Origin of the sequence: Bacillus sp. FJAT-14266 (genome assembly GCF_001719225.1) — a bacterium.
Taxonomy (GTDB): Bacteria; Bacillota; Bacilli; order Bacillales; family Bacillaceae; genus Bacillus; species Bacillus subtilis.
This window is the reverse complement of the sequence record NZ_CP017072.1, coordinates 3,975,142-4,032,812: the sequence shown is the minus strand read 5'-3', so window position 1 is coordinate 4,032,812 and position 57,671 is coordinate 3,975,142. Positions and strand designations below refer to the sequence as shown.

Below are 57,671 nucleotides of genomic sequence, written 5' to 3'. Positions count from 1 at the left end.
ATAAGTGAAGTAAAACAAGAAGCGCCATTATGGGGACAGCAGCTGACAGAAGAACGGTGGGATTTGGAGCTGTCATGAAAAGACTGCATTATGCGTGGATCATCGTCTCCGTCACCTTTTTGATCTTATTGGCGGTTCAGGGGGTGCGGCTGTCGTTTGGTGCGTTTGTGGAGCCGTGGGAACGGCAGTTTTCAATCGATAGAAGCACCATCTCGCTGATTTCGACGGTGAGTTTTATTGTTTATGGCATATCACAGCCTGTGATCGGTCGGCTTGTGGACAAATGGGGTGCCCGGGCTGTTTTGGCATGGAGTGCGTTACTGACAGGAGTCAGCATTTTCTTAACATACCTTGTGACTTCGCCTTGGCAGCTGTTTTTGCTTTATGGGCTGGGTGTCTCGCTTGGAGTGGGAGGAGCGTCGAATGTGGCGGCAAGTGTATTGGTCGTCAATTGGTTCAGCAAAAAGCGGGGACTAGCCTTTGGGATCATGGAAGCAGGCTTTGGCGCGGGGCAAATGCTTCTCGTTCCCGGCTCACTCATGTTAATCCATTGGTTTAGCTGGAAGCTGACGGTTGTGGTGTTGGGACTGCTGTTAATCGTGATTGTCTTTCCGGCTGCGCTGCTGATGCTTCGGAACAATCCTTCAGAAAAGAATACAGAGCCGATAGGCGGACTGGCTGCATCAGAAAAAGAAACAGCACCCAAAACAACAGCTCTTTCAGTGGCCGGGATGTTTCGTATGAGGCAATTCTGGTTCTTGATTTTTCCGTTTTTGATCTGTGGTTTTACGACCGTGGGGCTGATGGATACCCATTTGATTCCGTTTTCTCATGATCATGGCTTTTCAACGACAGTCACGAGTGCTGCTGTCAGTCTGCTGGCAGGCTTTAATATTGCTGGCATCTTGCTGTCCGGAATTGTAGCGGATCGGTGGAGCAGCCGGAAAATCCTGTGCTTTTTATATGCGGTGCGGGCGCTGTCGATCGTGATTCTTATTTACAGCCACGAGCCCTACTTGCTTTTAACCTTTGCGATTCTGTTTGGATTAGTGGATTTTGCAACGGTAGCACCGACTCAAATGCTCGCCACCCAGTACTTTCAAAACTACTCGATCGGCCTCATGATTGGCTGGCTGTCACTCGCCCATCAGATCGGATCGGCACTAGGTGCGTATGTGCCCGGCGTCATCTATACGGTAACGGGTGAGTATACACTGGCTTTTTATTTGTCGATTGGAATGCTCGTGCTTGCGAGCGTAATGAATGTGATGCTGAGGGAGCCTGCGGCGGTCACGCGTGACAGTGCGTCTGTGGTAGACAAGTGATGAGGACAAAGGGAAAGCATCTCTGATTTCGAGATTATTCAAAGATGCTTTTTTTGTATTTTTGTTCTAATACGAAGTCGATCATACCGACTATGCGGGCGTTTTCGGATTTTTGTTTGAAGCGTTCTGAAATTTGAACTTTTCTTGAAAATGGGTAAACACCAAATACCCATATTAGGCCAATTAACACAAAAAACATTTGTACACCCATTTCTATTAAATCATTATAATGAGAACTGAAAAAATAAATATATAACGTTATTAATGTTACTGTAAATACGATTTTGACAGTGTGTTTGAATGTGAGCTGTGGTTCAATTAAACACAATTTCATTTGGTTAAGTGTGAAAGAGTCTTGTTTCATTAGGTACGAAAGTAAATCATTATCGTTTTGACTGATAGGGTACAAGTCAGTTTCTATTTTTTTTGTGATCTCCTGATATTTATGTATATTACTTTTCATACAGTATCCCCCCTTTTTTAAGAAGAACTCCATGAATCCCTACAGGACTCATGGAGAAACAATATTATTTAAAAAGTGCTAAAAATGTACGGAAGAGTACTGCAGCAGCTCCCATTTCAGGACCTACCGTTAATACTAATGCACCAATACCAGCAACAATTAAGATACCTGTACCTACCACAAGCATGTTGTTGACAATAGTATCCCAATCTGGTGAGTATACTTCCTCAGTATCTGGTAAAGTAAAGTGCTTCTGTTTTATTTTAAACGTAATCGTAGTCGTTAGTCCAGTTGTGATATTGTCACCGACTGGAATATCAGGTGTATAGATTTTAATTTGAATATTTAAAGATTCAGCTGTTGGATTTACATAAACCTCCAAATAACCGTTGCGTACTGATAAGCTCAGACTATTTAAAAGGTTTTGATAAGAGTCGATTTGTGACGCAGTGAGAGACGTTTGAGTGTCGCCCAATAAACCCGTGATATAGGCACCTGGTTTACCATTTGTAATGGTAATTGTGTTTGGTGAACCTTCACTTGGTATGGTTGCCAGAAGTGAAGTTGATAGAATAATATCCAACTCAGGTGATGTGAAAATGGTTTCTGTCGTATCAAATTCAAACATCGCGTTTGCCAAACTTGTTAGATTTTCTAAAGCCGGAATGGTAGATAAAATGTCTGTCAGTGTACGCAGCCTTGCATCATATACCGGATCAGACGGCGGATTTACATTGCTTGCACCTGAGTCTCTTCCTGAAAATCCGTCTTTATCAATCCCGATGCTTCCAGAACCGCTTCCGATGGTTCCTTCATAAAATTGATCAAAGGCCCAGTTGTTTGGCATCGGATAGCCGAGATTGCCGCTAAATCCTGTTGACATATTTGCCACAAAACTATACTTTGTCAGTCCTGCTTCAGATGTACGGATACAAATGTTTCTTGGTCCGTAAACCCCTATTTCATACTTAGGTGCGGTTGAAAATGTCTGCATTTTTGTAAATGCTGACTTAATCTCTTGGAAATAAGGAATGATTTTATCGGTCACTTCATAATCGTATGCATCAAAATCGACAGCGAAATAAATGGTCGTGCCTGACGGAAAACCTAATCTTCTAGCAGCAGAAGCGGCACTATATGCATCTCTTGTGCCTTGGTCTTTGACAAAATAAGAAGATTCATAGCCGCCGTCTTGATAAATTGGGAAAACCTTCAATCCGGCATCAAGAATAACTGCAAGCTCTTTAGATGTCAGGGCTTTAGATGTGAGGCCGCTGCTTGTCCGCACATTTCCGGTCAAATATCTGCCAACCGTTTTATAACCGTTATTCCGCAGTGTTTGAGCTTTTTCTGCGGTTATAATTGTAGCAGTGTCACAAGCAGAAGCGGCGCGAGTTGTGTCTCCTGAGCTTGATAATAAAGCTTTAATGGTTGGCATATCTGCATAACCTGTTTGCGGCAGGCACATGAACTCTTGAAATGCTTTAACAGCTGAAACAACACCCACACCATATTTGCCGTCAAACTCACCAGGATCGAACGATTTTCCGTTACAATAGAGGGCGTACTGAACAATTAAGACAAATCCTGTTCTTGAATCGCCGGGAGTTAAAGTAGGGCACAAACTTGTGGTGCCGTTTCCGAAAAATCCATTGGCAACACTTGTGCTCATGCCTTCTTCTTTTTGCAGGGCATAAATAAGAGCTTTATTTGTATCGCGGCCATACAGTCCGTCACAAGGCATTAACCCGATATAGTCATTGTAGTCTCGATTTAAGTTTTGTTGAATCTGGCGAATTCTTGAATCACCCCCAGACACCAGCTTAAAAGCGCTCATGTCTAATAAGGCTTTCATAATTAACGTGGTGACAATCCCATCCTGTGTTGTCAGTCCGGCAGCTTTTTGAAATTCTTTTACCGCATTTTCTGTTTTTTCGTAAAAGACGCCTGTAAAACCGCCGGGATTAAAGCCTTTACACCATAAAGCCCCTTGTAAAATAAAATTCATGTTGCTTGGTTTTGAATCTGGAGCTTGGCGTTTAAGAGGCTTAAATAAGCGCTGTGTTGTCGGCCCGAAGTTATCGGCTGGCTCTGAGATACCCAATTCAATTTGAAGCGCCCGAGTCAGACCGTAGATCGTATCCCACCCAGTTTTCCCGCTTTCTTCAACTGGGTTATACCCATGTTTGCCGCTGTACGTATCGTTCAGCCATTGCTGTGTGATTAAGACCATTTCATCAACCATTTCGATTCCTCCTTTGTTAGATTGCGTTCATTTATAGGTGGCAAACGTAGGACAAAATAAAAAAATGGATGCCGTTAAGCATCCATTTTACATCCGTTCTCCAACAGCTTCGCTTTCGGTTTCAGCTCTGAAATGTAGAGGCCTAAAAGTGTAAGCGCGCCTCCTAGAAGAGCGATCCATGTCATGTTTTCGTGCAGAATCAGGACAGAAGCGGCGATCGTGATAACCGGGACCATGTAAATATACGCACTGGATTTGACGGCTCCGAGCACTCCAACTGAATAATTCCAAGTGGCGAAGCACAGGGCAGAAGCGCCAATCCCTAAGAAAAGCATGTTGAGTATATTTGAAGCAGATGAAAATCGGCTTAGGTCAAAATGGAAGTCGAACAAAAATAAAGCGGGAACCATAAACAATAAACCATACAAAAATACTCTCTGTGTCAGCTCGATGATGTGGTATTCGTAGGCGCTTAATTTTTTCATGAATATCGAGTATCCGCCAAACACGAGAGCAGCCCCGGCTGCCATGATGTCTCCGAGCGGATTTAGACGCAGTACCACATTGCCGTTAAACGTAATCAATAAAAGCCCGATCAGTGCCGAGATAAATCCAATCAAAAAAGTCAGACGCAATTTTTCGCCTTCGAGCAGAAAATGGGCCAAAACCGCAGTGATCATCGGTATAATGGACACGATCATGCCGACATTGGAGGCGTATGTATAGGTGAGAGCTATATTTTCTAATAGAAAGTATAAGGTTACGCCAAATAAACCAGCTCCGGCAAACAACAGCTCCTGCCGCCAATTTCTGAACGGAATCATGTTGGGACGGACGAGGATAAGAGCGATAAAGCCCATCAAAAACCGATAAAATAATATTTCCATTGGAGAGAAGTCAGCCAGCAGAACTTTTGTCGAAATAAAGGTCGTCCCCCAAATCAGAATGGTCACAATGGCTGCGATATGCCCCGAAGTTTCTCTTTGTATGTTCATCTGTGAAGCTCCTTTTCAAAAATCTTCATGTATTGCTTCGGCGTCAGCCCCACCTGCCGTTTAAAAAACTTCGTCATATGACTCTGATCGCTGAATCCTGTCTGAAATGCCGCATCAATCGGCCTTACCCCTTGTTCAAGGAGTTTTTTGGCTTGATTAATCCGGATTGTTTCCATGTAGCTATTAGGGGTAATGCCTTTTTGTTTTGTAAATGAACGCAATAAATGATACTTGCTCCAGCCTGTTAATTCACTCAAATCATTGAGTGTAACATTTTCGGCATAATGCTCTTCTAAAAATTCACAAACCATTTTGACTTCGTCTGATGGTTCTGGAACGCTGCTAAGGAACGTGACATCTGAATAATGGCGGATCAGCTCCTCTAATAGATGAAGAAACAGCTCCTCCTTACGCAAAGCTTGTTTTTCCTCGGATATCAAAATATGCAATTCCTGCAGGCTGGCTGTCAGCTCATGGCGGAATAACACATGCTGGGAGAAATAAGGGAGATGCCCGGAGCCAGTAATCTCTTTCACCGCCTTCTCCATGATATCCGGCATGACATTGATACACCGATAATCAAGCGTCCGGCCGTCAATCTGTTCACAGCTATGCGTGTCACGGGGGTTAAAGAGGAGAAGATCACCTGGATTGATGATATATTCTTGATCCTGACAGGCCAGATACCGTTGCCCTTTTTCAATAAATCCAATCACATAATAATCGTGAAAGTGGTTCGGGAACTTCTGCATAATTCCCTTGAAGCGGTAGGCTTCTATATGAAGGTGTGGGTCAAGCTGCAGTGTGCGGGTTTCGTTTTGCATGGGATGCCTCCTGTCGGTGTGGTGGTCTTGGATTAAGTGTAGCATGATTTTGGGGGATTTCTTGTATGATGTTGCTGTTTAGGAATAGAGAAAGCAGACCGTTATTTGTCTGCTTTCGTTTAAGAATTTAAAAGATTTTAACCCTCAATAATAATTTTATCTTTTTTAATAAAAATTTATTTTTCAAATATTTCAGTTATAATGGTTTGGAACAGATAGGAGGGGCAAAGATGTATCAATCAAAGAAGGTTTTATTGTTAGGTTCAGGTGAATTAGGTAAAGAGGTAGTGATTGAAGCCCAGCGTCTTGGGGTACAGACGGTGGCAGTTGACAGTTACGAGCATGCTCCGGCGATGCAGGTCGCGCATAACAGTTATGTCGTTGATATGCTGGACCCAGAGCAGATCAGAACCATCATTGAGAAAGAAAATCCGGATTTGATTGTGCCTGAGGTTGAGGCGATTGCGACGGATGAATTGCTGAAGCTTGAAGAGGAAGGATTTCACGTTATCCCGAATGCCCGTGCGGCCAAGCTGACGATGGATCGGGAAGGCATCAGACGACTTGCGGCGGAAACGCTTGGACTTGCGACAGCTGGCTATGAATTTGCGAATACATATGATGAATTTATACAAGCGGCAGCTCAGATCGGTTTTCCTTGTGTCGTTAAACCATTGATGAGTTCTTCTGGAAAAGGCCAAAGTGTGTGCCGCTCTGAAGCGGATTTAGAGAGCTGCTGGGAGACGGCGATGGAAGGCGGACGGGTGAAAAACGGCCGCGTGATCGTTGAGGAGTTTATCCCTTTCGAATCAGAAATCACACTCTTAACCGTACGTGCGGTTAACGGTACGGCATTTTGTGAGCCGATCGGTCATGTGCAAAAGGACGGGGATTATATCGAATCGTGGCAGCCGCATGATATGACAGAGCAGCAAATAGAAGAAGCGAAGCATATTGCGAAAACGATCACGGATGAGCTTGGCGGATACGGCCTGTTTGGTGTTGAGCTGTTCCTTGCGAAAGATAGGGTATATTTCAGTGAGGTATCTCCTCGTCCGCATGATACGGGTCTTGTCACGCTGGTGACGCAAAATTTGTCAGAATTTGCGCTGCATGTCCGGGCGATTCTCGGCTTTCCGATTACAGAAATCACACAGCTTTCTCCTGGCGCCAGTAGGCCCCTCAAAGCGCCGGAAGAATTAGCGGATTACACTGTTGAAGGATTGGAAAACGCACTGGCAGTCCCAAAGACTCAAATGCGCGTCTTTGGAAAGCCGATAACGAAAGCCGGACGTCGTATGGCAGTTGCGCTTTCTGCTGCTGATACAGTTGAAACGGCAAGAGAGAATGCAAAGAAAGCGTTGGACCAGCTAACGATAAAATAGAGTTTGAGCAGGCCTTGTCATGGTACAAGGCCTGTTTTTTTCTTCCTCCATAAAAGTTTTATCATAAGAATCAGAAACCTGATTATAATGTAAAAGTCTTCCATCGATGAGGGTGGTTGACACTAAAGGAGGGAGATGACAAAATGAAATTAGTTCCAAGATTCAGAAAACAATGGTTCGCTTACTTAACGGTTTTGTGTTTGGCTTTGGCAGCAACGGTTTCTTTTGGCGTACCGGCAAAAGCGGCAGAGGACCCGCAAACTTCTGTATCGAATACTGGTAAAGAAGCTGATGCTACGAAAAACCAAACGTCAAAAGCAGAACAGGTTTCCGCCCCTTATGAGGGAACCGGAAAAACAAGTAAATCGTTATACGGCGGCCAAACGGAACTGGAGAAAAATATTCAAACCTTACAGCCTTCGAGCATTATCGGAACTGATGAACGCACCAGAATCTCCAGCACGACATCTTTTCCATATAGAGCAACTGTTCAACTGTCAATCAAGTATCCCAACACTTCAAGCACTTATGGATGTACCGGATTTTTAGTCAATCCAAATACAGTCGTCACAGCTGGACATTGTGTGTACAGCCAGGATCATGGATGGGCTTCGACGATAACCGCCGCGCCGGGCCGCAATGGTTCGTCATACCCGTACGGTACTTATTCAGGCACGATGTTTTACTCCGTCAAAGGATGGACGGAAAGCAAAGACACCAATTATGATTACGGAGCTATTAAATTAAACGGTTCTCCTGGAAACACGGTTGGCTGGTACGGCTACCGGACTACAAACAGCAGCAGTCCCGTGGGTCTTTCCTCGTCAGTGACAGGATTCCCGTGTGACAAAACCTTTGGCACGATGTGGTCTGATACAAAGCCGATTCGCTCCGCTGAAACGTATAAGCTGACCTATACAACCGATACGTACGGCTGCCAAAGCGGCTCGCCTGTTTATCGAAACTACAGTGATACAGGGCAGACAGCGATTGCCATTCATACGAACGGAGGATCGTCATATAACTTGGGAACAAGGGTGACGAACGATGTATTCAACAATATTCAATATTGGGCAAATCAATAAATACAGCAAACTAGCCATATTCATGTCTATTTTGTTTTTATGCGGATGCAGTTCGCAGACGCATTCTTCTCAAAAAGAAACGACTATTCCTGTCACTCTTCATGTGGAGGATGCTAAGGGGCTGCCGGTCGCAGGGGTTCAAGTGACGATTGTCAAAGCGCCCTCTTCAGATGAGGAGCCGAGTACAGAGATTGGCGAGATACTTGGTAAAACAGACAAAAACGGAGATATCAAATGGGATACCGGCAGAAAAGGCGATTACTCAGTCGCGTTGACGAAGGGTGAAACATCAGTAACCCATCAGATCTCGTTAACAGAGGATAAAAAAGATCATGCCATTCCATTAGTCTTCAAAGAATAGCAGTTTCCTTGATTTTAAGGGAACTGCCTTTTTTATTTATTGCAGGAAACCAAACTATATACTGGAAATTTATTATGTGAGATAATAAGAAATAGGTATTTTTTCTTACGAGACAAAAGGGGCGTTATCCTTTATTTTATATCAATCAAACCCGGAGGAAAAAGAAGAAAATGATACAAGATTCAATGCAGTTTGCCGCGGTTGAAAGTGGTCTGCGCTTTTGCCAGGCATATGATCAAAGCCTTTCTTTGTGGCCGATTGAGTCGGAAGCATTCTATGTTTCTACTCGTTTTGGAAAAACACATATCATTGCAAGTGGGCCAAAGGACGCACCTTCGCTCATTTTGCTTCACGGGGGCCTTTTCAGCTCTGCGATGTGGTATCCGAATATCGCGGCGTTGAGCCGTCAATTTCGTACATATGCGGTCGATATAATAGGAGACAAAAATAAAAGTATACCATCAGCAGCCATGGAAACGAGAGCTGATTTTGCAGAATGGATGAAAGATGTCTTTGATTCTCTTGGACTTGAGACGGCACACCTGGCCGGCCTTTCGCTTGGCGGGTCCCATATCGTGAATTTCTTACTCCGCGCGCCTGAAAGAGTAGAGCGGGCGGTTGTTATGAGTCCCGCTGAAGCGTTTATTTCATTTCATCCGGATGTCTATAAATACGCTGCAGAGCTTACAGGGGAAAAAGGAGCTGAATCATATATCAAGTGGATCACAGGCGACAGTTATGATCTGCATCCTTTACTGCAAAGACAAATTGTGGCGGGCGTGGAATGGCAGGATGAGCAAAGGAGCCTGAAGCCGACAGAAAACGGCTTTCCGTACGTGTTCACAGACCAGGAATTGAAATCAATACAAGTCCCGGTACTTCTGATGTTCGGTGAGCACGAGGCTATGTACCATCAGCAAATGGCCTTTGAGCGGGCTTCGGTATTGGTGCCGGGAATTCAGGCTGAAATCGTAAAGAACGCCGGACATCTGTTATCTCTGGAGCAGCCAGAGTACGTCAATCAACGCGTCTTGTCCTTTTTATGCGGGGGGATAAAATAGTAAGGAACATGAAAAGATTGGCATTCATTTTTCAAAAGGTAACAAATGTTGTATAATAATAGAATTTGAATGCTGCTTTTTTTGGGAGCATTCTATGTTATCATGCTTATTGGAGAAAAATTTTTCCTGTAACGCTATTCGATCACTATCGTCAAATAATATAGATGGTTTTACAATTGGAGGTTTGGTTACACTGTGAATTACATCCCCTGTATGATTACGATAGGAAACTTCATTTGCGGATTGCTGGCGATTCATTCCTTGCTATATCACAACATTCATTCAGCAGTGCTTTTTATTTTTACAGGCATGTTCCTTGATTTCTTTGACGGGATGGCTGCTCGTAAGCTGAATGCCGTTTCTGATATGGGGAGAGAACTGGATTCGTTTGCCGATCTGGTTACGTTTGGGGTGGCTCCTTCTATGCTTGCTTACAGTGTCGCGTTGTATACCCTGCCATTTATCGGGATCTTATGCGCATTGACGTACAGCATTTGCGGAATGCTTCGCCTCTCTAAATTTAACATTGAACAAAGCAAGCTCCCGACGTTTATCGGTATGCCGATTCCGTTTGCGGGCATGTGTCTCGTTATTCTAAGCTTCACCTATAACCCGATCCTTCTGGCAATCGGCACTTGCGGACTTTCATATTTGATGGTGAGTAAAATAAAATTCCCTCATTTTAAAAAACATGCGGCAGAAAACCTGGAGTCTGGGAGATGGAATTAGTTCAGCAGCTCATAGCGGATTACGGTTATCTCGCTATTTTTTTGATGCTGGTATTAGGAATTGTAGGATTGCCGATTCCAGATGAAGTGATGATGACCGTTGTTGGCTATTTCACGCATACCGATGTATTGAATTATGAGCTTTCGATATTGATTAGTTTTGTCGGGGCTTTGTTAGGTATGCTGATCAGCTACATGATTGGCAGAAAAGCCGGACGCCCGTTTATCGACAAGTACGGCAAGTGGGTTGGCTTAAAAGAAAAAAGAATGATGAAAGTGGAAAAATGGATGAAGAAATACGGTCCATATTCTCTTATTTTAGGTTATTTTATTCCCGGCGTCAGACATGTGACGTGCTACTTTTCGGGGATCGGCAAAATGGATCTGAAAACGTATGTTGCGTTTGCTGCAATCGGCGCCTTTTTATGGTGCTTTGTTTTTATTACAATCGGAAGGGTTATAGGGATTATTCATGTTTAATACGGCTGTAAAGATTCTGTATCGATCATTGATAGAGCTGACGAATCATCGTCTGTCATCCTATCTGATTAAAGGATTTTGCGAGTCGAAAATCAGCAAACCGGTCATTCCGCTTTTCTCAAAACATTTTCGGCTGAATTGGGATGATGTGGACGGTACGGCTGCTGATTACGGATCGCTGTCCGAATTGTTCATTCGACAAATAAATCTGGAGCGGCGCCCTGTGTCAAAAGAGGCGCATGCGGTGGTCAGCCCTGTTGATGGTGTGGTTCAGACGGTAGGAATCATCAACCCGAATCAAACCTTTACGGTGAAGGGAAAAGATTACTCATTCGCTGAGCTGACCGGCTGTAAAAGCGCAGACCATCAATACAATGGCGGTTACTTCGTCGTGCTGTATCTAAGCCCGAGGCATTATCACCGTTTCCATTCTCCGATCAGCTGCAGGTATCAAAAGCTGGCCGAGCTTGGAAATCGCTCATACCCGGTAAATCAACTAGGCTTAAAATACGGGAAAGATGTGCTGTCGAAAAATTATCGGTTTGTGTACGAGCTGAATAGCGGCAGCCGAAATGTCCTGATGATTCCTGTCGGCGCGATGAATATTAATTCTATCGTGCAGACGAGCACCCGTGCTGAATTGGAGATCGGCGAAGAGCTGGGATACTTTTCATTCGGGTCAACCGTCATTTTGGTTTTTGAAAAAGACGCGTTCCAGCCGTCCGCCCATTTAGCAGAAGGCCAAGAAGTTCAAGTCGGAGAACTGATAGGTTATGAAGAGTAAAAAGAGGAGCTTGCATAAACGCAGCGCCTCTTTTTTTGAAGAAAGGTGAGACTTATGGAGAAACAAATCATCAGCTGGATTACAGATTATCAGAACACCGGAGATGAAGCCGTCCTGCGGCAAGTGCGAGAAGTGTGCTGGCCGATCGTGGAAGCGGTTTTGCAAGAGAAGGCAATAGATGATGAACAAGCGAACAATTTGCGCGAAAAAGGAATCGAGCGGTTTCCATTCATCATCAGCAAATACCAAGCGGATGTGCAGCTTCCGGTTGAGACATTTTTACGAAATACGTATCGGTTTTACTTTCATCAGGTGATGAGAGAATCCAGCTAAAGCTTCTTTCAACAGAGAAGCTTTTTTTTGTTGGCAGGAAAAGGAAACTTTTTCTATATCTATCTCGTAATGACTAGAGAACCTAATTTGGGATTCACAGAAGAGCAGATGATCCTGAAGGAACAATATGACGGTGTCATTTGGCTGGAGCATATCACGCCATCTGTCATTATCAAGTAAGCGGTGTCTTCCTGTGCTATAACAGGTAGAGTTCACCTTTTGTTTGATAGTTTTCAGATAACTATATTTATTAGTAAATGAATGGAAAATACTTGTTTGCCATGAGAAACCCTTGTGCTGCTTAGGTTTGTAAGAGCTTGGATATTTTTATCAGTCTGGGCGGATCTGTTCATCTTTGCGGCATTTTCCTGTATGATATAGTAAGAGTGTGCATAGCAACTAACTATAATTGAACAGGGTGTTTAAAACATGGAAAAACAATACAGAGTATTACTTTACTATAAATATGTTCCGATTGAAGATCCAGAGGCGTTTAGAGAGCAGCATCTGGATCTTTGTAAGGAGCTTGGTTTGTTAGGCCGTATCCTTGTTTCTTCTGAAGGAATTAACGGTACGGTATCAGGTACGGTTGAACAGACTGAAAAATATATGGAAACAATGAAAGCTGATCCTCGCTTTGCGGACATGGTATTTAAAATTGATGAAGCAGAAGGCCATGCCTTCAAAAAAATCTTCGTCCGCCATAAAAAAGAGCTTGTAACGCTTCGTCTTGAAGATGATGTCGATCCGAACGAAACAACAGGCCAGCATTTGAAGCCTGCAGAATTTTATGAGAAGATGCAGGATCCAAACACAATTGTCATCGACGCGCGTAACGATTACGAGTATGACCTTGGCCATTTCAGAGGTGCGGTCCGTCCTGACATCGAAGCCTTCCGTGAATTACCTGAATGGATTGAAGAGCACAAAGATATGCTTGAAGGCAAAAAGATTTTAACGTACTGTACAGGCGGCGTGCGCTGTGAAAAGTTCTCAGGATGGCTGGTGAAGCAAGGCTTTGAAGATGTAGCTCAGCTTGATGGCGGAATCGTGACATACGGAAAAGATCCAGAGGTGCAAGGCAAGCTTTGGGACGGCCAGTGCTACGTATTTGATGAAAGAATCAGCGTGCCTGTCAACCGTGTCGAGCATGTGATTGTCGGCAAGGACTACTTTACAGGAGAACCGTGTGAGCGTTATGTGAACTGCGCAAATCCATCTTGCAATAAAAAAATGATATGCACACCGGAAAATGAGTATAAATATATGCGCAGCTGCAGCCACGAATGCCGCACGAACCCAAGAAACCTGTATGTGAAAGAGCATAATATGACAGAAGAAGAAGTAAACGCAAGACTGGCAGCGATTGAAACAGAAGATCACGCTGCTGCTGAATAAAAAAAGAACACCTCGTATTGAGGTGTTCTTTTTTTCTATATGCTTTCAGTTTGGCTGTTTGCGGAAACCCATTCTTTTTGGCGGAAGGCCTTTTCCCATTTTGATACCACGATACAGGCGATCGCATGTCCCGGTACGTTCACGCCCGTTCTCGCCATGTCCATGACGCGGTCAACACCCGCTATAATGGCAACGCCTTCAGCCGGCAGTCCTACAGCATTGGCAGTCGCCAGAAGAACTACAAGCGATCCTGAGGGTACAGCTGCAATGCCTTTACTGGTCATCACAAGCACAAGCATCATGAGCAGCTGCTGGGACAATGTCATGTCTACTTGAAAGGCCTGTGCGAGAAAGATACAAGAAACCGATAAATATAAGCTGGAGCCGTCACAGTTCAATGACAAGCCGGAGGGAACGACAAATGATACCACTCGTTTGGGACAGCCGTATTTCTCCATTCTATCCATCAGCTGAGGGAGAATGGTTTCAGTGCTGGTGGTGGAAAATGCAATTAAAAACAGATCCCATATCATTTTCAATACTTCGAAATACTTAATCTGAAAGATGAGACCGACAAGCGGAAAGAGGACAAAGAGGATCAGGAACAGGCCAAGGAATACGGTGCCAACCAGCTTAAACATAGGGAGGAGGAGTTCAATGCCATATTGGCCCACAGAAGCTGCCATCAGGGCTAACACGCCGATAGGAGCAGTGACCATGACGATTTGCGTGAGCTTGAACATAATCTGAGCGGTAGATTCAAAAAACTTCATTACTGGTTCAGAAGCTTTGCCGATACCAGCTGCGGCGACACCAAATAAAATGGCGAAGAAAATAACGGCAAGCAAATCATTTCTGGCCATGACATCAATAATGTTTGTAGGGATAATATCCAGGACCATTTGCTTGAAATCAACAACTTTGTCTGTGTAGCCGGAAAGTTCATGAATATCTTTTTTTGCCAAATGGGAGAGGTCAAGCCCGACACCTGGTTTTAAGACATTCGCTAATAAAAGTCCAAGCCCTAATACCAACGTTGTAATCACTTCGAACCAAATGATCGTCTTGATGCCGAGGCTGCCCATTTTTTTCATGCTTCCGCTTCCTGCGGCTCCAATGACAATGGTAGAAAATACAATCGGCACAACAATCATTTTAATCAGGCGGATAAATCCATCTCCGACAGGCCTCAGTGCCATCCCGAAATCAGGAAAAAAGTGGCCGATCACCGCGCCGACAGCCAAAGCGATTAAAATTTGAAACGCGATTAATTTTTTCAAATGAATCCCCCTTTAGAACGATAGAATTTAGGCATATTCATATCATTCGTGATTCAAATGCAAACACCTTTTTTCAAGTTATTTTATTTTGATAGCGCTTTCATTATGTTGGCGAAAAAGTCCCCCGCAGCAGGGGGGACTTTTTTACTTCATTTGAATGTGCTTTAGATCTTCTTCAGAGGTATTTGTGAAAATAACCGGTGTTATGGCTGAAGCGGCATGCTGCTTGATGTAATCGAGATCAAAGGTGAGAAGCAGTTCGCCTTGTTTGACGGCTTGTCCGCTTGTGACATGTGCTTCAAAGCCTTCCCCATTCAGTTTGACGGTATCAACGCCGACATGAATCAGGATTTCAGTGCCGCCGGCGCTCATAAAGCCGATGGCGTGTTTTGTCGGAAAAATCGAGACGATTTCGCCGTCCGCAGGTGCAACGACTTTTCCTTCTGATGGTATAATCGCAAATCCTTCGCCCATCATTTTTTCTGAAAAGACCTGATCAGGCACATCCTCCAAAGAGACTGTTTCTCCTTTAATCGGATAAATAAAGGTCTCACCGGAATCGGGCTTCTGCGGTTTGTCAGTTACCGTGTCCAGCGCGGCGGCGGTGGCAGGGACGCCTCCAGCCATGATTGTTTTGATGTCGTCTTTTAAGGCATCGGACTTGGTTCCGAATATTGCCTGGAAGTTGTTGTTGACCTCCAGCACACCTACTGCACCAAGCCGTTTTAATTCATCCTTGCAGACTTGGCTTGGCTGATGAACGGTCACACGAAGCCTTGTGATACATGCATCCAGGTTAGCGATATTTTGCTGTCCGCCCAAGGCCTGCAGCACGTGAAAGGCAAGCTGGTCTTTTGCAACTGGAGCTTTCTCCTCATTCTGACCGTCTTCATCTGTCTCACGGCCGGGCGTTTTCAAATTCCATTTCAGAATCGCAAATCGGAACAAATAATAATAAATGAAAGCAAACACGATCCCGACAGGAATGACAACCCAGCCGTTTGTAGACAGTCCGTAGTTCAAGACGTAGTCAATTCCCCCGCCTGAGAACGTATAGCCGTGGCGGACATGGAATAAATCACAAACGACAAAGATGACGCCGGCAAGAATAGAGTTAATCAAATAGAGCACGGGCGCAACGAACAAGAAAGAAAACTCAACCGGTTCTGTAATTCCGGTCAGCATAGATGTGAGCGCCGCAGAAATCATCACGCCGGAGATCATTTTTTTCTTTTCCGGACGCGCGGTATGGATAATGGCAAGAGCAACGGCCGGCAGACAGAAAATCATGTAAGGGAAATCCCCCATCATAAAGCGCCCGGCTGTCGGGTCTCCCGCGAAAAACCTTGTCAGGTCGCCGGTTACGGTGTTGCCTGTTGATGGGTCTGTGTATTCTCCCATCATAAAATAGAAAGGCGTATAAAAAATATGATGCAGGCCAAAAGGAATCAGCAAACGATAGATCGTTGCATAAAAGAACAGGCCGACTGTTGAATCGGCAATTAAACTGCTGGCTGCGTTAATTCCGTTTTGGATCAGCGGCCAAACGAATGAGAAAATGACGCCGATCACCAATGAACTGACGGAAGTAATGATCGGGACAAAGCGTTTTCCAGAGAAAAATCCAAGGACCGGATGCAGCTCGATTGATGAAAATCGCTTATATAAATAGGCGGCGAGAAGCCCGATAATGATTCCTCCGAAAACCCCCATATCAATCAGGTGCTCGGCTCCTTCATACGGAGGCTGAAGGCCGAGTAATTTTCCCATATTGTCGAGGGTGACGGTTAAAATTAAGTATCCGATGACAGCGGCAAGTCCGGCTACACCTTCTCCGCCGGCTAATCCGATCGCGACCCCCACGGCGAAAATCAGCGGAAGGTTATCGAATACAACGCCGCCCGCATCCTTTATAATAGGGATGTTCAGTAAATCCTTGTCTCCGAAACGGAGCAAAAGACCTGCTGCCGGCAGGACGGCAACCGGAGTCATCAACGCGCGGCCAAGCTGCTGCAGAATTTGAAATGCCTTTTTAAACATGACAGTCTCCTTTTATTGTGTTATGAGAATGATGCACTCTTTAATTTTTGAGCTGCTTTATAATCGGCGATAACGGTTACATGATTGTGTTTTTGAAGAATGGAGGCTGGTACATCTGTCGTGACAGGACCTTCAGCCATCTTTTGAATGGCGTCTGCTTTTTCCTCGCCGCTTGCTAAAAGCACAATATGTTTGCTGAATTCCATGATGGTTTTAATGCCCATTGAAATCGCGAGTCTCGGAACCAGCACCGGATCGCCGCCGAAGAATCTGGCATTTGCCTGTATCGTGCTTTCCGAGAGCTTCACAACACGTGTCCGGTCTTCAAAATCAGATCCCGGTTCATTAAAACCGATATGGCCATTGGCGCCGATGCCGAGAATTTGGACATCAATGCCTCCCGCCTGGCGGATGAGATCCTCGTATACTTTGCATGCCGCCTCAAGCTGCGGATTGTCTCCTTGCGGGATATGAATATGATCAGGCTGCATATTGATATGCTGAAAAAGATGCTCATGCATAAAATGGTTATAACTTTGCGGATGAGATGGAGAGAGACCAGCATATTCATCCAAATTAAATGTAGTAACCTTTGAAAAATCAATTTCGCCTGCCTGATAGTCTGAAATCAACTGCTTATACAAGCCGACCGGTGTGCTTCCTGTTGCCAGGCCGAGAACGGCATCTTTCTTAGCTTGTATTTGTTCTTTAATAATGGCAGCGCTTAACTTACAGAGTTCTTCGTAGTGCTCGGCGATCAGAATCTTCATGTGACACCCCCTCAAAGAGATAGACAAGCACCATATTTGTTATGACCAATTTATGATACTTGTCATTACGAATTTAGCACCGCCCTTATCAAACTGTCAATATTAATTTCTGAAAATTTGTTATAAAAGAAGGATACAAATCTTTCATATTGGGAGGGCAAATGGTATTATGGTCTCAATGAAAAAGAACGGATTGCATACAGAATGGGGAGAATGAAATGACAGCTTTATATTCTGTTATCAAGTTTAAAATCATTGAGTTAATTAAATCGGGCAAATATCAGGCGAATGATCAGCTGCCGACGGAGAGTGAGTTTTGCGAACAATATGATGTCAGCAGAACAACTGTGAGACTGGCTCTGCAGCAGCTAGAGCTTGAGGGATATATTAAAAGAATTCAAGGAAAAGGGACATTTGTTTCGGCGGCAAAAATACAAACGCCGATTCCGCATAAGATTACGAGCTTTGCAGAACAAATGAGAGGCCTTCGTTCTGAATCAAAAGTGCTTGAGCTTGTTGTGATTCCTGCCGATCACTCCATTGCCGAGCTTTTGAAAATGAAAGAGAATGAACCTGTCAACAAGCTTGTCAGAGTCAGATACGCCGAGGGGGAACCTTTGCAGTATCATACCTCATATATTCCCTGGAAGGCGGCACCGGGGCTGGCACAGGAGGAATGCACCGGCTCACTGTTTGAATTGTTAAGGACAAAATACAATATTGAAATCAGCAGGGGCACGGAATCGATCGAACCGATTTTAACGGATGAAACGATCAGCGGCCACTTATTAACCAATGTCGGAGCGCCTGCGTTTTTATCAGAATCCCTTACCTATGATAAAAATGAAGAAGTGGTGGAATATGCGCAAATTATTACCCGGGGAGACCGAACGAAATTCACCGTTGAACAGTCATATCATTCATAAAGCAATGTGTTTTAAGAAGGGAATGGTGGTTCTATGTTTTTATTGACGAATGGAAAAGTGCTGTGGGGAGCAGTGATTGCTGCATTCATCCTTTCAATTGTATTTTACCCTTCTCTGCCGACGCAGATGCCGATTCATTATGATGTTGCGAACAGTCCGGATCTGACGGTTAACAAGCTGGCGGGGACTGTGATGCTGCCTGTTTTGATGGTGGTGTTTGCATGGGCGCGGAAGATCAATTGGCAATTTGTATTCGCAGTGTATATTTTGCTGATTTGCCACATTGTCGTCCTTTGTTTAGCGCTCTAAATCAAACAGCCAGAATAAAACTGGCTGTTTTTCTTTAATTTCAGCTTCATCTGACAATGAATGTGGTGTATAATAGCTGATGATCCTAAAGAATATTCTGAAATTTATCGGTGTGGAGCGGCGTATCATGAAAGGAAGGGCTGTATGTTTTTTGCAGCCTTAAAAAGACTGAATATTTAAACAATTATGTGAAAGGTGTGCTGATTAGATTGAATAAGCTTATTGAACGAGAAAAAACTGTATATTATAAGGAAAAGCCCGACCCGTCTTCCTTGGGGTTTGGACAATATTTTACAGATTATATGTTTGTGATGGACTACGAAGAGGGGATTGGATGGCATCATCCGAGAATTGCGCCGTACGCACCGCTTACGCTTGATCCGTCTTCATCTGTTTTTCATTACGGCCAGGCTGTTTTTGAAGGATTAAAAGCATACAGAACAGACGACGGCAGGGTGCTGCTGTTCCGTCCGGATCAAAATATCAAACGGCTGAACAGATCGTGTGAGCGCATGAGCATGCCCCCTTTAGACGAAGAGCTGGTGCTTGAGGCATTGACGCAATTAGTTGAGCTGGAGAAAGATTGGGTTCCAAAGGAAAAAGGAACGTCACTGTATATTCGTCCTTTTGTCATTGCCACAGAACCGAGTCTCGGTGTGAAGGCATCCAGGAGCTATACATTTATGATCGTGCTTTCGCCTGTCGGCTCCTATTATGGCGACGATCAGCTGAAGCCGGTTAGAATCTATGTCGAAGATGAGTATGTGCGGGCGGTCAACGGTGGAGTCGGATTTGCAAAAACGGCTGGAAACTATGCCGCCAGTCTTCAGGCACAGCGGAAAGCGAATGAGCTGGGCTATGACCAGGTGTTGTGGCTGGACGCCATTGAAAAGAAATATGTGGAAGAAGTAGGGAGCATGAACATCTTTTTCGTCATAAACGGGGAAGCTGTCACACCTGCTTTAAGCGGAAGCATTTTAAGCGGGGTGACACGTGCGTCTGCGATTGAACTGATTCGAAGCTGGGGCATTCCGGTTCGTGAAGAGAGAATATCGATTGATGAGGTGTATGCGGCCTCTGCACGCGGAGAATTGACAGAGGTCTTCGGCACAGGCACGGCAGCAGTCGTTACGCCTGTCGGTGAACTCAACATTCATGGAAAAACGGTGATTGTAGGAGACGGGCAAATCGGGGACCTCTCGAAAAAGCTGTATGAAACGATAACAGATATTCAGCTTGGCAAGGTGAAAGGCCCGTTTAACTGGACAGTGGAAGTGTGAAAATCGAAAAAGAACCTGCCCGAAGGCAGGTTCTTTTTATTTTGAATGAGTCATATCAGCAGCCGGCAGGCTTTTGCGGTTTTTCACATAATACATTGCATAGCAAATGGCCATAAACGGAACGCCGCAATACAGTGCGATTCTTTGATTCGGATCAAAGGCAATGCCAACAACGGAAGCCAGGCATAACAGGAACGCTGCAATCGGCACGAACGGATACAAAGGGGTTCTGTATTTCAAATCAGTAACCTTGTTTCCCGCTTCGATATAACGTTTTCTGAACATGAATTGAGAAGCAGCGATTCCCATCCACACGACAACGACGGCAAAACCGGAAATCGACACGAGCACAACGTATACAGTGTCTGGCGCAAATACGCTGGACAGCAACGACAGAATGCCGCCGATCATGCTGAACACCAGCGCGTTAAAAGGGGTTCCTTTTGACGTCAGCTTTGCAAATGTCGGATGAAGCGTTTTTTCTTTTGATAAAGACCACAGCATCCGGGAAGAAGCGTAGAGTCCGGAATTAGCCGCTGACAGGATCGCTGTCAGGATAACAAAGTTCATGATATCGGCTGCGTATGGTACACCGACTCTGTCAAAGACAGCGACAAACGGGCTTTTGATGACACCTGCATCTTGAATCGGAATCAGCCCTGACAGCACAAAAATTGTTCCGACAAAGAAGAGTGAGAGACGCCAGACCGTTGTTTTAATCGCTTTTGGTATTGTCTTGTCAGGATCAACGCTTTCACCGGCTGCGATTCCGATTAGTTCCGTTCCCGAAAAGGCAAAATTAACGGACAGCATCGTCATCAAAATCGGGACAAATCCATTTGGAAAAAGCCCGCCTTCCGCGGTGAAGTTGGACAGCATCGGTGCGGCTTCTCCGCCTTTGATCGGGATGATGCCGAACATGGCAGAGCCGCCTAAAAGAATAAATAATACAATGGCTAATACTTTGATGCTGGAAAACCAAAATTCTGATTCAGCGAAAAACTTGACCGAAAATGCGTTAAGCAAGAAAATGAACAGCGCAAAGACGGCACTCCACATCCAAACCGATGTATGGGGGAACCAGCGCTGCATTAACAGGCCGACTGCTGTGAATTCTGATCCCAATGCCACGGTCCATGTCAGCCAATACAGCCAAGCGACCGTAAATCCGGTGCCCGGCCCTATGTATTTGGCTGCATAGGTGTGAAAGGCGCCGGTCACAGGCATGGCGACTGACAGCTCACCGAGGCATAGCATGACAAGGTAGACGATGCCGGCCCCGACTAAGTAGGCAAGTATCGTTCCGGCCGGGCCTGCTTGCTGAATGGTATAACCAGAGCTTAAAAACAGCCCGGTTCCGATGACACCTCCCAAGGAAAGCATAAAGAGGTGCCGGCTTTTCATACTTCTCTGAAAGGTTGTCTCATTCTTGTTGTGGGCAGCGTTCATCTTTTTCCAACTTTCTATCGGCGATTTATTTCCTTCCTAATAAAAAATCTCATGTCAGGAAGTGACACGAGACTCCGGCGAACCGGCTTTAAGTTAGAATATACAAACTATTCCGATAAGTCAAGTTGTTTTTAAAGAGCGGGCCCAAGCCGCAATTTCTTGAATATCTTCGGGTTTTGTCCGGCAGCAGCCGCCAATCAGCCTCGCTCCTTTTTCATGCCAGGTGCGGGCGCTCGCCCCGTAAGATTCTGCGCATGCTGCGCCGTTCCACGTTTTTGTTTCCGGATCATATTGCTCACCTGAATTCGGGTAGACAATGATCGGTTTTGACGTGTTCTTTTTTAACTCCTCTATCAAGGAAGGGATATGCTGAAGCGGCGTGCAGTTGATGCCGAGTGCTGCAATTTGGCGGTGTTCATCAAGCCATGATGCGCAGTCAGCTGCAGGTGTTCCGTCACTGATATGCAGGCCGTCTTTAGCACTGAAGCTGATCCATGCATACGTTTCAGGAAATTCCTTCAACAGCCGAACAATCGCTTTGGCTTCAGTCAGACACGGAATCGTTTCGCATGCCAAAACATCAGCTCCGGCTTCAATCAGCGCCTTCATCCGGGGGCGATGAAATTCAATCAGTTCATCTTCTGATATTGCGTAGTTGCCGCGATACTCAGACCCGTCTGCAAGATAAGCGCCATAAGGGCCTATAGAAGCCGCAATGATCGGTTTTGGCCGATTCAAACGGTTCTCTTCAAGCGACCAAAATTCATCACGTGCTTCAGCTGCGATGCTGACGGACAACTCGATGAGCCGGCGTGCTTCCGCTTCGCTCAGCCCGCGTGCGGCAAAGCCTTCAAATGTAGACTGATAGCTGGCAGTGATTGTACAATCGGCGCCTGCCGCGAAATAATCAGTATGAACTTGTTTAATCAGATTTGGCTCTTCCATCAGGATTTTTGCCGACCACAGACTGTCGTTCAAGTCACAGCCCTTGCGTTCAAGCTCGGTCGCCATGGCGCCGTCTAGCACAATAAGCGGGACTGTATCTAGTATGTGTTGGATAGGATTCATAGAATGTACCGATGCCTTCTTTCAGATTTTTTAAAAAGATATGAAAATCGTAATGGAGGCTTACGTGTTTGTCAATAAACGCAAATAGAGAAAGGTGTTCAGCCCATATGTCTGAACACCTCTTTTTTATGATATTTGTTTGTTGTGTGAGTCTGACGATGTATCAGAAAGCGGCCAGCATTCAATGCCGTTGTGGTTTTTGAGCACATCTTTATAGAAGACCGGATCTTTGCCAGCTTTTTTCTGGCGTGTATAGTCCTTCAGCGCTGTAAAAACGACCTTTGATAATAAGAAAATTGCAATTAAATTCACGACGACCATCAAGCCCATGAACAAATCAGCAAGATCCCAGACGAGCTGGACTTTAGCGACACAGCCAAACACAATCATCGCCAGCACGCCGATACGGTAAACGAATATTAGTTTTTTGCTTTTGTTCAAAAAGCCAATATTGGTTTCGCCATAATAATAGTTTCCGATTAAAGCACAGAATCCGAATAACAAAATCAGAATGGCGAGAAAGCCTGATGCCCATGATCCGACATGGGAGCTTAGAGAGGCTTGTGTCAAGGCGATTCCGCTCAGACCCGGAGTATGATAGGCATCCGAAAACAGAATGATAAAGGCGGTGCTTGTACAAATGACCAGTGTATCAGTAAGCACACCAAAAGCTTGGATCAGCCCCTGTTTGACGGGATGGCTTGTTGTGGCGGTGGCAGCGGCATTCGGTGCGCTTCCCATTCCCGCTTCGTTTGAAAAGATTCCCCGTCTGACGCCTTGCATGAGTGCCGCGCCCAAAGCCCCACCGGCGGCCTGATCAAAACCAAACGCATTTTTCACGATTAGCGCAAGCACACCTGGCAGCTGCGTAATGTTGGTGAAAATGACGAAAAACGCAACTCCGATATACAGGACAGCCAATACGACGACAATGGATTCAGCCAGCTTTGCAATGCGCTTGACTCCGCCAAAAATAATCGTGCCGAATACAGCAATTAAAATGAGTCCCAATGTCAGGCGGTTTGTGCCAAACGCGTTTTCAAAGGCAAGGCTGACCGTATTGGATTGAACCGAGTTGAAGACGATACCGAACGATAAGGTGATTAACACAGCGAACAGCGCGCCCATCCACCTTTTGTTCAGCCCTTTTTCCATGTAATACGCAGGCCCGCCGCGGAAGCCGTTTACATCTTTTACTTTATAAATCTGAGCCAGTGTGCTTTCCACAAAGCTGGATGCTGATCCGATAATGGCGATAATCCACATCCAGAAGATTGCACCGGGCCCGCCGAGTGCAATGGCGATAGCAATGCCCGTAATATTTCCCGTTCCGACACGGGCTGCCATGCTGATGCAAAAGGCTTGAAACGGAGAAATGCTGTTTTTCGACCGGGAAGCAGCACCTTCTCTTAATACCCTGACCATTTCTTTCAGCATGCGAACCTGTAAAAACTTAAGCCTGAACGTAAAATAGATTCCCAGAGAAAGGAGCAAAACAATCAATAGCTTTGACCACAAAAGATCATTTGCAATACCGACGATATGTTCCAGGATTTGCTGCATACAATCACCTCTTTTTTCATATTTAAAAAATGCTGAGCTCCCATTCCTGCGCCATATGCTTCAGCAGCATACCGCCAGTGAGGCTGTTGCCGTATTCATCAATGGCAGGCCCGTAAATGCCGATGCCGCATCCGGATTGAAAAGGCTGTTCTCTTCTGGCGCTTGGAGGCACCAGCGCCATGATGCCGCCGGAGACGCCGCTTTTGGCCGGCACGCCGACAAACGCCGCATATTTGCCTGAAGCGTTGTACATGCCGCACGTCAGCATTAATGCCTTGGCCAATTTTGCCACATCTTTTGGAATCACCTGCTCGTGTCGAATCGGATGATACCCGTCATGAGCAAGGATCAGGCCGATCAACGCAATATCTTCTGTAGTGCTCTCCATAGCGCATTGCTTCAAGTACACCTCAAGTGTTTCTTCTACTTCAGCTTCTAAAAAGTTTGTTTCTTTTAAATAGTAGGCCAGCGCTCTGTTGCGGTGGGCGGTTTCCCATTCAGAACGGAATACTTCTTCATGAATTCTTGGCCGTTTTCCTATCAAAGTTTCCATCACCGAGTAAAGAAACTCGAGCTTTTCGTATGCAGATTCTCCGGGAAGGATCGAAGCGATGGTGAGGGCACCCGCGTTGATCATGGGATTGAAGGGCTTTCCCGGCTTGTTGATTTCGAGCCGAATGATTGAATTAAAGGCGTCACCTGTCGGCTCGACATCTACGCGGTCAAGCACATAGGGAATGCCGCGGCTCATGCAGGCGGCAATAAAGCTAATCACTTTTGAAATGCTTTGCATGGTAAAAGAGACGTTCCAGTCGCCGGCGTGTATCATCGTTCCATCAGGCTCCAATACACAGATGCCGAGCTGTGAATCATTGACTTTTCCTAAAGCGGGGATATAGTTTGCGCTTTGTCCATTGGCGGCAAAAGGGCGATAGTATTCAACCCAATCATGAAGCTGTAACGCCGGGTTTATGTCTTTCTGGTGCTCTTTTATCAATTCTTTCATCGAATTCCTCCTCACTGATTTTTTTCTTAAAGGACTGAGGTGTATCAAAACGAAGGCTAAGGGGGCGTTAAACGCTTTCATAATAGCGGAAGGTATAATTACTGTATAATGGAGACTACAGAATCATACAAAATACGACAAAAACATTTTGAAAATAAGCAGTAAGATTTATAAAAACCTCATGTTCTGGGTCAAAAGCAATTTGCAGGTTTTCTCCCGATTCCCCAAAATAAAAAGCGAGGATGTGATCAACATAAAACTGGAACGGTTTATTGAAAAAGACGGATATATACTGGCCCTCATGCTGATTACGGTGCCGCTGGCCGGTGAACTGAAATTTTATCCCCTCAATGAAGAATTCCGGGTCAGCTTTGGGGCACCGGTTTTTTTCTTCTTTTTATCATTGTTGCGGCATGTGCCCGCTGTGCTGCCGGGTTTTCTGACTGGAGCGGCTGTTTTCATCTTTCGCGTCTTTCTGGAATTATGGGGCGGAGGACACAATGGGCTGACTCCGATTCTGTATGATCAAGCGTCTGGCTTTTTCTTTTATATGACTTACGCCTGTCTGTTTTCCATATTAAAGGCCAATCGTTTCCGTGAACGGCCGATTATGCTCGGTTTCATTGGGTTTATGATTGAAGTTGTGTCAGATTGTGTCGAGCTAACTGTGCAATTTCTCATTTTTCATACGGTTGTCACGCCTGAGAAAATCACTGACATTGCGGTGATTGCGATTTCTCACACATTTATTGTGATGAGCTTTTATAGTGTGCTGAAGCTGTATGAAACACAATCGAGAGAAAAACAGACAAGGCAGCAGCACGAGCACATGCTGATGATCGTTTCCAATTTATATGAAGAAACGGTGCACCTAAAAAAGACATTGAAAACGACAGAGAAAGTGACAAACGATTCGTATCAGCTCTATCGGGAAATGAAGGGCAAGGATGTTCAGCTGAGCGGCAGAATCCTGAGACTGGCCGGAGAGATTCATGAAGTGAAAAAGGACAACCAGCGGATATTCGCAGGGCTTTCAAAACTGATTTCGAATGAGAGTTTGAGAGATTATATGAGGGCTTCTGATTTGCTGCAGCTCGTGATTCGAATGAATGAAAAGTACGCTGAAGCACTAGGGAAGCAGATTGATTTTTACTGCTCGATCGAGGGAGAGCATGACGAATATCACGTATTTATCGTGCTTTCGATCATTAATAATCTAACAGCAAATGCGGTAGAGGCTATGGATGAAGAGGGAATGGTCAGCCTGAGGCTCCGTAAGCCAAATGAGAGTATGGTAGAATTCCAGGTGGAAGACAATGGCCCCGGGATTTCCGAGAAAATCGGAGACATTGTGTTTGACCCGGGCTTTACTTCAAAATATGACGAATTTGGCACGCCTTCTACGGGTATCGGACTTTCCTACGTAAAGGAAATCGTGACAGAGCTAGAAGGGGATATCACGTTTGATAATCAGCAGCGGGGAGTGGTGTTTGCCATCAGGCTGCCTGTCCGGCATTTGATTCAGAAAGGGTGAACCAAAAGCTATGCGTTTTTTTATTGCAGATGATGACCGTGCGGTGCGGTCAATTTTAAGGCAGATCATTGAGGACGAAGATCTCGGGGAAGCTGCTGGTGAAGCAGACGACGGAAGCCAAGTGGAAGGGCATATGCTGCAATTTAAGCAGATTGATATTTTATTAATCGATCTGTTAATGCCCGGAAGAGACGGCATTGAGACGATTCGTCAGATCCAGAATACGTACTCCGGCAAAATCGTAATGATCTCTCAAGTGGAGGCGAAGGAAATGGTCGGGGAAGCGTACTCGCTCGGCATCGAATATTTTATCCATAAGCCGATTAACCGCATTGAAATTGTCACGGTTCTCCAAAAGGTGAAGGAGCGGATCGAGCTTGAACACTCGATTGGAGCCATTCAGCATTCTCTAAGCCGGCTTGTCAATCGGACTGAACGGAAAGCGCGTCCCCAGCAGAAGAGTGACAGCGGTTTAAAAGAGGCAGGAACATTCCTGTTGTCCGAGCTGGGCATGATGGGAGAAGGCGGCGCACATGATCTCATGGCGGTCCTGCAGTATTTAGCAGAACACGAGCAATCCGAGCCGCACGAAAAACAAAGCCCTTCGCTAAAACAAATATTCACCCAAGTAGCGGTACGGAAGCTGGGGACAGGAGCCTCACAGACGGAAGTCAATCGCGAAATGAAAGCCTCGGAGCAGCGTATCCGCAGAGCGATTATTCATTCGCTGCACCATTTTGCTTCACTGGGCACAACTGATTTTTCGAATCCAAAATTTGAAACCTATGCATCGAAATTCTTTGATTTTCCGGTTGTCAGCCAGAAAATGAAAGAACTCCAATCCAAGGATGCAAAACCCCTTGCACCTGCTAGAATAAATATGAAAAAATTCATCCACGTGTTTTTTTTGGAAGCAAAGCTTTTGCATGAGACGATGAAACAAAGAAGGATATAAACCAAACAGCCGGCTGACCAGGCTGTTTTTTTGCTGCGCAGAATCCCGGCCGGACAGTGATTTACCGCTTTTTTATAAAATATCAGAAAATAAAGATATTGACTTATTGTTTATTTGTCTTACAATTAAACAAAAGGATATATGGGAAGGAGCGGATGTGAAAGAAAAATTAATAAAAGCGCTTACAGATAGAGGCCGTATACACAAATAACAGGAGGTTATGTTGATGAGCCGTATCAGAAAAGCACCCGCTGGAATTTTAGGTTTTCCGGTTGCTCCTTTTAACACACAAGGAAAACTGGAGGAAGAAGCTCTTTTTCAAAACATTGAGTTTTTGCTGAATGAGGGCTTGGAAGCGATATTTATCGCTTGCGGGTCTGGTGAATTCCAATCTCTCAGCCAGAAGGAATATGAGCAAATGGTGGAAGTCGCAGTCTCGGCAGCCGGAGGAAAGGTGCCGGTCTACACGGGGGTGGGCGGCAACCTCAGCACAGCGCTTGATTGGGCGCAGCTGTCGGAGAAAAAAGGCGCCGACGGCTACTTGATTCTGCCTCCGTATTTGGTGCATGGCGAACAGGAGGGGCTGTACCAGTATGCGAAAACGATTATTGAAAGCACTGACTTGAACGCGATTCTTTATCAGCGCGATAACGCAGTTCTCTCTGTTGAACAGATCAAACGTCTGACCGAATGTGAACAGCTTGTCGGTGTCAAAGACGGGGTAGGAAATATGGATTTGAATATCAATCTCGTCTATACGATCGGCGACCGCTTGGGATGGCTCAACGGAATGCCGATGGCTGAAGTGACGATGCCGGCTTATCTGCCGATCGGGTTCCACTCTTACTCTTCAGCGATTTCAAATTATATCCCGCATATTTCGCGAATGTTCTATGATGCATTGAAAAACGGAAATGACGAGCTTGTGAAGGAACTCTATCGGCATGTGATTCTGCCGATCAACGACATTCGCAAACAACGAAAAGGCTACGCCGTATCCTTGATTAAAGCCGGTATGGAAATCATGGGTTTGAATGTAAGGAATACAGCCAGACCGCCTGTCGGCCCGGTTGAAAAAGATCATTATCAGCAATTGGAAGCAATTTTGAAGCAGGCGGCTGACCGTTTTCCGAAAAAAGCCGCGACGGTTTGACCAGAAAAAACACGAAAGGGGCAATGGGCATGTCTGTGATCACGGAACAAAACACGTACCTCAACTTTATTAACGGAGAGTGGGTTAAGTCTCAATCAGGCGATATGGTCAAAGTCGAAAACCCTGCCGATGTGAATGATATTGTCGGATATGTACAGAATTCAACGGCTGAAGATGTGGAACGTGCCGTCACCGCCGCCAATGAAGCCAAAACGGCTTGGAGAAAGCTGACGGGTGCCGAGCGCGGCCAATACTTATACAAAACAGCGGATATCATGGAGCAGCGCTTGGAGGAAATCGCCGCCTGTGCAACGCGTGAAATGGGTAAAACATTGCCGGAAGCGAAGGGAGAAACAGCCCGGGGGATTGCCATTCTGCGCTATTACGCCGGAGAGGGCATGCGAAAAACGGGTGACGTCATTCCGTCTACTGACAAAGACGCGCTCATGTTTACCACCCGTGTTCCGCTCGGTGTGGTCGGTGTGATTTCTCCGTGGAACTTCCCAGTGGCGATTCCGATTTGGAAAATGGCGCCGGCATTGGTATACGGCAATACCGTTGTCATCAAACCGGCGACAGAAACAGCTGTGACATGCGCGAAGATCATTGCCTGCTTTGAGGAAGCGGGGCTCCCGGCAGGGGTCATCAATTTGGTGACAGGCCCGGGTTCTGTTGTCGGGCAGGGGCTTGCTGAGCATGACGGTGTAAACGCCGTTACGTTTACCGGTTCAAATCAAGTCGGAAAAATCATCGGGCAAGCCGCTTTAGCGAGGGGAGCCAAATATCAGCTTGAGATGGGCGGCAAAAACCCTGTCATCGTAGCTGATGACGCTGACCTTGAAGCTGCGGCAGAAGCTGTCATAACGGGGGCCTTCCGTTCAACCGGCCAGAAATGCACCGCGACAAGCCGTGTCATCGTACAAAGCGGAATTTACGAGCGCTTTAAAGAAAAACTGCTCCAGCGCACAAAAGATATTACAATCGGAGACAGCTTAAAAGAGGATGTCTGGATGGGACCGATAGCCAGCAAGAATCAGCTTGATAACTGCCTGTCATACATTGAGAAAGGCAAACAGGAGGGCGCTTCCCTTTTAATAGGAGGAGAAAAGCTGGAGAACGGAAAGTATCAAAACGGCTATTATGTTCAGCCTGCCATCTTTGACAATGTGACATCTGAGATGACAATTGCCCAGGAGGAAATTTTCGGTCCGGTGATCGCCTTGATCAAGGTGGACTCGATAGAGGAGGCGCTGAACATCGCCAATGATGTGAAGTTCGGTTTAAGTGCATCCATCTTCACGGAAAACATCGGCCGAATGCTTTCTTTCATTGATGAAATCGATGCCGGGCTGGTTCGGATCAATGCAGAAAGCGCAGGTGTTGAGCTGCAGGCGCCTTTTGGCGGCATGAAGCAGTCGAGCTCCCACTCCCGAGAACAGGGTGAGGCAGCGAAGGACTTTTTCACAGCGATCAAAACTGTTTTTGTGAAGCCGTAATGGTGCTGGAAAGAGGCGTGCGTCTCTTTCCCGGTTTATCACAACCAGCATATGATTCTCTACTTTGAAAAGGAGAAGATACTATGAAAAAAGACTTTGCGAGTGTTACTCCGGCGGGCAAAAAAACGTCCGTGCGCTGGTTCATCGTGTTTATGCTGTTTCTTGTGACCTCTATTAACTACGCGGATCGAGCGACGCTTTCCATCACCGGAGATTCCGTCCAGCACGATTTGGGATTGGACTCGGTCGCCATGGGATATGTCTTTTCTGCCTTTGGCTGGGCCTATGTCATCGGACAGCTTCCGGGCGGCTGGCTGCTGGACCGTTTTGGTTCAAAGACTATCATTGCGTTAAGCATCTTTTTCTGGTCGTTTTTTACGTTGCTGCAAGGGGCGATTGGCTTTTTCTCCGCCGGCACAGCGATTATCCTGCTGTTTGCACTGCGTTTTCTGGTTGGTTTATCAGAAGCGCCTTCATTTCCCGGAAACGGCAGAGTTGTTGCCTCATGGTTTCCAAGCTCCGAGCGCGGGACAGCTTCAGCCTTTTTTAATTCAGCACAATACTTCGCAATCGTCATTTTTTCTCCTTTAATGGGCTGGCTTACCCACTCTTTCGGCTGGCATTCCGTTTTCGTTGTCATGGGTATTGCAGGCATTCTTCTGGCTGTCATCTGGCTAAAAACGGTGTATGAACCGAAAAAACATCCGAAGGTTAATGAAGCTGAGCTTGCGTACATCGAACAGGGCGGCGGGCTGATTTCCATGGATGACAGTAAAAGCAAACAAGAAACAGAATCGAAATGGCCGTATATCAAACAGCTGTTAACGAACCGCATGCTGATTGGCGTGTACATCGCGCAATACTGTATTACGACTCTCACCTATTTCTTTCTCACATGGTTTCCGGTATATTTGGTTCAGGCCCGCGGCATGTCTATTCTTGAAGCTGGGTTTGTCGCTTCCCTGCCGGCGCTGTGCGGATTTGCCGGCGGCGTGCTTGGGGGCATTGTGTCAGACATCTTGCTCAAAAAAGGCCGTTCACTGACCTTTGCAAGAAAAGTGCCAATCATTGCCGGCATGCTGCTGTCTTGCAGTATGATTGTCTGCAACTACACAGATTCAGCATGGCTCGTCGTTATCATTATGTCGCTCGCGTTTTTCGGAAAAGGCTTCGGCGCACTGGGTTGGGCTGTCGTGTCGGACACGTCTCCGAAAGAATGTGCAGGATTAAGCGGCGGTTTGTTCAACACTTTCGGCAATATTGCCTCAATTACAACACCGATTATTATCGGATACATTGTCAATGCCACTGGATCTTTCAATGGCGCGCTTGTGTTTGTCGGAGCTAACGCGATTGCGGCGATCCTCAGCTATTTGCTGCTGGTCGGGCCGATCAAACGGGTCGTGTTAAAGAAACAAGAACAAGACCCCGATCAATCGTTGCCTGTCTAATATTTAAGAAAGCGCTTTATAAAGGGAGGAAAATGCATGAGTTCACCGATACAAGAGCAGGTTCAAAAAGAGAAAAGATCGAATATTCCCTCAATTACTGAAATGAAGGTGATTCCTGTTGCGGGACATGACAGCATGCTGCTGAATCTAAGCGGAGCACACAGCCCGTTTTTTACCCGGAATATCGTAATCTTAACGGACAGCAGCGGAGATCAGGGAGTCGGCGAGGTGCCTGGCGGAGAGCATATTCGGCGCACACTGGAGCTGTCAGAGCCGCTTGTTGTCGGAAAATCTATCGGTGCGTACCAAGCGATATTGCAAACGGTCAGAAAGCAGTTTGGCGATCAGGACAGGGGAGGGCGAGGAAACCAGACGTTTGATTTGCGCACCACTGTGCACGCCGTCACCGCACTGGAAGCGGCTTTGTTAGATTTGCTTGGAAAGTTTCTTCAGGAACCGGTCGCGGCTTTATTGGGCGAAGGGAAGCAGCGTGATGAAGTAAAAATGCTCGGTTACCTCTTTTACATCGGCGACCGAAAGCGGACGACCTTGCCGTATCAAAGCGATGAGCAGTCAGATTGTGCGTGGTTCCGTCTGCGCCATGAGGAAGCGCTGACGCCGGAGGCCATTGTGCGTCTTGCCGAATTCGCACAGGAGCGCTATGGCTTTCAGGATTTCAAGTTGAAAGGCGGGGTGCTGCGGGGAGAAGAGGAAATCGAAGCTGTTACCGCATTATCGAAACGTTTTCCAGAGGCAAGGATCACTCTTGATCCGAACGGGGCATGGTCATTAGAGGAAGCTATTGCATTATGCAAAGGAAAGCAAGATGTGCTCGCGTATGCGGAAGATCCGTGCGGGGATGAGAATGGCTACTCCGCTCGTGAAGTAATGGCTGAATTCCGCCGCGCGACAGGGCTTCCGACTGCGACAAATATGATTGCGACTGACTGGCGGGAAATGGGTCACGCGATTCAGCTCCACGCGGTCGATATACCGCTGGCTGATCCGCATTTTTGGACGATGCAAGGGTCGGTGCGGGTTGCGCAAATGTGCCATGATTGGGGTTTGACATGGGGCTCGCACTCCAACAACCACTTTGATATTTCCCTTGCGATGTTTACCCATGTGGCAGCAGCGGCTCCGGGGCGGATCACGGCGATTGATACCCATTGGATCTGGCAGGACGGGCAGCGATTAACGAAACAGCCTTTTGAGATTTCTTCTGGCTGTGTCAAGGTGCCGGATAAGCCTGGACTAGGCGTCGATATTGATATGGAACAAGTGGAAAAAGCGCATGAGATCTATTGGAAAATGAATTTAGGCGCACGGAATGACGCGATCCCAATGCAGTTCCTGATCAGCAACTGGGAATTTGACCGGAAGCGTCCATGTCTTGTGCGATAAGTTTGATTGTAAATATTGTCATATCCGCTATTTTGTCTTACAATTGAACAACTGAAGGGAGAGTTGTTCGTGTACGAAGGTTTAGAAGATTTGAAAGTCGATACAGTCAATCGGAAAACATTAGCCAAGCAGGTCATCGAACGGATTGTCCATTTATTATCGAGCGGACAGTTGAGGGCCGGAGACAAATTGCCGACAGAAATGGAACTGATGGACATTTTGCATGTCAGCAGGCCGGTGCTACGGGAAGCACTCAGTTCACTTGAAACGCTGGGCGTCATTACGAGAAAAACACGAGGGGGCACATATTTCAACGATAAAATCGGCATGCAGCCATTTTCCGTCATGCTTGCTTTGGCCACTGATAATCTTCCGGCTATCATTGAAGCGCGGATGGCGCTAGAACTCGGACTCGTGACAATTGCCGCGGAAAAAATCAATGAGGAAGAGCTTCAGCGTTTGCAGAAGACGATCGACGATATTGCCAACAGCACTGACAATCATTATGGTGAAGCGGATAAAGAGTTCCATCGAATTATTGCGTTAAGCGCCAATAACCCCGTCGTTGAAGGGATGATTCAGTCCCTGCTGATCACCCATGCGAAAATTGACAGCCAAATTCCGTACAGGGAGAGAGATGTAACGGTCGAATATCACAAAAAAATCTACGACGCCCTTGCCAAAAGAGATCCGTACAAAGCACATTACCACATGTATGAACATCTGAAATTTGTCCGTGACAAAATTCTAAAAGGAATGGATGATAAATAATGGTGAGCAACCGCAGTTGAAACGTAAGAGCTGCGGTTTTTTTAAAACCAATTTAGAAAACGCTTACTAAGTTATGAGGAGTGATTTTCATATGGCGATGAACCTCAGGAAGAACCAAGCGCCCCTTTACATCAAAGTGCATGAAATAGATAACACCGCGATTATTGTAAATGATGGAGGACTGCCAAAGGGCACTGTTTTCTCATGCGGGCTCGTACTTGAAGAGGATGTTCCTCAAGGCCATAAGGTGGCCCTCACCGATCTTAATCAAGGGGACGAGATCGTGCGTTACGGAGAGGTGATCGGATTTGCTGATGAGACGATCAAACGCGGGAGCTGGATACGGGAAGCCCTCGTGAGAATGCCCGCTCCTCCGGCGTTAGACGATCTTCCTCTCGCAAACAGGGTGCCGCAGCCGCGCCCGCCTCTTGAAGGCTACACGTTTGAAGGATACCGGAATGCGGATGGCAGTGCGGGGACAAAAAATATCCTCGGCATCACGACAAGTGTTCAATGTGTTGTTGGCGTTTTGGATTATGCAGTCAAACGAATAAAAGAAGAGCTGTTGCCGAAATACCCAAATGTCGATGACGTTGTGCCGCTGCATCATCAATACGGATGCGGCGTGGCGATCAATGCGCCCGACGCTGTCATTCCGATCCGCACGATTCAAAATCTTGCGAAGCATCCGAACTTCGGCGGAGAAGTAATGGTCATCGGATTGGGATGTGAAAAGCTCCTCCCGGAAAGAATTGCCTCCGAAAATGATGATGACATTCTATCGCTCCAGGATCACCGAGGTTTTGCGGCGATGATCCAATCCATTTTGGAAATGGCGGAGGAACGGTTAATCAGGCTGAACAGCAGAACCCGGGTGTCATGCCCTGTTTCGGATCTGGTTATCGGCCTGCAATGCGGCGGCAGTGATGCGTTTTCCGGCGTGACGGCGAACCCTGCCGTGGGGTATGCGGCTGATTTATTGGTTCGCGCAGGTGCAACGGTTTTGTTTTCTGAAGTGACAGAGGTGCGGGATGCCATTCATTTATTAACGCCGCGGGCTGTCAGTGAAGAGGTCGGACAATCACTGATCAAAGAGATGAAGTGGTATGACAGCTATCTTCGGCGGGGAGACGCAGACCGAAGCGCAAACCCGTCACCAGGCAATAAAAAAGGCGGATTATCCAATGTGGTGGAAAAAGCGTTAGGCTCGGTAGCGAAATCAGGCACAAGCCCCATCTCCGGCGTGCTCGGCCCTGGTGAAAGAGCAGAGCAAAAAGGCCTGCTGTTCGCGGCGACACCGGCAAGCGATTTTGTGTGCGGCACCCTGCAGCTGGCTGCGGGCATGAATCTGCAGGTGTTTACGACAGGAAGGGGAACACCATACGGCCTGGCTGCTGCGCCGGTGCTGAAAGTATCGACGCGGCATTCCTTATCAGAGCATTGGGCTGATTTAATCGATATCAATGCCGGCCAAATCGCGACAGGAGAGGCCAGTATCGAAGACGTAGGCTGGGAAATCTTCAGAACGATTTTGGATGTGGCAAGCGGCCGAAAACAAACGTGGGCAGACCGTTGGGGCCTTCATAATGATTTGTGCTTGTTTAATCCTGCTCCAGTGACTTGATTCATTTTTTTATAGCGATTAGATGGAATATGATGTAAAATACAATTAACGTATAGGAAACGGAGGGGTTACAGCATGGCATTCATTAGATTCCGAGTGACACGAATTCAATAGTGAGCAACTCTCGCCTGAATGCGGGAGAATCGGGATGAATCCGCCTATGTATGAGCCCTTATATGGTTATTAAAAAAGAGGGTGGCGATGCCTGCCTTCTTTTTTCTGCCTCCAAACATCCCCTCTCTCTCCTTCAGGGCGGAGCATGAGAAAGGGGAAATGGGATGACAAACCTTACCGAAAAACAGATGATCACTGAGATTGTCGGGCTTGCACGCAGCCAAGGTTTGACGGTTCATTCTGAGAACGCGCAATTGAATGAAACCGGAATGGACTTTCAAGTTGTATTTGCCAAGGACGACACAGGTATGCCATGGGTGCTGCGAAAACCGCGGCGAAGTGATGTTGTGGAAAGAGCATCTGCAGAAGGCATAACGCTTGCCTTTCTCCGCGCGAATCTGACTGCTGATGTGCCGGATTGGAGAATTCATACACCGGAATTGATCGCTTACCCAATGTTAAAAGGAACGCCGGCTGCTGGAATTGACTTGGAACAAAAGCAATATGTATGGAATATGGATCATCAGCCGCCGTCAGACGACTTTGTCCGCACACTTGCTGGCATACTGGCTGAATTACATGGCACGGATCAAATATCTGCTGGGCAATCCGGAATAGAAGTGATAAGGCCAGAAGATTTCAGGCAAATGACAGCAGACTCTATGGTTGATGTGAAGAATAAGCTTGGCGTATCTACGACGCTTTGGGAAAGATGGCAAAAGTGGATAGATGATGATGCATACTGGCCGGGTTTCTCTTCTTTGATACACGGCGATCTCCACCCGCCGCATATCCTTATCGATCAAAATGGACGTGTCACAGGACTTCTGGATTGGACAGAAGCGAAGGTTGCTGACCCAGCCAAGGATTTTGTTCTTTATCAAACCATTTTCGGAGAAAAAGAAACTGCCCGTTTGCTTGAATACTATGATCAAGCAGGCGGCCGAATATGGGCAAAAATGCAGGAACACATTTCAGAGATGCAGGCGGCGTATCCGGTGGAAATCGCCAAGCTAGCTCTGCAAACACAGCAGGAGGAACACATCAATATGGCGCTGGAAGCACTTGGTGTAACATCGGATTAAGAATTGACTTCGTTTCATGAACCGAGTATTATAAACTCTACAAATAATAGAACGGATTAACAATCGTGAGGAAGAGCAAGTACGCATCAGAATGGAGGTTCAGAGAGTCGGTGGCAGGTGTGAACCGATCCTCCCCTGATGCCGAATGGGCTTCTGAATTGCTTTGCTGAACGGATAGTAGGCGATGCCGGGTTTCTCTCCCCGTTACCAAGAGAGGAGTATCGAAACATAGGTTTTCTGTACTTAGAGTGAACGGCTGTATAGCTGTTAATAAAGGTGGTACCACGAGACCCTCGTCCTTTGCATAGGACGGGGGTTTTTGTGTTTCTTAAAGGAGGTGACGGCCAATGGACGATGGCTGGTGGTGGCATAGCAGATGAGTTAGAAAGGAGGATATCAAATGGTCATTGCAACTGATGATCTTGAGGTCGCATGTCCTAAATGTGAAAGAGCGGGAGAAATCGAAGGAACACCTTGCCCGGCCTGCAGCGGAAAAGGTGTTATTCTGACTGCTCAAGGATATACGCTTCTGGATTTTATCCAAAAGCATTTGAATAAGTAAAGGAGAAAAGCTGAGCTGAGATGAGAGCAGAAGAGCAGAGTAAGATTCGTGAGGCCGCAGCAGGTACGATTTTTTTGCTGATCGGAACAGTTTGTTTTGCGTCTAAATCGATTTGGATAAAATGGGCATACCAAATGGGTGCTGAGCCAGATGCCGTGCTGCTATACAGGCAGCTGCTGGCTGTTCCGCTGTTTTGGCTGATTTTTTTAATATACCGTCCTCCAATGCCAGACGGTAAGAAAAAAGGAGACCTATGGAAGGCTTGTGGCGCGGGAGTGTTTTGTTTTTTTCTGTCTCCCTTGCTTGATTTTATCGGGCTGAACCATGTATCCGCAATGGTTGAACGTATATTGCTGATGAGCTATCCGTTGTTTGTGTTTGGATTCACCGCGTGTCGTGACCGGAAAATGTCCTCAATTCAGGACCTTTTCGCAGTTCTGGCGGTCATGTTTGGGCTTTTCTTGGCGCTGGGCGGCTGGAATGCTGAGCTTTTCCAGGCGAATATGATTGGAGCTGTATTCATTTTGTTATCTTCGGCCGTCTATGCTGGTTATCTTGTCCTTTCCGGGCATCTCGTCCATCAAATCGGGGGGGATCCGTCTCAATGCATACGGGATGACAGCTGCTGGAGCTGCCATGATGCTTTACACAGGGATCAAATCGGCGGCTGGCATGAATACGCCAATGGCAGCATATCCGCTTTCTATGTATGGTTTGTTCGCGGTAATTGCAGTCGTTACCACAGTGATTCCATTTGTGCTAATGCTTGAGGGCATAAAACGAATCGGGGCACAGCGAGCCGCCGCCATTTCAATGGCAGGGCCTATCCTGACGATTTTCTATGGAGCTTTATTTCTCGGTGAACGGCTCGGGCTCATTCAAGTCATTGGATGCGGTGCCGTATTTTTTGTCATTACGGGCATGGAATACAGGAAGCTGAAAATAGGAAAAAAAGAATAATTTTTATAAAACACACACGTTTTTCAATTACAATAAGTGTAATTACGTGTGTGTTTTTTGATTTTGTAAAGGTTAGGTGAGAAGATGCAGCGCATATTGCTTGTAGAAGACGACCACTCAATCAGTGAAATGGTGGATCATTATTTAACAAAAGAAGGCTTTGGAATTGTGCATGCTTTGGACGGAGAAGAGGGCATCCGGCTGTTTCAGCAGGATTCATACGATTTGGTCCTCCTTGATATCATGCTCCCGAAGCTGAACGGCATGGATTTTCTGAAAATCATCCGGGAAAAAAGCAATATACCGGTCTTAATGATTTCGGCAAAAGACGGAGATGTGGATAAGGCATTGGGACTGGGTTTTGGGGCGGATGATTATATCGCCAAACCGTTTTCGATGATTGAGCTGACAGCCAGAGTAAAAGCCGCGATACGGCGGGCGACGCAATATTCGGCAGAGGAGCCGGCTGTGAATAAGGTGATCCGGATTCACCAGCTTGCGATAGATATAGACAATGTTTCCGTTTTGAAAAACGGAGAGCCGCTCCAGCTGACGTCAACAGAATGGCAGCTGCTGTGCTTATTTGCATCAAATCCTAAAAAAGTGTTTACGAAAGAACAAATCTACCGTTCCGTTTGGAATGAAGAGTACTTTGATGATCAGAACATCATTAACGTACATATGCGGCGGCTCAGAGAAAAGATTGAGGATGACCCCTCCTCCCCTCAATATATTAAAACGCTATGGGGCATCGGTTATAAATTAGGAGAGTTTTAGAATGACAGTGCTATGGGTGGCCGCTGTCATCGCTCTGGCGTGTCTGAATGTGATTCAATTCATAATGAAAAAGAAGCGGGACGGGAATCTGGCTTACACGGCTGACCAGCTTAGCTACATGCTCAGCCGGGATTCGGCAGGACAAATTTTGCTTCCTACAGACGATCATGCGCTCAAAGACTTGCTTGTTAACATTAATCTTTTCGTTGAGAATCGTCAGCAGATCAGCGCCCAATTTGCCAAAACAGAGCAATCCATGAAGCGGATGCTGACCAATATGTCGCACGACCTGAAAACGCCGTTAACGGTCATTCTCGGTTATATCGAAGCCATTCAAAGTGACCCGAACATGCCGGAAGAAGAGCGGGAAAGATTGTTGGGGAAGCTCCGCCAGAAAACAAATGAACTTATTCAGATGATCAATTCCTTTTTTGATTTAGCGAAATTAGAATCTGAAGATAAAGAGATCCCGATCACCAAAGTACATATGAACGACATATGCAAACGAAATATCCTGCACTATTATGACGTTGTTCAGTCAAAAGGCTTTCAAGCAGCCATCGATATACCGGATACGCCGGTGTATGCGCAGGCGAATGAAGAGGCTCTGGACAGAATCCTGCAAAACCTATTGTCCAATGCGATTCAATATGGCGCGGCCGGCAAGTTAATCGGACTGACGCTGTCTTATGATGAGAGGAACATCGCCATCACCGTATGGGATCGCGGAAAAGGGATTAGTGAAACCGATCAGCAGCGGGTGTTTGAGAGGCTGTACACACTTGAAGAATCCAGAAATAAAGCATTTCAAGGAAGCGGTCTCGGTTTAACCATCACGAAACGGCTTACAGAAAAAATGGGAGGCACCATATCCGTTCAAAGCAAGCCGTACGAAAGGACTGCATTTACGATTACATTGAAACGCATGACATATTAATCGTAAGAATTTCTTAAGGTTTGAGAAATAAAAATGACAGGGCTCGCCGCTACAATAGAAAACAGGAAAAGAGAGGGAAGGAGAAACAAAGTTGACTTATATCGTACAAACAAACGGGCTGACCAAAACGTATCAGGGCATAGAGGTCGTATCCAATGTCAGCATGCATATTAAAAAAGGTGAAATCTATGGCTTTCTCGGCCCGAACGGCGCGGGGAAAACAACCATTATGAAAATGCTGACGAGCCTTGTCAAACCGACAAGCGGTGAAATCATCATTCTTGGGAACAAGTTCACCCACACGTCATATGAGGTTCTGGGGAACATCGGCAGCATGATTGAATATCCGATTTTTTATGAAAACCTGACAGCTGAAGAAAATTTAGATCTGCATTGTGAATATATGGGATATCACAATAAAAAAGCCATACAAGAAGTGCTGGATATGGTGAATTTAAAACAAATCGACAAAAAACCCGTCAAAACCTTTTCCCTCGGGATGAAGCAGCGCCTTGGAATTGCGCGTGCCATCCTCACGAAGCCGGACCTGCTTATTCTGGATGAGCCGGTGAATGGTCTTGACCCTCTCGGCATTAAAAAGATCAGGCATTTGTTTCAAGTGCTGAGCAAAGAGTACGGTATGACGCTGCTGATCTCAAGCCACCTGCTGGGTGAAATCGAACAAATTGCGGACACGATCGGCGTCATTCGGGACGGCAGGCTGCTTGAAGAGGTATCAATGGAGGATGTCAGGGGCCAGAACACTGAATACATCGAGCTTGTTACATCGAATCAGACAAGGGCATGCTTTGTGCTGGAGAAAGAGCTGCAATTAACCAACTTTAAAATATTAAATGAGAAAACGATTCGAATTTACGAGGCTGAAGCCTCTCAGGCTGCCATATCCAAAGCATTGATTTTAAATGATGTAGACATTGAATCAATGAACAAAAAGTATACGTCGCTGGAGGATTATTTTATCAAATTGATCAACGGCAATAGCATCAGTGCGTAAAGGAGGAGAGACACGTTGATGAATCTGATCAGAATCGAATTAAGAAAAATGAAAATGGGCTGGTATATCAGAGGTGCCCTTATTGCCAACGTGATCATTATGGGTTTTATGTGGCTGATCAGTTATTCCGAAAAAGCCGATGGCGGGGTTTCGTTCCAAAGTACGGATGAAGCATTCCTCATCATCGGCACCTTCGTCAGAGCGGTATTTATCGTATTTGGCGCTGTGCTGATCGTAAAATTGGTGATTTCGGAATATAAAAACAAAACCATTCTTGTGATGTTCACGTACCCGATCAGCCGTAAAAAGCTGCTCACCGCTAAGCTCATGATCGCGGGCGGACTGACGTTTATCACGATTTTACTTTCAAATATACTCATAGCCGCCGGTTTCTTTTGGCTGAACTCGATCTACCATTTCATACCGGGAGAGCTTACTTCCAAGATCATTTCTCAACAGGCGGTCAAAATGGCGGTTTTCGCTTTTGGCGCCGCTGGAACCAGTTTAGTTCCCATCTTTTTTGGGATGCGTAGACACTCGGTTCCGGCGACCATCATTTCATCTGTAGTAATTGTGATGCTCATCAGCTCAACAAGTCCGGGCTTCTCGATTTCATCTGTTGTGTATATCCCGTTATCGTTAGCGGCATTCGGATTGTTCTTTTCCTACATGGCGATCAGGAATGCGGACAAGCAGGATGCGTAAACAAAGGCGCCCAATATGTATAAAAGGCCGATGCTGTCAGCATCGGCCTTTCCATTATGAGTCTGTTCTTGTTTCAAGATAATGCTTCTTGCCAATCTCTTTGCTCATCATATAGAAATGGAAGCAATATTCACCGATTGCCATGACAATCGCGCCGAATAAAGCCGCCAATGCAACTTCACCGCCAGTCATCCCCATAGAAAGCGGCATGCCCATCAGCCAGATCACGAGAAAGGCCAAACCAAAATCAGCCAAAGTTGCAATCATATTATTCCATTTCGGCAATACATAAAGATCGCCCAGTAAATAAGAAATAACCCCTAACACAATCGTCATTAGCAGCGTATCACCAAACGTGAACCCAAAGCCCAGACCAAGCACCAGATACAACACAATAATCGTCATAATACCTTTAATAGCGAGCGCTTTCACATGTGTCATTACAATTCCTCCTTTTGTCATTTGATTTGTTATGTATAATTCCTCAAATGTAAAAAGTTAAACCTTATTTCTTTTCGGAGACGGGTGCAAATCTGCTGGGGAGGGGTCAATGATGTGAATCAGGAATTGAGGCTGCGGCGCTTCGACAGCGGAAATGTGAAGCTTGTACTGCACCGGACGCTGCTTTGATGCCCAACAGCCCATTATGTTTGCTGTTTTTAGATGAATAAATTTAAAAACTTCTCCTGTCCCTCCGTCATCACTTCTGAAGTAATGAAATATGATGAAAAGAGATCAAGGGGAGGTGACGTGATGGCGGTCGTGAGAGCAACGAGTGCGGATGTCGATTTGATGGCAAGGCTGCTCAGAGCGGAAGCGGAAGGTGAAGGCAAGCAGGGGATGCTGCTTGTCGGCAACGTTGGAATTAATCGGCTGCGGGCGAATTGCTCAGATTTTAAAGGCCTCCGCACCATCAGGCAGATGATTTATCAGCCACACGCGTTTGAGGCTGTGACTCATGGATATTTTTATCAAAGAGCGCGGGATAGCGAGCGTGCCCTTGCACGCCGGTCGATTAATGGTGAAAGGCGCTGGCCTGCAAAATTTAGTTTATGGTACTTCAGGCCGCAGGGGGACTGTCCAGCCCAGTGGTATAACCAGCCGTTTGTGGCCAGATTTAAGTCACACTGCTTTTATCAGCCGACGGCGGAGACGTGTGAAAATGTATATAACACATTTTAGAGACAGGACACCGTTCAAATTGAACGGTGTTTTTCTTTGAAAAGATGCAATGCAAAATATTCCTGTGAGATAATCAAAGAAAAAAGAGCTGACGGAGATGACAGAATGGCAACAATTGACCTGCAAAAGAAAAGTGTAAAGATCGTACTGGAGAAAAAGCAGTTAACGAAGGTGACGGCTCGTGTTGGACTGGTTCTTGATATTACGGGATCGATGAGACCGCTCTACAAAAACGGGACGGTTCAAAATGTGGTGGAGCGGATTTTGGCAGTGGCTGATCAGTTTGATGATAACGGTTTGCTGGATGTATGGGTGTATGATAATGAATTTTCCCGATTAAAGCCAGTTTCAGAAAAGGATTTTTCGGGCTATGTCGATCGTGAAATTTTAAATAATGACCGCTTGCATAAATTCGGCAGAAATGATGAGCCGCCAGTCATGAAGGACGTGCTGCGCAAATATGTTACGGAGGAACCGAGCTCGTATCCTGCTTTCATTGTTTTTATCAATGACGGGGGCTGTAAAAAGTCAATCAAACCGATAATTGAAGCTTCTTCTGATAAACCGGTGTTCTGGCAGTTTGTCGGCATCGGAAACGGAAACTTTGATTTTCTCAATAAACTGGATACGTTAGAAGGGCGTGTCATTGATAACACGAACTTCCTGCATATCGAAGAGATTGACCGCATTTCTGATGATGAGCTTTATGATGCTCTGCTTGCTGAATTTCCATTTTGGCTGAAAGAAGCGAAGGAAAAAGGGATTGTAAGAGAACAAGAGCCTCCTGCTGAAAAGCCGAAAAAGAAGGGCTTTTTCAGCAGATTGTTTTCGAAATAACTGATAAAGAGCACTGAGTCATTCTGCGAAATGGCTCGGTGTTTTTGTTTTTTTAAGATCATGTGAAGAAAAATAGGCCGAATGGGCGGCTTGCAAACGACAGGATATGCAGAAAACGCGTCATTCAGCCAGCTTTCGGCATGTTTCAGCAGCAGGCTTGTGAGGGAAGACCTGTTTTTAATGTTCAGCGCTTACAATCAGTTCACACTTCTTCACAGTCGTTTAACAATGATTTCCTATAATGGAGACGATCAATGAGGAGAGAGGGGATCTTGAATGGCATACGACAGTCGTTTTGATGAATGGGTACAGAAACTGAAAGAGGAAAGCTTTCAAAACAATACGTTTGACCGCCGCAAATTTATTCAAGGAGCGGGGAAGATTGCAGGACTTTCTCTTGGATTAACGATTGCCCAGTCGGTTAGGGCCTTTGAAGTAAATGCTGCGCCTAAATTCTCAAGCTATCCGTTTACATTAGGGGTAGCGTCAGGTGATCCGCTTTCTGACAGTGTCGTGCTTTGGACACGTCTGGCACCAGATCCGCTGAATGGCGGGGGAATGCCGAAGCAAGCAGTGCCTGTCAAATGGGAGGTCGCAAAGGATGAGCATTTCCGCAAAATCGTAAGAAAAGGCACTGAAATGGCTAAACCAAGTCTTGCCCATTCCGTTCATGTGGAAGCGGACGGGCTTGAGCCAAACAAAGTGTACTATTACCGTTTCAAAACCGGTCATGAACTAAGCCCTGTCGGAAAAACAAAAACACTGCCTGCCCCTGGCGCCAATGTGCCGCAAATGACCTTTGCATTTGCTTCCTGCCAGCAATATGAGCACGGATATTATACGGCCTACAAGCATATGGCAAAGGAAAAGCTTGATCTTGTCTTCCATCTCGGTGATTACATATATGAATACGGCCCAAATGAATATGTATCAAAAACAGGCAATGTCCGCACGCACAACAGCGCGGAAATCATTACGCTGCAAGACTATCGGAACCGTCACGCTCAATACCGTTCTGACGCCAATCTTAAAGCTGCACATGCGGCATTCCCTTGGGTTGTAACTTGGGATGACCATGAAGTTGAAAACAACTATGCCAATAAAATACCTGAAAAAGGACAGTCGGTTGAAGCATTCGTGCTCCGCCGCGCGGCAGCATACCAGGCATACTATGAACATATGCCGCTCCGCATTTCCTCTTTGCCGAATGGCCCAGATATGCAGCTGTACCGGCACTTTACGTACGGAAACCTGGCGTCCTTCAATGTGCTTGATACCCGCCAGTACAGGGACGACCAAGCCAATAACGACGGCAATAAGCCGCCTTCTGATGAATCGCTCAATCCGAATCGGACCCTGCTTGGAAAAGAACAGGAGCAGTGGCTCTTCAACAATTTGGGCAGCTCGACAGCCCACTGGAATGTGCTGGCGCAGCAGATTTTCTTTGCCAAGTGGAATTTCGGGACAAGCGCAAGCCCGATCTACAGCATGGATTCGTGGGACGGCTACCCGGCTCAGCGCGAACGGGTGATCAATTTCATTAAAAGCAAAAATCTGAATAATGTTGTCGTACTGACAGGTGATGTACACGCAAGCTGGGCATCGAATTTGCATGTCGATTTCGAGAAGACAAGTTCAAAAATATTCGGAGCCGAATTTGTCGGAACCTCGATCACATCCGGAGGAAACGGCGCCGATAAGCGGGCGGATACGGACCAAATTTTAAAAGAAAATCCGCACATCAAGTTCTTTAACGACTATCGCGGATATGTCCGCTGTACAGTGACGCCTCACCAGTGGAAAGCCGATTATCGGGTGATGCCGTTTGTGACCGAGCCGGGCGCAGCCATTTCCACGCGGGCTTCATTCGTTTACCAGAAAGACCAAACTGGGTTGAGAAAGGTATCATCCACAACAATCCAAGGCGGGGTGAAGCAATCCGATGAGGTCGAAGAGAATCGTTTCTTTGCGCACAACAAAGCCCACGAAAAACAAATGATTAAGAAGCGGGCAAAAATCACGAATTAAGGAGTGGAAATTATGTTTTCAAACATTGGAATACCGGGCTTGATTCTGATCTTCGTCATCGCCCTCATTATTTTTGGCCCTTCCAAGCTGCCGGAAATCGGGCGTGCCGCCGGACGGACACTGCTGGAATTTAAAAGCGCCACAAAATCACTTGTGTCTGGTGATGAAAAAGAAGAGAAATCAGCTGAGCTGACAGCGGTAAAGCAGGACAAAAACGCGGGCTGAATGCTGATGAGGCAGACACCGGGTCTGCCTCTTTTTTTATGAAAGGGAGGGCTTTTTTGAATGGATAAAAAAGAAACCCATTTGATCGGGCATTTAGAAGAGCTTCGCCGCCGGATTATCGTAACCCTCGCGGCATTTTTTCTATTTCTCATCACGGCTTTTTTGTTCGTACAGGACATTTATGACTGGCTAATCAGGGATTTGGATGGAAAGCTGGCTGTGCTTGGGCCGAGTGAAATCCTCTGGGTGTATATGATGCTTTCCGGCATTTGTGCCATTGCGGCTTCTATCCCTGTTGCCGCGTACCAGCTGTGGCGTTTCGTTGCACCGGCGCTGACGAAAACGGAGCGCAAGGTGACGCTCATGTACATACCAGGTTTATTTGCGTTGTTTTTGGCGGGCATCTCCTTCGGATACTTTGTCTTGTTTCCGATCGTGCTCAGCTTTTTGACTCATTTATCCTCCGGCCACTTTGAAACGATGTTTACGGCTGACCGCTACTTTCGGTTTATGGTGAATTTGAGCCTGCCGTTCGGCTTCTTGTTTGAGATGCCCTTGGTGGTGATGTTTTTAACAAGGCTGGGCATCTTAAATCCTTACAGACTGGCCAAAGCGAGAAAGCTGTCCTATTTTCTGCTGATTGTCGTATCTATATTGATTACACCGCCTGATTTTATTTCTGATTTTCTCGTGATGATCCCGCTTCTTGTCCTGTTTGAAGTGAGTGTCACCCTATCGGCGTTTGTCTACAAAAAGAGGCTGAGGGAAGAAACAGCGGCGGCCGCTTAGTGCAGCGTACCGCCCGGTGACTTCACATCCTCATCATATTGTGCGGCCGTAACAGCGGCGATTCTCAATGCCCGGACAATCGTGTCCAGGCTGAGGCTCGGCGCTGTTTTGTCGATTGTTTGCTGCGGAATGTAAGGAATATGAATAAAACCGCCGCGAATGTGCGGGGATGTCCGGCTAATGTGATCCATTAACCCGTAGAACAAATAGTTGCATACAAAGGTCCCCGCTGTGTAGGAAACCGCAGCTGGAATGCCGTGTTCCTTCATCTTAGCAGTTATTCGTTTCACGGGAAGCCCTGTCCAGTAAGCGGCGGGCCCATCTGGAGAAATCTCTTCATCAATCGGCTGATGTCCTTCGTTATCGGGGATTCGCGCATCTGCAAGATTGATCGCCACCCGTTCCGGTGTAACCTGCATCCGTCCTCCTGCTTGGCCGACACAAATTACGATATCCGGCTGATGTGTTTGAATGGCTTGGCGCAGAGTGTCCAGAGCGGATCTAAAGACGGTTGGAATTTGTTCCGCTGTAATAATGGCTTCTTCTGTCTCGAAGCCATTAAGCCGTTTCGCTGCTTCCCATGATGGATTGACGGTTTCTTTGTCAAAAGGGTCAAAGCCAGTGATCAGCACTTTTTTTCTCATCTTCTCATCTCCTTTTTCTTTTATTCTATTGTTTATTTATGGGTTTTTCATCAAAATAATGTAAAGGAGTGAATCATAATGGAGCATTTACCGCAGCAGTATCGTCATTTATTCCCAACCTTGCAGACGCATACGATGCTTGCCAGCTGTTCTCAGAGCGCATTGGCAGAGCCTGTATCAAGGGCGATCCAGGATTATCATGATAGCCTGCTGTATAAAGGGACGAACTGGAAAGAAGCGATTGAAAAAACAGAGTTTGCGAGAAACGAGTTTGCAAAGCTGATCGGGGCTGAACCGGATGAAGTGGCGATTGTGCCGTCAGTTTCTGATGCGCTGGTTTCTGTAGCATCGTCCTTAACTGCATTTGGAAAGAAGCACGTTGTATATACAGATATGGATTTTCCGGCGGTGCCTCATGTTTGGCAGGCACACTCCGATTATACCGTATCCGTCATTCCATCAATAGACGGTGTGATGCCGCTCGAACAGTATGAAACGCATATTTCGGATGAAACAGTACTGACGTGTGTTCCTCACGTTCATTATCGTGACGGCTATGTTCAGGATATAAAAGCGATTGCCGAGATTTCTCAGAGAAAGGGCTCTTTATTGTTTGTAGATGCTTATCAATCAGCCGGGCATATTCCCATTGATGTGAAGGAATGGGGCGTAGATATGCTGGCAGCAGGCACCCGGAAGTATTTGCTCGGCATACCGGGTGTGGCGTTTCTTTATGTGAGAAAGGAGCTGGCTGACGCACTGAAGCCGAAAGCATCAGCTTGGTTCGGCAGAGAGAACGGATTTGATGGGGCTTATGCAAAAGAAGCGCGCCGTTTTCAAACGGGCACCCCAGCTTTTATCAGCGTATACGCAGCTGCAGCGGCTTTATCGCTGCTGAATCATATTGGGGTTTCTCATATCAGAGATCATGTGAAAACGATCTGTGCCGATGCAGTTCAATATGCCGCTGAAAAAGGCCTGCAGCTGGCGGCGGCACAAGGTGGGGGTCAGCCGGGCATGGTTGCGATCCGGGATGAGCGGGCATCGGAAACGGCGGCGTTGCTGAAGAAGAAAAAAGTGATTTGCGCGCCGCGGGACAATGTCATCCGTCTCGCTCCCCATTTTTATAATACGAAGGAGGAAATGCGGCACGCGATTGATGAAATCGCGGCGAAAACGATCCACAAGTAAACATAAAAAAAGCCCCTGAACACTAGTCAGGGGCTTTTCATATTAATGATCTACCTTCACGCGCTTCATAAAGAAAGCGCCAATTAAACCGATAATGGCAACAATCATTGCAAACACAAATGCGTGCTGTACACCCGCTGTCAAAGCTTGCGGGATGACTGCCGGATCGGCAGGGTTTTTAACTGTACTCATATAATCATGCTGGCCTGCAGCCATAATGCTGACCGCAACCGCTGTTCCGATAGCGCCAGCCATTTGCTGCAGCGTGTTCATAATGGCGGTGCCGTCTGGATAAAATTCGCGCGGCAGTTGGTTTAAACCGTTTGTCTGTGCAGGCATCATGATCATAGAAATCCCGATCATCAAGCAGGTGTGCAGGATGATAATCAGCACAGCTGTTGAAGTGGTCGTGACATTTGAGAAGAACCATAGTACAACGGTGACAATCACAAATCCCGGAATGACAAGCCATTTCGGCCCGTATTTATCGAACAAGCGGCCTGTAACAGGGGACATAAATCCATTTAAAATACCGCCCGGCAAGAGAACAAGACCAGATGCAAATGCAGTCAGGACTAAGCCGCCTTGCAGATACATCGGCAGAAGCAGCATAGATGACAGAATGACCATCATACAAATGAACACCATGATCACACCCAAAATAAACATCGGGTATTTGAACGCACGGAGGTTCATCATCGGCTGCTTCATTGTCAGCTGGCGGATTGAAAATAGGATAAGGCCGACAACGCCGACAATCAGCGACACGATAACAGTCGGGCTGGACCATCCCCCGGAGCCTTCACCCGCGTTGCTGAATCCGAACACAATGCCGCCGAAGCCAATCGTCGACAGGATGATAGACAATACATCGATTTTCGGCTTTGTCGTTTCAGATACATTCTGCATATATGCGATACCGAAAACAAGCGCCAGCACAAGGAACGGAAGAGAGATCCAGAAAATCCAGTGCCAGTTGAGATGCTCCAGAACCAATCCTGAGAAAGTTGGGCCGATGGCGGGCGCGAACATAATGACAAGACCGATCGTTCCCATTGCGGCGCCCCGTTTATGAGGCGGGAAAATCACCAGGATCGTGTTAAACATCAGCGGCAGTAAAAGACCGGTTCCAAGTGCCTGAACGATCCTTGCCGCTAATAAAAACGGGAAGCTTGGCGCGAGTGCCGCGATCAAGGTTCCTATAATTGAAAAGATTAGTGACACGGTAAAAAGCTGTCTTGTTGTGAACCACTGCAACAGCAGTCCTGAAACAGGAACAAGGATACCGAGTACAAGCAGGTAGCCCGTCGTTAACCATTGGACGGTTGCCGCTGTAATGTTCAATTCCTTCATAAGGTCGGTTAACGCAATATTCAGTGCTGTTTCACTGAACATGCCGATAAAACCGGCCAACAGCAAGGAAATCATAATCGGCATCACTTTGTATTGCTGAGATGCTTTAGCTGTTGTTTCCAAAATTATTTCCCCTCTCTATCAACTGCATGTAGTATGTCGTTTTTTTATCTCTTCAGCAGGTCAGGAATGCAGCTGGAGATATGAAGGAGCGGCGTACTGTTTTTTGCCGTCAAAGATAAAAGAATACCGCCTTCAATCATCGCGTTAACCACAGTGCTGGCTTCTTTTGCACGGCTCTCGCTGCAGCCAGTCTGCTGCAGTTTTTCCTCATATACAGAGGCCCATTCTTTGTAGGCTTCATGACAGGCTTCGCGCAACGGTTCGCTTTTCAATGACGTCTCAGCCGCTAGCAAGCCCACAGGCAAGCCTTCAATGTCTTCCGTACATGAAAACTGGCAGGAGAGCTCCTTCAAAAAGGCTTGAATGCCTTCCGCTGGATCGGTGCAGGCTTCCATGCAGTCCGCGATTTTCTGACGGATATACTCCTTCATCTCATTCACGGCTTCGATCGCAAGCTGTTCTTTACCCCCGGGAAAGTGGTAGTAAAGAGAGCCTTTAGGCGCGCCGCTTTCCTTTATAATCTGGTTCAGCCCCGTGCCGTAATACCCTTGCAGCTGAAAAAGCCGGGTAGCTGCCGAAAGGATTTTCTCACGGGAATCTCCATAACTCATAACATTCCCACCTTACTGAATTGCAATCAAAAATATAGTGACTGGTCTATTATCTTGATTCAATCATCAATTGTCAAGAAAAATTCATTGTATGAAAAGACAAAAAGAGAAGGATATGACAACAAAAAATACTGAGAGAAAAGCTGACTGATCTTTTGACTGAATAGATAAAATGTACAATGATTAATCATCATATGGATGTAAGGAGAGAAATAGATGAAAAAACAACGAATGCTCGTACTTTTTACCGCACTATTGTTTGTTTTTACCGGATGTTCACATTCTCCTGAAACAAAAGAATCCCCGAAAGAAAAAACGCAGACACAAAAAGTCTCTTCGGCTTCTGCCTCTGAAAAAAAGGATCTGCCAAACATTAGAATTTTAGCGACAGGAGGCACGATAGCTGGTGCCGATCAATCGAAAACCTCAACAACTGAATATAAAGCAGGTGTTGTCGGCGTTGAATCACTGATCGAGGCAGTTCCAGAAATGAAAGACATTGCAAACGTCAGCGGCGAGCAGATTGTTAACGTCGGCAGCACAAATATTGATAATAAAATATTGCTGAAGCTGGCGAAACGCATCAACCACTTGCTCGCTTCAGATGATGTAGACGGAATCGTCGTGACTCATGGAACAGATACATTGGAGGAAACCGCTTATTTTTTGAATCTTACCGTGAAAAGTGATAAACCGGTTGTTATTGTCGGTTCGATGAGACCTTCCACAGCCATCAGCGCTGATGGGCCTTCTAACCTGTACAATGCAGTGAAAGTGGCAGGTGCCCCTGAGGCAAAAGGGAAAGGGACGCTTGTTGTTCTTAACGACCGGATTGCCTCAGCCCGATATGTCACCAAAACAAACACAACCACAACAGATACATTTAAATCAGAAGAAATGGGCTTCGTCGGAACAATTGCAGATGATATCTATTTTAATAATGAGATTACTCGTAAGCATACGAAGGACACGGATTTCTCGGTTTCTAATCTTGATGAGCTGCCGCAGGTTGACATTATCTATGGATACCAAAATGACGGAAGCTACCTGTTTGACGCTGCTGTAAAAGCCGGAGCAAAGGGGATTGTATTTGCCGGTTCTGGGAACGGGTCTTTATCTGACGCAGCCGAAAAAGGGGCGGACAGCGCAGTCAAAAAAGGCGTCACAGTGGTGCGCTCTACCCGCACGGGAAATGGTGTCGTCACACCAAACCAAGACTATGCGGACAAGGACTTGCTGGCATCGAACTCTTTAAACCCCCAAAAAGCACGGATGTTGCTGATGCTTGCGCTTACCAAAACAAATGATCCTCAAAAAATCCAAGCTTATTTCAATGAGTATTGAAGAAAAGAAGGCGAATAAGCCTTCTTTTTTTTGGCTTTTTAGGACCAATAATGACCTCTGAATCTTAAAATTTCTTTAAAAATAAGCCAAAATTACCCTTTACTTAATTAATTTGGTAACGTAATATAATTGGAGAATTTGTTACAAAAAAAGGAGGATATTATGAAATTTGTAAAAAGAAGAATCATTGCACTTGTAACAATTTTGATGCTGTCTGTTACATCGCTGTTTGCGTTGCAGCCGTCAGCAAAAGCCGCTGAACACAATCCAGTCGTTATGGTTCACGGTATTGGAGGGGCATCATTCAATTTTGCGGGAATTAAGAGCTATCTCGTATCTCAGGGCTGGTCGCGGGACAAGCTGTATGCAGTTGATTTTTGGGACAAGACAGGCACAAATTATAACAATGGACCGGTATTATCACGATTTGTGCAAAAGGTTTTAGATGAAACGGGTGCGAAAAAAGTGGATATTGTCGCTCACAGTATGGGGGGCGCGAACACACTTTACTACATAAAAAATCTGGACGGCGGAAATAAAGTTGCAAACGTCGTGACGCTTGGCGGCGCGAACCGTTTGACGACAGGCAAGGCGCTTCCGGGAACAGATCCAAATCAAAAGATTTTATACACATCCATTTACAGCAGTGCCGATATGATTGTCATGAATTACTTATCAAGATTAGATGGTGCTAGAAACGTTCAAATCCATGGCGTTGGACACATCGGCCTTCTGTACAGCAGCCAAGTCAACAGCCTGATTAAAGAAGGGCTGAACGGCGGGGGCCAGAATACGAATTAATGAAAAACAAAACCTTGAAGAATGCTATTCTTCAAGGTTATTCTGCTTTCAGCACAATGGTTTTCGCAGCCATATCATGAACGGTTTGTTTTTTCTTCGTAAATGCGGCAGTCAAATAGATCAGGCGGGAGAACACATGCACCCACGCTATGATGTAGCGGACAATCGCCTGTAGGAGAGAAATTTTCTCGTGTGTTTCGTCCCTCACGATTTGCAGCCCGATGATTTTTTTGCCCAGTGTGCCCTTCCAATTTGTCAGCGGCATCAGCAAAGGGTACACAATCAGCATCAATATGGCGACAATAATGACACCGGCGGACCCATCGCCAAACGTAAATCCGGCTGCCAAAATCACTGCTGCGGCAATGATTACATCAAGTAAAAGAGCGCAGGCGCGCAGCATGAAACCAGCTAGTTCCAATAGAAACACTCCTTAAAATGTTAAATAAACACCTAATGATTGTAAAAAAGAAGGGCCTAAAGTGGGAATAGGTGATAAGCCTTAAATCACAAAAGTTGGTGAAAATGTCATAGGTAAATTGGCATAATCAGCCAGCTTATCACATTACCAAATTCTTTTTTAGCCCGAAACCAAGCCCTCAGAAGTTATTTTTGTTAAAATAGAAAAGTTACAACAGAATTCGGAGGGTTTATTGTGGGAAAAGTGAAACGAAATGCCCCTTGCCCATGCGGCAGCGGCAAGAAATATAAAAAATGCTGCGGAAGTAAAGTTGTCGACTTCCCGGCGGAACTAGCGGCAAAAGAAGCGAAACAAATTCAGGAAGACTTAGTGGAGTATGCCTTCACAGTACATAGAGAAAGCATTTCAGGCTTTATCAACCAGCATGATTTTCTTTCTGCTATGGACAGACAGACGAAAGACATCAGCGTATTTAACTTAGGAATCTGGGGAATCTTCTTCCACCCGCTTGCTGGTGAGAAGACAATCTTCGAAGAGTACCTTCAGAAAAAAGGCGATTCGATCACTCGTCCGAAAACGCGTGAGATCGTAGAATCATGGCAGAGCATGACGCCTGCTTTATTGCTGCTGAAGGACCTGAAGGAAGGCATCATTCACTTTGAAGATGTCATTACGGCAAAACAATTCGAAGTGGAAATGGACGCCAGCAATCAAGACCTTCCTCCAGTGGGAAGCCTGATTCTTGGATACCCAATCCACGAAGCGGAAAAAGCAGAATTCTTCATGCAGTTCACGATCTTCCCGGTGAAGAGAACAGAAGCGCTGATCAGCAAGGTGAAGAAATATGCGGATGCCGCTGTGAAGGAAGGCAAAACGCCGGAGGACTTCATGAAGCAGGAATTCAACAACGTTCTGTTCGCGTTGTTAGCTGAGAAAGATGAAGAGCCACAAGCAGAGAAAGCGGAAGTAAGCACTGTTGAGTGGGCAAACGACTTGGAGAAAGAAACCGCTGCGGCTATTGAAGAAGGCATGAGCGGGGAAGAGTATCCGACTGAATTGATCCCAGCTGTTATTGACATCTGGAAAACATTCTGCGAGAAAAAATCACCTGTCATCAGAAAGCCGGAAGCTTTTGCGGCGGCAGTTGAATATTATGTAAACGCGATTTCTCTTAACGGCGCGTCCGTTTCTCAAGCTAAACTGGCGAAAAAATACGGCGTCAGCGCATCAACGATTTCCAGCCGTTACAAAGAAATTGAAAGCACGCTGCAAGATGAAGCAGATCGTTTTGCCCAAGCGTTATCCTCATAATGAAAAAAACCTTGAAAAGCCGGGCTTTTCAAGGTTTTTTTATTTCTGAAACGGAATTTTGATTTCTAACCGGAAGATGGGGTGGCGGTAGGTAAAATCCAGCCTGCCAAAAGCGCCCTTCACCAGTTTTTGAATGATATATGTGCCCATGCCTTCATGAGCGCCGTTTTTCGTTGAGCAGCCAAACGCTTGATAAATTGTATCGAGCACTTTTGGGTCCATCCCGGGAGTGCTGTTTTCACAAGTCAGTACATAAAGTCCGCTGCGCAGTGAAGTCTCCAGTTTAATCTCTGCTTTTTCTCGGGTCTCCGCTGCGCTGTCGAGCGCATTTTCTAATATGTTGCCGACCAAGCTGACCTGATCAGCAGGCGAAAACGGAAGGGAAGAAAGCGGTGTATGCATATGCAGCGAAACACTCACATTCGAGGCGCGGGCTTTTTCTAAAAAATCATAAAGCACCCCTGCAACGTACGCGTTCTCTCCTTTCAAAAAACGGTCATATTGACTGAATTGATCCGCCCAGTTTTGAATATATGCTTGTGTATCTGCCTTGGGCTGAGCTGATTTGATTGCAGTGATATGTTTCATTGTGTCATGATTCCGGCTTCTGACATCAATCAGCATTTGATTGGCGTGCTGTTCAGCTTGAGTCAGCTTATCAATTTGATCAGAAAGCCTTGCCTGTAAAGCAGACTGTCCGATACGGAGCCCTTCACACCCTGCAAATATCGCGATTACACATAATGCCTGCATGATGTCTGTGCCGATCAGCACCACTCCCGTCGACATCACTTGAATCACGGCAATCCATGCACAAAGCCCTGAGGAACAGTGTTTCCACACCCGCTTCGTATTCCAAATGTACAATCCTGCAGCAGCTGCGCCTAAAACAGCGGTGAGCCAAGAGACGGCTGTGCTGTGTGAAAAAGCAGCAGCTCCCTGATAACATATGAAACTAAATAAAACCAGATAAAGACATTGAAAAAGGGTAATCACGTTCTGAACTCCTCAAAAGTAGTAGTTTTGAAAATAATCAAGCTGCTGCTTGGTGATCATCGCTTTTTTAGACGTTCCCTCAAAGGAAACTGTGAATGAATGCTTGGTATAAGCGGAAAAATGCTTTATGTAATGAATGTTGATAATAAAGGAACGATGCGAACGAAGAAAATCTTTTTCGGGCAGGTCGCCTTTAATATCATTTAATGTTTGATACGTTTGCACCTCTTCGGCGGTTGTCACAATCGTCGTCGAACGTCCCGTCCGTTCTGCGAAAATAATATCCTTCTTTTGCAGGACGTGCATTTCAGACTTTTGCTTTATCAATATACGCCCATTCAAACTCGTTTCCGTTTTCTTTTTCAAGTAGCGGTCGAAGGAAGCGGCCAGACGGTCGGCATAGTACGGCTTCATAATATAATCATGGACATTTAGGTCAAAGGCGTGAACCGCATAACCGCCGTGACCGGTAACAAAAATCACATCCACATCAAGTGAATGGGATTTGATCAAATCAGCAAGCTCGTAGCCAGACATATGGGGCATCTCGATATCGGCAAGCAGAAGATCAATGTCTCCGTTCTTTACCCGCCTGTAGGCTTCCTTCGCTGAATCGGTGGAAAAGACAATTTCGACGTCCTGCATTCTGGACACGATCGCTTCCAGCTTCTCTAAATCTACTCGATAATCATCTACAAGTCCGACTTTTACCATTATCATTCCCCTAGTTACATAGAATCATCTTTATTCTATCCCATTTCGCGACATAAAAAGAACTCTTCGCGACAACTTTATCCAACTAATCCAGCTTTTCGTATATAGTCATTACTAGAAATAAAGATAAGGGAGATTGTGACATGATTACACTGACCGATTGCAGCCGCAGGTTTCAGGATAAGAAAAAAGTAGTCAAAGCGGTGCGAGATGTAAGCTTAACAATTGAAAAAGGAGAAGTCGTCGGCATTCTCGGAGAAAACGGTGCCGGCAAAACGACGATGCTGAGAATGATTGCTTCCTTGCTTGAACCATCACAGGGTGTAATCACAGTAGACGGCTTTGACACGGTCAAGCAGCCGGCTGAAGTCAAAAAAAGAATCGGTGTCTTATTCGGAGGAGAAACCGGGCTTTACGACAGGATGACCGCTAAAGAAAATCTCCAATACTTCGGCAGGCTGTATGGGCTGAACCGCCACGAGATCAAAGCAAGAATAGAAGATTTATCGAAACGGTTCGGCATGCGCGATTATATGAACCGGAGAGTGGGCGGGTTTTCGAAAGGCATGAGGCAGAAAGTCGCCATTGCCAGAGCGCTGATTCACGATCCGGACATCATTTTATTTGATGAGCCGACAACTGGGCTTGATATTACGTCAAGTAACATCTTCCGCGAATTTATACAGCAGCTGAAAAGAGAACAAAAAACGATTCTTTTCTCCAGCCACATTATGGAGGAAGTGCAGGCGCTCTGTGACAGTGTCATCATGATTCACAGCGGAGAGGTGATTTACCGAGGGGCACTTGAATCACTATACGAGAGCGAGCGCAGTGAGGATTTGAATTACATCTTTATGTCTAAGCTTGTCAGGGGGATTTCTTAAATGCTGAGCCATATTTATAAAAAAGAAATGATCGACGCTTTGCGCGACAGAAAAACGATATTACTCACAATCTTAGTGCCGATGATTATGATGCTTGGACTTGTCTTCTTTTATGAAAGCATGCTGTCCGACAAAGGGGAGCAGTACACGCTGGCTGTCGGCCATTCGCTTCCGCCCGCACTGGAAAGCAAGCTTAATGAGATTGACGAAATCAGCGTAAAAACATTTGCAAAGCCTGAAGAGGCAGTTGATGAAGGAAAAGCAGATGCCTATCTGAACGTCCCGAAAGAGTTCGACTCATATGTCAACAGCATGACACCTTTTAAGGTTGATGTTTACGGCAATTCAATCGATCAAGGGTCGTCAAATGCCATGCAGCTTGTGCAGTCTGCCTTAGATCAGTACAAAAATGAAATTGTGCAGCAACGTTTAACAAATAAGCATATTGATCAATCGGTGATCCAGCCGTTTACAATTCAGCAAAAGGAAGCGGATGAGGAGAAAGGGACTTCCGCT

Annotated in this window: 59 protein-coding genes, 2 pseudogenes and 1 other annotated feature (2 of these 62 only partly in view); of the genes and pseudogenes, 42 read left to right on the top strand and 19 right to left on the bottom strand. The window is 46.0% G+C overall.

Going from position 1 to position 57,671, the window contains the following annotated elements:
• Positions 1-78, top strand: the final stretch of a protein-coding gene (locus BGM23_RS20795) for a bifunctional helix-turn-helix transcriptional regulator/GNAT family N-acetyltransferase (protein WP_015252938.1). 840 nt of this gene lie to the left of the window's left edge; 78 of the gene's 918 nt are visible here — the last part of the coding sequence; its start codon lies off the left edge, out of view; its stop codon occupies positions 76-78.
• Positions 75-1,325 (top strand): MFS transporter, encoded by a 1,251-nt coding sequence (locus BGM23_RS20790; RefSeq protein ID WP_029726948.1) that lies wholly within the window; start codon positions 75-77, stop codon positions 1,323-1,325. The genes BGM23_RS20795 and BGM23_RS20790 overlap by 4 nt, the downstream gene beginning before the upstream one ends.
• A gap of 34 nt (positions 1,326-1,359) precedes the next feature.
• On the opposite strand, the gene BGM23_RS20785 is transcribed toward BGM23_RS20790, so the two are convergent.
• The 4 genes from BGM23_RS20785 to BGM23_RS20770 all read right to left on the bottom strand — a co-directional run bounded on the left by BGM23_RS20785 (position 1,360) and on the right by BGM23_RS20770 (position 5,852).
• A complete protein-coding gene (locus tag BGM23_RS20785; RefSeq protein WP_029726949.1) occupies positions 1,360-1,788 on the bottom strand; it encodes a hypothetical protein in 429 nt (142 codons plus the stop codon).
• 64 nt (positions 1,789-1,852) lie between these two features.
• Positions 1,853-4,033: a glycoside hydrolase domain-containing protein gene (locus BGM23_RS20780; RefSeq protein WP_015252935.1), complete on the bottom strand. Its 2,181-nt coding sequence runs from the start codon at positions 4,031-4,033 to the stop codon at positions 1,853-1,855.
• 74 nt (positions 4,034-4,107) lie between these two features.
• Entirely contained in the window at positions 4,108-5,028 is a 921-nt protein-coding gene (locus tag BGM23_RS20775; protein ID WP_003234873.1) for a DMT family transporter, read from the bottom strand.
• Positions 5,025-5,852 carry an AraC family ligand binding domain-containing protein gene (locus BGM23_RS20770; RefSeq protein ID WP_003246321.1) on the bottom strand — a complete coding sequence of 276 codons (828 nt, stop codon included), beginning with the start codon at positions 5,850-5,852 and terminating at the stop codon, positions 5,025-5,027. The genes BGM23_RS20775 and BGM23_RS20770 overlap by 4 nt, the downstream gene beginning before the upstream one ends.
• A gap of 215 nt (positions 5,853-6,067) precedes the next feature.
• Between BGM23_RS20770 and purT the strand changes: the two genes are divergently transcribed.
• From purT to trhO, 10 genes and pseudogenes are all read left to right on the top strand, one after another.
• Positions 6,068-7,237 (top strand): phosphoribosylglycinamide formyltransferase 2, encoded by a 1,170-nt coding sequence (gene purT, locus BGM23_RS20765; protein ID WP_257182391.1) that lies wholly within the window; start codon positions 6,068-6,070, stop codon positions 7,235-7,237.
• Positions 7,238-7,380: 143 nt separating this feature from the next.
• Complete coding sequence (mpr, locus tag BGM23_RS20760) at positions 7,381-8,322, top strand: extracellular metalloprotease Mpr (RefSeq protein WP_029726951.1); 942 nt, start codon at positions 7,381-7,383, stop codon at positions 8,320-8,322.
• Positions 8,285-8,683 (top strand): YbfJ family protein, encoded by a 399-nt coding sequence (locus BGM23_RS20755; RefSeq protein ID WP_024571582.1) that lies wholly within the window; start codon positions 8,285-8,287, stop codon positions 8,681-8,683. Before mpr ends, BGM23_RS20755 begins: the two co-directional genes overlap by 38 nt.
• A 170-nt stretch (positions 8,684-8,853) precedes the next feature.
• Positions 8,854-9,744 (top strand): enantioselective carboxylesterase CesB, encoded by an 891-nt coding sequence (cesB, locus tag BGM23_RS20750; RefSeq protein WP_029726952.1) that lies wholly within the window; start codon positions 8,854-8,856, stop codon positions 9,742-9,744.
• 195 nt (positions 9,745-9,939) lie between these two features.
• Positions 9,940-10,473 carry a CDP-diacylglycerol--serine O-phosphatidyltransferase gene (pssA, locus tag BGM23_RS20745; protein WP_009966430.1) on the top strand — a complete coding sequence of 178 codons (534 nt, stop codon included), beginning with the start codon at positions 9,940-9,942 and terminating at the stop codon, positions 10,471-10,473.
• Positions 10,464-10,952, top strand: coding sequence for a DedA family protein (locus tag BGM23_RS20740; protein WP_003234861.1), 489 nt, complete (start codon positions 10,464-10,466; stop codon positions 10,950-10,952). The genes pssA and BGM23_RS20740 overlap by 10 nt, the downstream gene beginning before the upstream one ends.
• Complete coding sequence (locus tag BGM23_RS20735) at positions 10,945-11,736, top strand: phosphatidylserine decarboxylase (RefSeq protein ID WP_029726953.1); 792 nt, start codon at positions 10,945-10,947, stop codon at positions 11,734-11,736. The genes BGM23_RS20740 and BGM23_RS20735 overlap by 8 nt, the downstream gene beginning before the upstream one ends.
• Positions 11,737-11,790: 54 nt before the next feature.
• Entirely contained in the window at positions 11,791-12,069 is a 279-nt protein-coding gene (locus BGM23_RS20730) for a hypothetical protein (protein ID WP_021481898.1), read from the top strand.
• Between the two features lie 90 nt (positions 12,070-12,159).
• Positions 12,160-12,249: pseudogene (locus tag BGM23_RS22280) on the top strand (hypothetical protein); the annotation flags it as partial.
• Positions 12,250-12,498: 249 nt separating this feature from the next.
• Positions 12,499-13,467 (top strand): oxygen-dependent tRNA uridine(34) hydroxylase TrhO, encoded by a 969-nt coding sequence (trhO, locus tag BGM23_RS20725; protein WP_029726954.1) that lies wholly within the window; start codon positions 12,499-12,501, stop codon positions 13,465-13,467.
• Between the two features lie 35 nt (positions 13,468-13,502).
• Here the strand turns inward: trhO and gltP are convergent, their stop codons facing one another.
• The 3 genes from gltP to nagB form a co-directional block, all read right to left on the bottom strand.
• Positions 13,503-14,747, bottom strand: a complete 1,245-nt coding sequence (gene gltP / locus BGM23_RS20720) for a glutamate-aspartate/proton symporter GltP (RefSeq protein WP_014478694.1) — start codon at positions 14,745-14,747, stop codon at positions 13,503-13,505.
• 144 nt (positions 14,748-14,891) lie between these two features.
• Positions 14,892-16,787, bottom strand: coding sequence for a glucose-specific PTS transporter subunit IIBC (ptsG, locus tag BGM23_RS20715; RefSeq protein ID WP_029726955.1), 1,896 nt, complete (start codon positions 16,785-16,787; stop codon positions 14,892-14,894).
• A 20-nt stretch (positions 16,788-16,807) separates the two neighbouring features.
• Positions 16,808-17,557, bottom strand: coding sequence for a glucosamine-6-phosphate deaminase (nagB, locus tag BGM23_RS20710; RefSeq protein ID WP_003246480.1), 750 nt, complete (start codon positions 17,555-17,557; stop codon positions 16,808-16,810).
• A gap of 218 nt (positions 17,558-17,775) precedes the next feature.
• On the opposite strand from nagB, the gene gamR reads away from it, so the two are divergent.
• From gamR to BGM23_RS20695, 3 genes are all read left to right on the top strand, one after another.
• Positions 17,776-18,483 carry a transcriptional regulator GamR gene (gene gamR / locus BGM23_RS20705; protein WP_003234841.1) on the top strand — a complete coding sequence of 236 codons (708 nt, stop codon included), beginning with the start codon at positions 17,776-17,778 and terminating at the stop codon, positions 18,481-18,483.
• A gap of 33 nt (positions 18,484-18,516) precedes the next feature.
• Entirely contained in the window at positions 18,517-18,792 is a 276-nt protein-coding gene (locus BGM23_RS20700; RefSeq protein WP_029726956.1) for a DUF1648 domain-containing protein, read from the top strand.
• Between the two features lie 209 nt (positions 18,793-19,001).
• On the top strand, positions 19,002-20,072 hold the full coding sequence (locus BGM23_RS20695) for a branched-chain amino acid aminotransferase (protein WP_003246499.1): 1,071 nt from the start codon (positions 19,002-19,004) through the stop codon (positions 20,070-20,072).
• A gap of 36 nt (positions 20,073-20,108) precedes the next feature.
• Here BGM23_RS20695 and mmuP read toward each other — a convergent pair whose 3' ends face one another.
• From mmuP to BGM23_RS20670, 4 genes are all read right to left on the bottom strand, one after another.
• Complete coding sequence (gene mmuP, locus BGM23_RS20690; protein ID WP_029726957.1) at positions 20,109-21,521, bottom strand: S-methylmethionine permease; 1,413 nt, start codon at positions 21,519-21,521, stop codon at positions 20,109-20,111.
• 120 nt (positions 21,522-21,641) lie between these two features.
• Positions 21,642-22,589 carry a homocysteine S-methyltransferase gene (mmuM, locus tag BGM23_RS20685; RefSeq protein ID WP_029726958.1) on the bottom strand — a complete coding sequence of 316 codons (948 nt, stop codon included), beginning with the start codon at positions 22,587-22,589 and terminating at the stop codon, positions 21,642-21,644.
• 126 nt (positions 22,590-22,715) lie between these two features.
• The gene (locus tag BGM23_RS20675; RefSeq protein ID WP_029726959.1) at positions 22,716-24,152 is read right to left on the bottom strand and encodes an alanine/glycine:cation symporter family protein; all 1,437 of its coding nucleotides are present in this window, start codon (positions 24,150-24,152) and stop codon (positions 22,716-22,718) included.
• Positions 24,153-24,174: 22 nt separating this feature from the next.
• Complete coding sequence (locus BGM23_RS20670) at positions 24,175-25,158, bottom strand: glutaminase (RefSeq protein WP_003234829.1); 984 nt, start codon at positions 25,156-25,158, stop codon at positions 24,175-24,177.
• A gap of 301 nt (positions 25,159-25,459) precedes the next feature.
• Between BGM23_RS20670 and glnK the strand changes: the two genes are divergently transcribed.
• From glnK to BGM23_RS20595, 15 genes and pseudogenes are all read left to right on the top strand, one after another.
• Positions 25,460-26,692 (top strand): two-component system sensor histidine kinase GlnK, encoded by a 1,233-nt coding sequence (gene glnK / locus BGM23_RS20665; RefSeq protein ID WP_010886394.1) that lies wholly within the window; start codon positions 25,460-25,462, stop codon positions 26,690-26,692.
• 10 nt (positions 26,693-26,702) lie between these two features.
• Entirely contained in the window at positions 26,703-27,647 is a 945-nt protein-coding gene (glnL, locus tag BGM23_RS20660) for a glutamine utilization two-component system response regulator GlnL (RefSeq protein WP_003234824.1), read from the top strand.
• Between the two features lie 226 nt (positions 27,648-27,873).
• Positions 27,874-28,800, top strand: a complete 927-nt coding sequence (gene kdgD / locus BGM23_RS20655; RefSeq protein WP_003246372.1) for a 5-dehydro-4-deoxyglucarate dehydratase — start codon at positions 27,874-27,876, stop codon at positions 28,798-28,800.
• 29 nt (positions 28,801-28,829) lie between these two features.
• Positions 28,830-30,296: an alpha-ketoglutaric semialdehyde dehydrogenase GucD gene (gene gucD / locus BGM23_RS20650; protein ID WP_003246263.1), complete on the top strand. Its 1,467-nt coding sequence runs from the start codon at positions 28,830-28,832 to the stop codon at positions 30,294-30,296.
• A gap of 83 nt (positions 30,297-30,379) precedes the next feature.
• Positions 30,380-31,747 carry a glucarate transporter GudP gene (gene gudP, locus BGM23_RS20645; RefSeq protein ID WP_029726960.1) on the top strand — a complete coding sequence of 456 codons (1,368 nt, stop codon included), beginning with the start codon at positions 30,380-30,382 and terminating at the stop codon, positions 31,745-31,747.
• A gap of 36 nt (positions 31,748-31,783) precedes the next feature.
• Positions 31,784-33,151, top strand: coding sequence for a glucarate dehydratase (gene gudD / locus BGM23_RS20640; RefSeq protein WP_046664304.1), 1,368 nt, complete (start codon positions 31,784-31,786; stop codon positions 33,149-33,151).
• Positions 33,152-33,220: 69 nt separating this feature from the next.
• Positions 33,221-33,922 carry a FadR/GntR family transcriptional regulator gene (locus BGM23_RS20635; RefSeq protein ID WP_046664303.1) on the top strand — a complete coding sequence of 234 codons (702 nt, stop codon included), beginning with the start codon at positions 33,221-33,223 and terminating at the stop codon, positions 33,920-33,922.
• 91 nt (positions 33,923-34,013) lie between these two features.
• Positions 34,014-35,546, top strand: a complete 1,533-nt coding sequence (gene garD / locus BGM23_RS20630) for a galactarate dehydratase (protein ID WP_046664302.1) — start codon at positions 34,014-34,016, stop codon at positions 35,544-35,546.
• 278 nt (positions 35,547-35,824) lie between these two features.
• Entirely contained in the window at positions 35,825-36,745 is a 921-nt protein-coding gene (gene mphK, locus BGM23_RS20625) for a macrolide 2'-phosphotransferase MphK (RefSeq protein ID WP_046664301.1), read from the top strand.
• Between the two features lie 56 nt (positions 36,746-36,801).
• Positions 36,802-37,049, top strand: a binding site (T-box leader).
• A gap of 96 nt (positions 37,050-37,145) precedes the next feature.
• The gene (rtpA, locus tag BGM23_RS20620; protein ID WP_003234807.1) at positions 37,146-37,307 is read left to right on the top strand and encodes an anti-TRAP regulator; all 162 of its coding nucleotides are present in this window, start codon (positions 37,146-37,148) and stop codon (positions 37,305-37,307) included.
• A gap of 20 nt (positions 37,308-37,327) precedes the next feature.
• Positions 37,328-38,267 (top strand): annotated as a pseudogene (locus BGM23_RS20615) (DMT family transporter).
• A gap of 96 nt (positions 38,268-38,363) precedes the next feature.
• Positions 38,364-39,044: a two-component system response regulator YcbL gene (gene ycbL, locus BGM23_RS20610; protein ID WP_080348099.1), complete on the top strand. Its 681-nt coding sequence runs from the start codon at positions 38,364-38,366 to the stop codon at positions 39,042-39,044.
• Between the two features lies 1 nt (position 39,045).
• Positions 39,046-39,981 carry a two-component system sensor histidine kinase YcbM gene (gene ycbM / locus BGM23_RS20605; protein ID WP_015252907.1) on the top strand — a complete coding sequence of 312 codons (936 nt, stop codon included), beginning with the start codon at positions 39,046-39,048 and terminating at the stop codon, positions 39,979-39,981.
• 91 nt (positions 39,982-40,072) lie between these two features.
• Positions 40,073-40,996 carry an ABC transporter ATP-binding protein gene (locus BGM23_RS20600; RefSeq protein ID WP_046664300.1) on the top strand — a complete coding sequence of 308 codons (924 nt, stop codon included), beginning with the start codon at positions 40,073-40,075 and terminating at the stop codon, positions 40,994-40,996.
• Between the two features lie 18 nt (positions 40,997-41,014).
• Positions 41,015-41,701 (top strand): ABC transporter permease, encoded by a 687-nt coding sequence (locus BGM23_RS20595; RefSeq protein ID WP_082359962.1) that lies wholly within the window; start codon positions 41,015-41,017, stop codon positions 41,699-41,701.
• Here BGM23_RS20595 and BGM23_RS21970 read toward each other — a convergent pair.
• Both BGM23_RS21970 and BGM23_RS20590 read right to left on the bottom strand, forming a co-directional pair.
• The gene (locus BGM23_RS21970) at positions 41,662-41,796 is read right to left on the bottom strand and encodes a hypothetical protein (protein WP_124073449.1); all 135 of its coding nucleotides are present in this window, start codon (positions 41,794-41,796) and stop codon (positions 41,662-41,664) included. The genes BGM23_RS20595 and BGM23_RS21970 overlap by 40 nt on opposite strands.
• Positions 41,756-42,142: a YndM family protein gene (locus BGM23_RS20590; protein WP_003246313.1), complete on the bottom strand. Its 387-nt coding sequence runs from the start codon at positions 42,140-42,142 to the stop codon at positions 41,756-41,758. The genes BGM23_RS21970 and BGM23_RS20590 overlap by 41 nt, the downstream gene beginning before the upstream one ends.
• 312 nt (positions 42,143-42,454) lie before the next feature.
• On the opposite strand from BGM23_RS20590, the gene cwlJ reads away from it, so the two are divergent.
• The 6 genes from cwlJ to tatC all read left to right on the top strand — a co-directional run bounded on the left by cwlJ (position 42,455) and on the right by tatC (position 46,762).
• Positions 42,455-42,883, top strand: a complete 429-nt coding sequence (cwlJ, locus tag BGM23_RS20580; protein ID WP_003246500.1) for a cell wall hydrolase CwlJ — start codon at positions 42,455-42,457, stop codon at positions 42,881-42,883.
• 105 nt (positions 42,884-42,988) lie between these two features.
• Complete coding sequence (locus BGM23_RS20575) at positions 42,989-43,720, top strand: vWA domain-containing protein (protein ID WP_003246379.1); 732 nt, start codon at positions 42,989-42,991, stop codon at positions 43,718-43,720.
• A gap of 81 nt (positions 43,721-43,801) precedes the next feature.
• Complete coding sequence (locus BGM23_RS20570; protein WP_003246278.1) at positions 43,802-43,978, top strand: hypothetical protein; 177 nt, start codon at positions 43,802-43,804, stop codon at positions 43,976-43,978.
• 18 nt (positions 43,979-43,996) lie between these two features.
• Positions 43,997-45,748: an alkaline phosphatase PhoD gene (gene phoD / locus BGM23_RS20565; RefSeq protein ID WP_046664298.1), complete on the top strand. Its 1,752-nt coding sequence runs from the start codon at positions 43,997-43,999 to the stop codon at positions 45,746-45,748.
• A 12-nt stretch (positions 45,749-45,760) separates the two neighbouring features.
• Positions 45,761-45,973, top strand: a complete 213-nt coding sequence (gene tatAD / locus BGM23_RS20560; RefSeq protein ID WP_003223835.1) for a sec-independent protein translocase protein TatAD — start codon at positions 45,761-45,763, stop codon at positions 45,971-45,973.
• Positions 45,974-46,033: 60 nt separating this feature from the next.
• Positions 46,034-46,762 carry a twin-arginine translocase subunit TatC gene (tatC, locus tag BGM23_RS20555; protein WP_014475692.1) on the top strand — a complete coding sequence of 243 codons (729 nt, stop codon included), beginning with the start codon at positions 46,034-46,036 and terminating at the stop codon, positions 46,760-46,762.
• Here the strand turns inward: tatC and pcp are convergent.
• Complete coding sequence (gene pcp, locus BGM23_RS20550) at positions 46,759-47,406, bottom strand: pyroglutamyl-peptidase I (RefSeq protein ID WP_046664297.1); 648 nt, start codon at positions 47,404-47,406, stop codon at positions 46,759-46,761. The two genes, tatC and pcp, sit on opposite strands and share 4 nt — an antisense overlap.
• A 78-nt stretch (positions 47,407-47,484) precedes the next feature.
• On the opposite strand from pcp, the gene BGM23_RS20545 reads away from it, so the two are divergent.
• On the top strand, positions 47,485-48,597 hold the full coding sequence (locus tag BGM23_RS20545; RefSeq protein WP_046664296.1) for an aminotransferase class V-fold PLP-dependent enzyme: 1,113 nt from the start codon (positions 47,485-47,487) through the stop codon (positions 48,595-48,597).
• Positions 48,598-48,639: 42 nt separating this feature from the next.
• Here the strand turns inward: BGM23_RS20545 and lmr(B) are convergent, their stop codons facing one another.
• Both lmr(B) and lmrA read right to left on the bottom strand, forming a co-directional pair.
• A complete protein-coding gene (gene lmr(B) / locus BGM23_RS20540; RefSeq protein WP_032728901.1) occupies positions 48,640-50,079 on the bottom strand; it encodes a lincomycin efflux MFS transporter Lmr(B) in 1,440 nt (479 codons plus the stop codon).
• A 38-nt stretch (positions 50,080-50,117) separates the two neighbouring features.
• Positions 50,118-50,684 carry a transcriptional regulator LmrA gene (gene lmrA / locus BGM23_RS20535; protein ID WP_029726972.1) on the bottom strand — a complete coding sequence of 189 codons (567 nt, stop codon included), beginning with the start codon at positions 50,682-50,684 and terminating at the stop codon, positions 50,118-50,120.
• A 216-nt stretch (positions 50,685-50,900) separates the two neighbouring features.
• Here lmrA and ansZ point away from each other — a divergent pair, with 216 nt between their 5' ends.
• Both ansZ and lipA read left to right on the top strand, forming a co-directional pair.
• Positions 50,901-52,028, top strand: a complete 1,128-nt coding sequence (gene ansZ / locus BGM23_RS20530; protein WP_046664295.1) for an asparaginase AnsZ — start codon at positions 50,901-50,903, stop codon at positions 52,026-52,028.
• A 162-nt stretch (positions 52,029-52,190) separates the two neighbouring features.
• A complete protein-coding gene (gene lipA, locus BGM23_RS20525) occupies positions 52,191-52,829 on the top strand; it encodes a lipase EstA (RefSeq protein WP_003246250.1) in 639 nt (212 codons plus the stop codon).
• Positions 52,830-52,866: 37 nt separating this feature from the next.
• Here the strand turns inward: lipA and BGM23_RS20520 are convergent, their stop codons facing one another.
• A complete protein-coding gene (locus tag BGM23_RS20520; RefSeq protein ID WP_017695030.1) occupies positions 52,867-53,250 on the bottom strand; it encodes an RDD family protein in 384 nt (127 codons plus the stop codon).
• A 234-nt stretch (positions 53,251-53,484) separates the two neighbouring features.
• On the opposite strand from BGM23_RS20520, the gene BGM23_RS20515 reads away from it, so the two are divergent.
• Positions 53,485-54,561 carry a helix-turn-helix domain-containing protein gene (locus tag BGM23_RS20515; RefSeq protein WP_003234762.1) on the top strand — a complete coding sequence of 359 codons (1,077 nt, stop codon included), beginning with the start codon at positions 53,485-53,487 and terminating at the stop codon, positions 54,559-54,561.
• A 39-nt stretch (positions 54,562-54,600) separates the two neighbouring features.
• Here BGM23_RS20515 and natK read toward each other — a convergent pair whose 3' ends face one another.
• The gene (natK, locus tag BGM23_RS20510; RefSeq protein ID WP_029726974.1) at positions 54,601-55,557 is read right to left on the bottom strand and encodes a two-component system sensor histidine kinase NatK; all 957 of its coding nucleotides are present in this window, start codon (positions 55,555-55,557) and stop codon (positions 54,601-54,603) included.
• 12 nt (positions 55,558-55,569) lie between these two features.
• Positions 55,570-56,271 (bottom strand): two-component system response regulator NatR, encoded by a 702-nt coding sequence (gene natR, locus BGM23_RS20505; protein WP_003234759.1) that lies wholly within the window; start codon positions 56,269-56,271, stop codon positions 55,570-55,572.
• Positions 56,272-56,414: 143 nt separating this feature from the next.
• Between natR and natA the strand changes: the two genes are divergently transcribed.
• Both natA and natB read left to right on the top strand, forming a co-directional pair.
• Positions 56,415-57,155, top strand: coding sequence for a sodium ABC transporter ATP-binding protein NatA (gene natA, locus BGM23_RS20500; protein ID WP_015252894.1), 741 nt, complete (start codon positions 56,415-56,417; stop codon positions 57,153-57,155).
• Positions 57,156-57,671, top strand: the beginning of a protein-coding gene (gene natB / locus BGM23_RS20495) for a sodium ABC transporter permease NatB (RefSeq protein WP_003234755.1). 645 nt of this gene lie beyond the right edge of the window; only the first 516 of its 1,161 coding nucleotides appear in the window; the start codon lies at positions 57,156-57,158; its stop codon lies off the right edge, out of view.

Bases quoted from the DNA above. Each gene is read 5' to 3' on its own strand.
- BGM23_RS20790 (WP_029726948.1), top strand. From the start codon at position 75: ATGAAAAGACTGCATTATGCGTGGATCATCGTCTCCGTCACCTTTTTG.
- BGM23_RS20785 (WP_029726949.1), bottom strand. From the start codon at position 1,788: ATGAAAAGTAATATACATAAATATCAGGAGATCACAAAAAAAATAGAA.
- BGM23_RS20780 (WP_015252935.1), bottom strand. From the start codon at position 4,033: ATGGTTGATGAAATGGTCTTAATCACACAGCAATGGCTGAACGATACG.
- BGM23_RS20775 (WP_003234873.1), bottom strand. From the start codon at position 5,028: ATGAACATACAAAGAGAAACTTCGGGGCATATCGCAGCCATTGTGACC.
- BGM23_RS20770 (WP_003246321.1), bottom strand. From the start codon at position 5,852: ATGCAAAACGAAACCCGCACACTGCAGCTTGACCCACACCTTCATATA.
- mpr (WP_029726951.1), top strand. From the start codon at position 7,381: ATGAAATTAGTTCCAAGATTCAGAAAACAATGGTTCGCTTACTTAACG.
- BGM23_RS20755 (WP_024571582.1), top strand. From the start codon at position 8,285: ATGTATTCAACAATATTCAATATTGGGCAAATCAATAAATACAGCAAA.
- cesB (WP_029726952.1), top strand. From the start codon at position 8,854: ATGATACAAGATTCAATGCAGTTTGCCGCGGTTGAAAGTGGTCTGCGC.
- BGM23_RS20740 (WP_003234861.1), top strand. From the start codon at position 10,464: ATGGAATTAGTTCAGCAGCTCATAGCGGATTACGGTTATCTCGCTATT.
- BGM23_RS20735 (WP_029726953.1), top strand. From the start codon at position 10,945: ATGTTTAATACGGCTGTAAAGATTCTGTATCGATCATTGATAGAGCTG.
- BGM23_RS20730 (WP_021481898.1), top strand. From the start codon at position 11,791: ATGGAGAAACAAATCATCAGCTGGATTACAGATTATCAGAACACCGGA.
- trhO (WP_029726954.1), top strand. From the start codon at position 12,499: ATGGAAAAACAATACAGAGTATTACTTTACTATAAATATGTTCCGATT.
- ptsG (WP_029726955.1), bottom strand. From the start codon at position 16,787: ATGTTTAAAAAGGCATTTCAAATTCTGCAGCAGCTTGGCCGCGCGTTG.
- nagB (WP_003246480.1), bottom strand. From the start codon at position 17,557: ATGAAGATTCTGATCGCCGAGCACTACGAAGAACTCTGTAAGTTAAGC.
- gamR (WP_003234841.1), top strand. From the start codon at position 17,776: ATGACAGCTTTATATTCTGTTATCAAGTTTAAAATCATTGAGTTAATT.
- BGM23_RS20700 (WP_029726956.1), top strand. From the start codon at position 18,517: ATGTTTTTATTGACGAATGGAAAAGTGCTGTGGGGAGCAGTGATTGCT.
- mmuP (WP_029726957.1), bottom strand. From the start codon at position 21,521: ATGAACGCTGCCCACAACAAGAATGAGACAACCTTTCAGAGAAGTATG.
- mmuM (WP_029726958.1), bottom strand. From the start codon at position 22,589: ATGAATCCTATCCAACACATACTAGATACAGTCCCGCTTATTGTGCTA.
- BGM23_RS20675 (WP_029726959.1), bottom strand. From the start codon at position 24,152: ATGCAGCAAATCCTGGAACATATCGTCGGTATTGCAAATGATCTTTTG.
- BGM23_RS20670 (WP_003234829.1), bottom strand. From the start codon at position 25,158: ATGAAAGAATTGATAAAAGAGCACCAGAAAGACATAAACCCGGCGTTA.
- glnK (WP_010886394.1), top strand. From the start codon at position 25,460: ATGCTGATTACGGTGCCGCTGGCCGGTGAACTGAAATTTTATCCCCTC.
- glnL (WP_003234824.1), top strand. From the start codon at position 26,703: ATGCGTTTTTTTATTGCAGATGATGACCGTGCGGTGCGGTCAATTTTA.
- kdgD (WP_003246372.1), top strand. From the start codon at position 27,874: ATGAGCCGTATCAGAAAAGCACCCGCTGGAATTTTAGGTTTTCCGGTT.
- gucD (WP_003246263.1), top strand. From the start codon at position 28,830: ATGTCTGTGATCACGGAACAAAACACGTACCTCAACTTTATTAACGGA.
- gudP (WP_029726960.1), top strand. From the start codon at position 30,380: ATGAAAAAAGACTTTGCGAGTGTTACTCCGGCGGGCAAAAAAACGTCC.
- gudD (WP_046664304.1), top strand. From the start codon at position 31,784: ATGAGTTCACCGATACAAGAGCAGGTTCAAAAAGAGAAAAGATCGAAT.
- garD (WP_046664302.1), top strand. From the start codon at position 34,014: ATGGCGATGAACCTCAGGAAGAACCAAGCGCCCCTTTACATCAAAGTG.
- mphK (WP_046664301.1), top strand. From the start codon at position 35,825: ATGACAAACCTTACCGAAAAACAGATGATCACTGAGATTGTCGGGCTT.
- rtpA (WP_003234807.1), top strand. From the start codon at position 37,146: ATGGTCATTGCAACTGATGATCTTGAGGTCGCATGTCCTAAATGTGAA.
- ycbM (WP_015252907.1), top strand. From the start codon at position 39,046: ATGACAGTGCTATGGGTGGCCGCTGTCATCGCTCTGGCGTGTCTGAAT.
- BGM23_RS20595 (WP_082359962.1), top strand. From the start codon at position 41,015: ATGAATCTGATCAGAATCGAATTAAGAAAAATGAAAATGGGCTGGTAT.
- BGM23_RS20590 (WP_003246313.1), bottom strand. From the start codon at position 42,142: ATGACACATGTGAAAGCGCTCGCTATTAAAGGTATTATGACGATTATT.
- cwlJ (WP_003246500.1), top strand. From the start codon at position 42,455: ATGGCGGTCGTGAGAGCAACGAGTGCGGATGTCGATTTGATGGCAAGG.
- BGM23_RS20575 (WP_003246379.1), top strand. From the start codon at position 42,989: ATGGCAACAATTGACCTGCAAAAGAAAAGTGTAAAGATCGTACTGGAG.
- BGM23_RS20570 (WP_003246278.1), top strand. From the start codon at position 43,802: ATGGGCGGCTTGCAAACGACAGGATATGCAGAAAACGCGTCATTCAGC.
- phoD (WP_046664298.1), top strand. From the start codon at position 43,997: ATGGCATACGACAGTCGTTTTGATGAATGGGTACAGAAACTGAAAGAG.
- tatAD (WP_003223835.1), top strand. From the start codon at position 45,761: ATGTTTTCAAACATTGGAATACCGGGCTTGATTCTGATCTTCGTCATC.
- tatC (WP_014475692.1), top strand. From the start codon at position 46,034: ATGGATAAAAAAGAAACCCATTTGATCGGGCATTTAGAAGAGCTTCGC.
- pcp (WP_046664297.1), bottom strand. From the start codon at position 47,406: ATGAGAAAAAAAGTGCTGATCACTGGCTTTGACCCTTTTGACAAAGAA.
- BGM23_RS20545 (WP_046664296.1), top strand. From the start codon at position 47,485: ATGGAGCATTTACCGCAGCAGTATCGTCATTTATTCCCAACCTTGCAG.
- lmrA (WP_029726972.1), bottom strand. From the start codon at position 50,684: ATGAGTTATGGAGATTCCCGTGAGAAAATCCTTTCGGCAGCTACCCGG.
- ansZ (WP_046664295.1), top strand. From the start codon at position 50,901: ATGAAAAAACAACGAATGCTCGTACTTTTTACCGCACTATTGTTTGTT.
- lipA (WP_003246250.1), top strand. From the start codon at position 52,191: ATGAAATTTGTAAAAAGAAGAATCATTGCACTTGTAACAATTTTGATG.
- natR (WP_003234759.1), bottom strand. From the start codon at position 56,271: ATGGTAAAAGTCGGACTTGTAGATGATTATCGAGTAGATTTAGAGAAG.
- natA (WP_015252894.1), top strand. From the start codon at position 56,415: ATGATTACACTGACCGATTGCAGCCGCAGGTTTCAGGATAAGAAAAAA.